At 68.7% G+C, this 56573-nt stretch carries 50 protein-coding genes and 1 tRNA gene (1 of these 51 only partly in view); 14 read left to right on the top strand and 37 right to left on the bottom strand.

What is annotated here, in order from left to right:
• From bcsA to B7P44_RS06980, 11 genes are all read right to left on the bottom strand, one after another.
• On the bottom strand, positions 1–1672 hold the 5' portion of the coding sequence (bcsA, locus tag B7P44_RS07030) for a UDP-forming cellulose synthase catalytic subunit (protein ID WP_084906495.1). Its footprint begins 884 nt before the window's first position; the window shows 1672 of its 2556 coding nt (coding positions 1–1672); the start codon lies at positions 1670–1672; its stop codon lies beyond the left edge, outside the window.
• Positions 1669–2448 carry a cellulose biosynthesis protein BcsQ gene (gene bcsQ, locus B7P44_RS07025; protein ID WP_084902173.1) on the bottom strand — a complete coding sequence of 260 codons (780 nt, stop codon included), beginning with the start codon at positions 2446–2448 and terminating at the stop codon, positions 1669–1671. The genes bcsA and bcsQ overlap by 4 nt, the downstream gene beginning before the upstream one ends.
• On the bottom strand, positions 2445–2669 hold the full coding sequence (locus B7P44_RS07020; RefSeq protein ID WP_084902170.1) for a hypothetical protein: 225 nt from the start codon (positions 2667–2669) through the stop codon (positions 2445–2447). Before B7P44_RS07020 ends, bcsQ begins: the two co-directional genes overlap by 4 nt.
• Complete coding sequence (gene bcsE, locus B7P44_RS07015; RefSeq protein WP_084902168.1) at positions 2666–4567, bottom strand: cellulose biosynthesis protein BcsE; 1902 nt, start codon at positions 4565–4567, stop codon at positions 2666–2668. The genes B7P44_RS07020 and bcsE overlap by 4 nt, the downstream gene beginning before the upstream one ends.
• 20 nt (positions 4568–4587) lie before the next feature.
• Positions 4588–8478: a cellulose synthase subunit BcsC-related outer membrane protein gene (locus tag B7P44_RS07010; protein WP_084902166.1), complete on the bottom strand. Its 3891-nt coding sequence runs from the start codon at positions 8476–8478 to the stop codon at positions 4588–4590.
• The gene (bcsZ, locus tag B7P44_RS07005; RefSeq protein ID WP_084902164.1) at positions 8463–9665 is read right to left on the bottom strand and encodes a cellulose synthase complex periplasmic endoglucanase BcsZ; all 1203 of its coding nucleotides are present in this window, start codon (positions 9663–9665) and stop codon (positions 8463–8465) included. The genes B7P44_RS07010 and bcsZ overlap by 16 nt, the downstream gene beginning before the upstream one ends.
• A gap of 3 nt (positions 9666–9668) precedes the next feature.
• Positions 9669–11975 carry a cellulose biosynthesis cyclic di-GMP-binding regulatory protein BcsB gene (gene bcsB, locus B7P44_RS07000; protein WP_084902161.1) on the bottom strand — a complete coding sequence of 769 codons (2307 nt, stop codon included), beginning with the start codon at positions 11973–11975 and terminating at the stop codon, positions 9669–9671.
• A gap of 622 nt (positions 11976–12597) precedes the next feature.
• Positions 12598–13065 carry a hypothetical protein gene (locus B7P44_RS06995; RefSeq protein WP_084906493.1) on the bottom strand — a complete coding sequence of 156 codons (468 nt, stop codon included), beginning with the start codon at positions 13063–13065 and terminating at the stop codon, positions 12598–12600.
• Positions 13065–14480 carry a phosphatase PAP2/dual specificity phosphatase family protein gene (locus B7P44_RS06990; RefSeq protein WP_084902158.1) on the bottom strand — a complete coding sequence of 472 codons (1416 nt, stop codon included), beginning with the start codon at positions 14478–14480 and terminating at the stop codon, positions 13065–13067. Before B7P44_RS06990 ends, B7P44_RS06995 begins: the two co-directional genes overlap by 1 nt.
• A complete protein-coding gene (locus B7P44_RS06985) occupies positions 14477–16246 on the bottom strand; it encodes a bifunctional alpha/beta hydrolase/class I SAM-dependent methyltransferase (RefSeq protein ID WP_084902156.1) in 1770 nt (589 codons plus the stop codon). The genes B7P44_RS06990 and B7P44_RS06985 overlap by 4 nt, the downstream gene beginning before the upstream one ends.
• Positions 16247–16319: 73 nt before the next feature.
• A complete protein-coding gene (locus B7P44_RS06980; RefSeq protein WP_084902153.1) occupies positions 16320–16925 on the bottom strand; it encodes a CDP-alcohol phosphatidyltransferase family protein in 606 nt (201 codons plus the stop codon).
• Positions 16926–17359: 434 nt separating this feature from the next.
• Here B7P44_RS06980 and B7P44_RS06970 point away from each other — a divergent pair, with 434 nt between their 5' ends.
• Both B7P44_RS06970 and B7P44_RS06965 read left to right on the top strand, forming a co-directional pair.
• Positions 17360–17989, top strand: coding sequence for a lysophospholipid acyltransferase family protein (locus B7P44_RS06970; RefSeq protein WP_084902151.1), 630 nt, complete (start codon positions 17360–17362; stop codon positions 17987–17989).
• A gap of 33 nt (positions 17990–18022) precedes the next feature.
• Entirely contained in the window at positions 18023–18952 is a 930-nt protein-coding gene (locus B7P44_RS06965; RefSeq protein WP_084902148.1) for a phosphatidate cytidylyltransferase, read from the top strand.
• Positions 18953–18999: 47 nt separating this feature from the next.
• Here B7P44_RS06965 and B7P44_RS06960 read toward each other — a convergent pair whose 3' ends face one another.
• The gene (locus B7P44_RS06960; RefSeq protein ID WP_084902146.1) at positions 19000–19803 is read right to left on the bottom strand and encodes a topoisomerase IV; all 804 of its coding nucleotides are present in this window, start codon (positions 19801–19803) and stop codon (positions 19000–19002) included.
• Between the two features lie 265 nt (positions 19804–20068).
• Positions 20069–20578, bottom strand: coding sequence for a DUF1269 domain-containing protein (locus B7P44_RS06955; protein WP_084902143.1), 510 nt, complete (start codon positions 20576–20578; stop codon positions 20069–20071).
• A 280-nt stretch (positions 20579–20858) separates the two neighbouring features.
• On the opposite strand from B7P44_RS06955, the gene B7P44_RS06950 reads away from it, so the two are divergent.
• Entirely contained in the window at positions 20859–21680 is an 822-nt protein-coding gene (locus B7P44_RS06950) for a carbon-nitrogen hydrolase family protein (protein ID WP_084902141.1), read from the top strand.
• A 33-nt stretch (positions 21681–21713) separates the two neighbouring features.
• Here B7P44_RS06950 and B7P44_RS06945 read toward each other — a convergent pair whose 3' ends face one another.
• From B7P44_RS06945 to B7P44_RS06935, 3 genes are read right to left on the bottom strand one after another with little or no spacing between them, the layout of a single operon-like run.
• Positions 21714–22025: an AtuA-related protein gene (locus B7P44_RS06945; protein ID WP_084906491.1), complete on the bottom strand. Its 312-nt coding sequence runs from the start codon at positions 22023–22025 to the stop codon at positions 21714–21716.
• On the bottom strand, positions 22025–23383 hold the full coding sequence (locus B7P44_RS06940) for an acyclic terpene utilization AtuA family protein (RefSeq protein WP_084906489.1): 1359 nt from the start codon (positions 23381–23383) through the stop codon (positions 22025–22027). The genes B7P44_RS06945 and B7P44_RS06940 overlap by 1 nt, the downstream gene beginning before the upstream one ends.
• Before the next feature lie 38 nt (positions 23384–23421).
• Complete coding sequence (locus B7P44_RS06935) at positions 23422–24720, bottom strand: CitMHS family transporter (RefSeq protein WP_084902138.1); 1299 nt, start codon at positions 24718–24720, stop codon at positions 23422–23424.
• 97 nt (positions 24721–24817) lie between these two features.
• On the opposite strand from B7P44_RS06935, the gene B7P44_RS06930 reads away from it, so the two are divergent.
• A complete protein-coding gene (locus tag B7P44_RS06930; protein ID WP_084902135.1) occupies positions 24818–25714 on the top strand; it encodes a LysR family transcriptional regulator in 897 nt (298 codons plus the stop codon).
• A gap of 33 nt (positions 25715–25747) precedes the next feature.
• Here the strand turns inward: B7P44_RS06930 and B7P44_RS06925 are convergent, their stop codons facing one another.
• From B7P44_RS06925 to B7P44_RS06905, 5 genes are all read right to left on the bottom strand, one after another.
• Positions 25748–26338 (bottom strand): flavin reductase family protein, encoded by a 591-nt coding sequence (locus B7P44_RS06925; protein WP_084902133.1) that lies wholly within the window; start codon positions 26336–26338, stop codon positions 25748–25750.
• A gap of 181 nt (positions 26339–26519) precedes the next feature.
• Positions 26520–27272, bottom strand: a complete 753-nt coding sequence (locus B7P44_RS06920; RefSeq protein WP_084902130.1) for a hypothetical protein — start codon at positions 27270–27272, stop codon at positions 26520–26522.
• Positions 27273–27353: 81 nt separating this feature from the next.
• Positions 27354–29942 (bottom strand): TonB-dependent siderophore receptor, encoded by a 2589-nt coding sequence (locus B7P44_RS06915; RefSeq protein WP_084902128.1) that lies wholly within the window; start codon positions 29940–29942, stop codon positions 27354–27356.
• A gap of 66 nt (positions 29943–30008) precedes the next feature.
• On the bottom strand, positions 30009–31004 hold the full coding sequence (locus B7P44_RS06910) for a FecR domain-containing protein (protein WP_084902125.1): 996 nt from the start codon (positions 31002–31004) through the stop codon (positions 30009–30011).
• Between the two features lie 3 nt (positions 31005–31007).
• Positions 31008–31517, bottom strand: a complete 510-nt coding sequence (locus B7P44_RS06905) for a sigma-70 family RNA polymerase sigma factor (RefSeq protein WP_084902122.1) — start codon at positions 31515–31517, stop codon at positions 31008–31010.
• Positions 31518–31751: 234 nt separating this feature from the next.
• Here B7P44_RS06905 and B7P44_RS06900 point away from each other — a divergent pair, with 234 nt between their 5' ends.
• Positions 31752–32894 (top strand): lytic transglycosylase domain-containing protein, encoded by a 1143-nt coding sequence (locus B7P44_RS06900; RefSeq protein ID WP_084902119.1) that lies wholly within the window; start codon positions 31752–31754, stop codon positions 32892–32894.
• Positions 32895–32911: 17 nt separating this feature from the next.
• Here B7P44_RS06900 and B7P44_RS06895 read toward each other — a convergent pair whose 3' ends face one another.
• Positions 32912–33235, bottom strand: a complete 324-nt coding sequence (locus B7P44_RS06895) for a hypothetical protein (protein ID WP_084902117.1) — start codon at positions 33233–33235, stop codon at positions 32912–32914.
• 113 nt (positions 33236–33348) lie between these two features.
• The gene (locus B7P44_RS06890) at positions 33349–34095 is read right to left on the bottom strand and encodes a MipA/OmpV family protein (RefSeq protein ID WP_084902115.1); all 747 of its coding nucleotides are present in this window, start codon (positions 34093–34095) and stop codon (positions 33349–33351) included.
• 249 nt (positions 34096–34344) lie between these two features.
• On the opposite strand from B7P44_RS06890, the gene B7P44_RS06885 reads away from it, so the two are divergent.
• The 4 genes from B7P44_RS06885 to B7P44_RS06870 all read left to right on the top strand — a co-directional run bounded on the left by B7P44_RS06885 (position 34345) and on the right by B7P44_RS06870 (position 38876).
• Complete coding sequence (locus B7P44_RS06885) at positions 34345–35070, top strand: response regulator (protein WP_084902112.1); 726 nt, start codon at positions 34345–34347, stop codon at positions 35068–35070.
• Positions 35071–36396 carry an ATP-binding protein gene (locus tag B7P44_RS06880; protein WP_088511420.1) on the top strand — a complete coding sequence of 442 codons (1326 nt, stop codon included), beginning with the start codon at positions 35071–35073 and terminating at the stop codon, positions 36394–36396.
• Between the two features lie 362 nt (positions 36397–36758).
• The gene (locus B7P44_RS06875) at positions 36759–37808 is read left to right on the top strand and encodes a GNAT family N-acetyltransferase (RefSeq protein ID WP_231716661.1); all 1050 of its coding nucleotides are present in this window, start codon (positions 36759–36761) and stop codon (positions 37806–37808) included.
• A 66-nt stretch (positions 37809–37874) separates the two neighbouring features.
• Positions 37875–38876, top strand: coding sequence for a fatty acid desaturase family protein (locus tag B7P44_RS06870; protein ID WP_084902109.1), 1002 nt, complete (start codon positions 37875–37877; stop codon positions 38874–38876).
• A 76-nt stretch (positions 38877–38952) separates the two neighbouring features.
• Here the strand turns inward: B7P44_RS06870 and B7P44_RS06865 are convergent, their stop codons facing one another.
• Together B7P44_RS06865 and B7P44_RS06860 are read right to left on the bottom strand one after the other, a co-directional pair.
• A complete protein-coding gene (locus tag B7P44_RS06865; protein ID WP_084902107.1) occupies positions 38953–39393 on the bottom strand; it encodes a nuclear transport factor 2 family protein in 441 nt (146 codons plus the stop codon).
• A 50-nt stretch (positions 39394–39443) separates the two neighbouring features.
• Positions 39444–41465 carry an oxidoreductase gene (locus B7P44_RS06860; protein ID WP_084902104.1) on the bottom strand — a complete coding sequence of 674 codons (2022 nt, stop codon included), beginning with the start codon at positions 41463–41465 and terminating at the stop codon, positions 39444–39446.
• 152 nt (positions 41466–41617) lie between these two features.
• On the opposite strand from B7P44_RS06860, the gene B7P44_RS06855 reads away from it, so the two are divergent.
• Together B7P44_RS06855 and B7P44_RS06850 are read left to right on the top strand one after the other, a co-directional pair.
• Entirely contained in the window at positions 41618–42154 is a 537-nt protein-coding gene (locus B7P44_RS06855) for a PadR family transcriptional regulator (RefSeq protein ID WP_084902101.1), read from the top strand.
• 59 nt (positions 42155–42213) lie between these two features.
• Complete coding sequence (locus tag B7P44_RS06850) at positions 42214–42858, top strand: SGNH/GDSL hydrolase family protein (protein WP_084902098.1); 645 nt, start codon at positions 42214–42216, stop codon at positions 42856–42858.
• Between the two features lie 20 nt (positions 42859–42878).
• On the opposite strand, the gene B7P44_RS06845 is transcribed toward B7P44_RS06850, so the two are convergent.
• Positions 42879–43502: a TetR/AcrR family transcriptional regulator gene (locus tag B7P44_RS06845; protein ID WP_084902095.1), complete on the bottom strand. Its 624-nt coding sequence runs from the start codon at positions 43500–43502 to the stop codon at positions 42879–42881.
• Between the two features lie 136 nt (positions 43503–43638).
• On the opposite strand from B7P44_RS06845, the gene B7P44_RS06840 reads away from it, so the two are divergent.
• Positions 43639–45078: a coniferyl aldehyde dehydrogenase gene (locus tag B7P44_RS06840; protein ID WP_084902092.1), complete on the top strand. Its 1440-nt coding sequence runs from the start codon at positions 43639–43641 to the stop codon at positions 45076–45078.
• A gap of 25 nt (positions 45079–45103) precedes the next feature.
• On the opposite strand, the gene B7P44_RS06835 is transcribed toward B7P44_RS06840, so the two are convergent.
• The 4 genes from B7P44_RS06835 to B7P44_RS06820 form a co-directional block, all read right to left on the bottom strand.
• A complete protein-coding gene (locus tag B7P44_RS06835) occupies positions 45104–45709 on the bottom strand; it encodes a hypothetical protein (protein WP_084902089.1) in 606 nt (201 codons plus the stop codon).
• A 109-nt stretch (positions 45710–45818) separates the two neighbouring features.
• Entirely contained in the window at positions 45819–46151 is a 333-nt protein-coding gene (locus tag B7P44_RS06830; protein WP_084902087.1) for an H-NS histone family protein, read from the bottom strand.
• A 131-nt stretch (positions 46152–46282) separates the two neighbouring features.
• A complete protein-coding gene (locus B7P44_RS06825) occupies positions 46283–47761 on the bottom strand; it encodes a M81 family metallopeptidase (protein ID WP_084902084.1) in 1479 nt (492 codons plus the stop codon).
• Positions 47758–49059 carry an MFS transporter gene (locus B7P44_RS06820; RefSeq protein WP_084902081.1) on the bottom strand — a complete coding sequence of 434 codons (1302 nt, stop codon included), beginning with the start codon at positions 49057–49059 and terminating at the stop codon, positions 47758–47760. Before B7P44_RS06820 ends, B7P44_RS06825 begins: the two co-directional genes overlap by 4 nt.
• 164 nt (positions 49060–49223) lie before the next feature.
• On the opposite strand from B7P44_RS06820, the gene B7P44_RS06815 reads away from it, so the two are divergent.
• Entirely contained in the window at positions 49224–50144 is a 921-nt protein-coding gene (locus tag B7P44_RS06815) for a LysR family transcriptional regulator (RefSeq protein WP_231716660.1), read from the top strand.
• A gap of 54 nt (positions 50145–50198) precedes the next feature.
• Here B7P44_RS06815 and B7P44_RS06810 read toward each other — a convergent pair whose 3' ends face one another.
• From B7P44_RS06810 to B7P44_RS06795, 4 genes are all read right to left on the bottom strand, one after another.
• On the bottom strand, positions 50199–50564 hold the full coding sequence (locus B7P44_RS06810; RefSeq protein WP_084906483.1) for a nuclear transport factor 2 family protein: 366 nt from the start codon (positions 50562–50564) through the stop codon (positions 50199–50201).
• A 49-nt stretch (positions 50565–50613) separates the two neighbouring features.
• A complete protein-coding gene (locus B7P44_RS06805) occupies positions 50614–51243 on the bottom strand; it encodes a glutathione S-transferase family protein (RefSeq protein WP_084902079.1) in 630 nt (209 codons plus the stop codon).
• Between the two features lie 21 nt (positions 51244–51264).
• Entirely contained in the window at positions 51265–51702 is a 438-nt protein-coding gene (locus tag B7P44_RS06800; RefSeq protein WP_084902076.1) for a DoxX family protein, read from the bottom strand.
• Between the two features lie 95 nt (positions 51703–51797).
• The gene (locus B7P44_RS06795; protein ID WP_084902074.1) at positions 51798–52553 is read right to left on the bottom strand and encodes an SDR family NAD(P)-dependent oxidoreductase; all 756 of its coding nucleotides are present in this window, start codon (positions 52551–52553) and stop codon (positions 51798–51800) included.
• A 90-nt stretch (positions 52554–52643) separates the two neighbouring features.
• On the opposite strand from B7P44_RS06795, the gene B7P44_RS06790 reads away from it, so the two are divergent.
• Positions 52644–53573 (top strand): LysR family transcriptional regulator, encoded by a 930-nt coding sequence (locus B7P44_RS06790; RefSeq protein ID WP_084906481.1) that lies wholly within the window; start codon positions 52644–52646, stop codon positions 53571–53573.
• Positions 53574–53653: 80 nt separating this feature from the next.
• On the opposite strand, the gene B7P44_RS06785 is transcribed toward B7P44_RS06790, so the two are convergent.
• From B7P44_RS06785 to B7P44_RS06775, 3 genes are all read right to left on the bottom strand, one after another.
• Positions 53654–54895 carry an MFS transporter gene (locus B7P44_RS06785; protein ID WP_084902071.1) on the bottom strand — a complete coding sequence of 414 codons (1242 nt, stop codon included), beginning with the start codon at positions 54893–54895 and terminating at the stop codon, positions 53654–53656.
• A 200-nt stretch (positions 54896–55095) separates the two neighbouring features.
• Positions 55096–55172, bottom strand: a tRNA-Arg gene (locus B7P44_RS06780).
• Positions 55173–55317: 145 nt separating this feature from the next.
• Positions 55318–56148, bottom strand: coding sequence for an undecaprenyl-diphosphate phosphatase (locus tag B7P44_RS06775; protein WP_084902069.1), 831 nt, complete (start codon positions 56146–56148; stop codon positions 55318–55320).
• Between the last annotated feature and the right edge of the window lie 425 nt (positions 56149–56573).

Here is a 56573-nt window from a genome sequence, read left to right as displayed (position 1 = left end):
GGTGGAAGAACAGGTACGCGAGCGGCATCGTCAGGAAGATCAGCCGCGGAATGCCGTAGAAGAAGTGCAGCATCGCGTTGCCGTAGCAGATCCGCTGCACGAAGCCGAGCCCGCGCCCGAGGAACGGGTTGTCGATGCGGAAGATCTGCGCCATCCCGCGCGCCCAGCGCGTGCGCTGCTTCACGTGGCCGGCGAGGCTTTCGGTCGCGAGGCCCGCCGCCTGCACGGTCGGCAGGTAGGCCGACGTATAGCCGCGGCGGTGCAGCTTGAGCGCGGTGTGCGCGTCCTCGGTCACGGTCTCGACCGCGACGCCGCCGATCTCCTCGAGCGCGCTGCGCTTGAGGATCGCGCACGAGCCGCAGAAGAACGTCGCGTTCCACAGGTCGTTGCCGGACTGCACGAGCCCGTAGAACAGCGTGCCCTCGTTCGGCACCTGGCGGAACGTGCCGAGGTTGCGCTCGAACGGATCGGGCGAGAAGAAATGATGCGGCGTCTGCACGAGCGCGCACTTCGGGTCGCGCAGGAACACGCCCATCGTCGTCTGCAGGAACGAGCGGGTCGGCACGTGATCGCAGTCGAAGATCGCGACGTACTCGCCGTGCGTCTTCGGCAGCGCGCGGTTGATGTTGCCGGCCTTCGCGTGGCGGTTGTCGTCGCGCGTCAGGTAGCCGACCCCGGCCTCGCGCGCGAACGCCTCGAACTCGGGGCGCTTGCCGTCGTCGAGCAGGTAGACGCGCAGCTTCGCGCTCGGCCAGTCGATGCTCTGCGCGGCGAACACCGTCGGCTTCACGACCGACAGCGGCTCGTTGTAGGTCGGGATGTACACGTCGACCGTCGGCCACGCGCCGGTGTCGTCGGGCAGCGGCACGACCGGGCGGTCGAGCGGCCACGCGGTCTGGATGAAGCCGAGCAGCAGGATCAGCCACGTATAGGCTTCCGCCGCGAACAGCAGGTAGCCCGCCCACGCCTCCAGCGGGCTGCGGAAATCGAGCGTCTGAGTCGCGCGCCACCACACGTAGCGCACCATCGCGAGCAGCGCCAGCGACGCGAGCGCGAGCGTCGGCATGTGGCCCGGCAGGCGGCGCAGGCCGAGCGCGAGCACGGCGACGATCAGGAAGAACGCGAACTGCGCGCCGGGCATCAGCGGCGACATGCCGGCCGCCGCCCACAGCAGCGCGCCGGCCGCGAGCAGCAGCGGCGCGAGCCCGCGGCGCCGGCCGACCCGCTGCGCGCGCGCGTCGATCCAGCCGCCCCAGCGGTCCCACGGCAGGCGCGCGACGAGCGCGCCGACGCCCCGCCCGATCGCGCGGACGAACACGTACACGGGGACGACGGTCTTGTCGAACCACGCGAGCGGATCGCGCACCGGGCGGTTGCCCGCGCTGCGCGGCGCGCGCACGAACGCGCGCCACAGCCACTCGCGCGGGCTGAGCGGCTGCAGCACGCCCCAGTCGGCGGCCAGCCGCAGGAACGCCGCGCGCGCGCGGCGGCCCACGGGATCGGGCCGCCCGGGCCGCGGCGCGTGGAAGAACAGCCGCACGACCCAGTCGAGCAGCGTGCGCTCGGCGGGCAGCCCGATGCCGTGCGCGAGCCAGTCGAGCACGCGGCGGCCGAGCGCACGCGCCGCGGCGAATGCGGCGGCGTAAGCGGTGGCCAATGCGGCGAGCTTCATCGCCGGCCCCCGGTCCGCCCCGCCACGGCGGCGCCGAGCCATGCGTCGACCCAGTTCGCGACGCCGTGCAGGTCGTGCGACACCTGCGAATACGGCGCATCGTCGAAGATCCAGCTGCCGCGCGCGAACGATTCGGGCACCGCGGCGTCGAGATGGATGCGCTGGTCGAGGATCACCGCCGGGCCCGCCACCTCGCGCAGCATCGCGAGCGCGTCGCGCTGCATGTCGCGGGCCGGATTCAGCCGGTTCACGACGATCTGCAGCGCGCCGCCGCCCGCCCTCAGCGCGTCGAGGCGCGCGGCGACGGTCGCGCACGCCGCCGGCTCCGGCGGCACGACGACGAGCGTCAGGTCCGCGCCGCGGATCGCGTGCTCGGCGTGCAGCGACGGGCAGCGCGCCGCGTCGATGAACGCGACGCCGTCGGCCGGCAGCGCGATCTCGCCGAGCGCGCGCGAAAGCCACCGAGGATCGGCGGCGAGCCGCGCGTCGCACGCGGCCGCCTGCGCCGCGTCGACGTACCCGTACGGGACGAACAGCACGTCGTCGGCGTTGCGCCAGGTGTGCGCATGCCACGGCTCGGGGTCCCCGAGCAGGCTCTGCGCGAGACCGGCGCCGGACAGCGTGTCGAGGCCGAGGTGCGCGCCGAGCAGGTTCTGCGGATCGAATTCGACGGCGACCACCGGCCGGCCGCGGCGCGCGAGCAGCACGGCCAGCGCGGCGGCCAGCGTCGTGCGGCCCGCGCCGCCGGACGTCGACGTCATGGCGATCGTCTTCATCGCGGCGCCCCGCGGCCCGCGGCGGCGGCGACGTCGGCGGCCCCGGGCAGGAGCCGGCCGCGCAGCGCGACCGGCGCGATCTCGCACGGCACCACGTCGTGCGGGGCGATCCGGCGCGGCGCGCGGAAGCCGCGGCCGAGGCCCAGGTGCTGCGCGATGATCCAAACCGGCACCGCGATCGCGATGCCGACGACGAAACCGATGACGATGTCGGCAATCATGGGGCCTCCGGCTTGCGCAGCGGCATCGCGCTGCGGGTGGCGCCGCGCGCGCGCGCGGCGACGACAGGGTTCGGGCCGGGCGCGGCGGACGCGTCGTCCGGCAGCGGCGCGGCGGCGGCGGACGGTGGCGGCGCGTCGCCGGCGGCATCGACCGTCCGCGGCGACGCCGGCGTCGCCGCGTCCGCCCGCGCGCCGCCCGCCGGATGCGCGGCCGCGAACAGGTCGCTGTAGTCGGCGATCGGCGCGCGCCGGTTTTCCGCCTTCAGCTTGTTCAGCTCCGCGTCGATGCTGCCGTGCGCGAGGCGCACGACCCGGTCGGACAGCGTGTCGACCGGCACGTCGAAGATCCGCTTGAGCGCCTCGTCCGCATCGGCCGGCTCGCACGCGAACAGGAATACGTACAGGTGCTCCGCGTCGGCCGTCACCACGTCGCCCGCGCGGCGCGGCATGCAGTGACGCAGCGCGTCGACGTGCGCGACGCCGGGCAGCAGCGTCATCTTCACGAGGGTGTGCGACAGCGCGAGCACCGCGCCGCGATCGAGCACCGCGCGGGTCCGCAGGCAGAACGCGCCGACCGGCAGGTAGCCGAGCACCGTGTCGCCGAGCGCCGCGGCGAGCGCCGCGCGGTAATCGGCGGCGACCGGCCGCGCCTGCAGCTGGCCGTGCAGCGAGCGCACCGCGGCCTGCAGCCGCGAGAACGGCAGGTCGCGCCCGATCACGCTGTTCGCGCCGAGGCTCAGCACCAGCATCTCGAACTGATGGCGCAGCACCTCGCCGCGCTCGACGATCGTGATCTTCAGCGCGCCGCCGCACTGCCGCCGCAGCGTGTGGACGTCCGCGCACAGCGCCTCGAGCTGCGTGCGGGTGCGGAACGCGAGCACGGCGGTCGCCGCCTGCGCCTTCGCGCACGCGGCCACCACCGCGGCGTTGTCGTCGACGATCTCCCAGTCCTTCGGCACCCAGTTCTCGCCGTCGACCACCACGCGGCTCACGACCACCCGGTCCTCGTCGCTCGCGAGCTTCATCTCGCGCGGCTGCACGAGCGCATCGGCATCGAAGATCGCGGACAGCCGGCCGCTCGGCGCGAAGCGCAGCGGCCGCACCTCGCCCGCGGCGAGCGTGTCGCCCGCGCGCCAGAAATCGACGACCCACAGCAGCTCGCCGTGGGTGCGCTGCAGCTGCGCGACGCCGGCGCAGACGCTGTGGAAGGCGCTGCGCCGGGTGCGGCGCGTATCGCGCACGAGCGGCAGGTCGTCGGTGCCGGCATCGTCCGCGTGCCCGGCGTCGGGGTTCATCAGCAGCACGACCGCGATCCGGTGCATCCGGCACCAGTCCGCGAACGCGCGCCCCTCTTCCGCCAGCGCGGCGGGATCGTTCCAGCTGAACCAGCGCTCCGCGCCCTCGATGAAATACAGCGAACGCGCGTGAAAGCCGAAGCGCCTCATCGCGCGGAACCCGCCCATCAGGCGGGCGAACGGGCCCGGGTCGGCGTGCGCGGCGCCCGGCTGCGCGTCGCCAACCGCCGGCGGCATCGCGAGCACGTTCAGGTTGCGCGGCCAGCCGGGCGCGAGCGCGGCGCCCGCGAAGCCCCGCTCGCCCAGCTGCGCGGCGACGCTCGCGTGGTCGCGCGCGAGCACGACCGTCACGTCGCGGGTGCGCGCCTGGCGCGCGCTTTCCCACACCAGCGCGTCGCACGCAGGCGTGCGCGCGGCCGCATAGACCGCATACAGGCCGCCCGCCTCGAGCTGCGTCCATTCGTCCGGCAGGCCGTCGATCGCGAGACGGCTCAGCGTGGACACGCGGCCGTCGGCCGGCCCCATGCGCAGCAGCGCGCGCAGGCGATCGAACACGCCGGCGGCGCCGAACGCGGGACGAGTGGCTTCGAAGTCGGTGTTCACGCTAACGCATCCTTTTCACGCTAGAAATCCGAATAGAGCCGCACCGGCGTCGGCGTGACGAGGCCGGTGCGCGGCGCGCGCGCGTCGAACGCGTAGCGCAGGTACACCATCGCCGAACTCGGCGCGTAGTCGTGCGAACGGTCGATCTTCAGTTGCGCGCCGACGCTCAGGTGCGGGTTCATCCGGTACTCGACCATGCCGTTCACGCCATACGAGAACGACACGCCGCGCGTCGAGCTGCCCGAATAGACGAAGCCCTCGCGCTCCTGTGCGGCCCGCTGGTCCGCGAACGTCGGGTAATACAGCGAATCCTTTTCGTAGCTGTGCGAGATCCCGCCCGTGACGGTCAGGTCCCACGACAGCGCGTCGCGCCGCCCCGCCCATTCGAGCGGCACGCCGAGCGACAGGTAGCGCTGCGGACTGTAGTAGCCGCCCTGCCCGAACGTGTAGTAGCGCAGGTTCTCCACGTAGTGCCACGCATTGCCGACGAGCCCGGTGCTGACGCGCATCGTCGCGCGCTCGTAGACCGGCGCCGTGAAGCCCGTGCGCAGCGTCACCGCCGCGTTGCGTTCGACGTTGCGGCCCGTCAGCACGCCCGCGCCGAGCTCCGCGAACAGGTTCGCGCGGCCGAAGTCGACCGACGCGCGCAGGTCCACGCCGTCGCGGCGCACGCCGCCCCAGACCGCGCCGGTCCACGGATCGCGCAGCCCCGCGTACGACAGCTCGCTGCTCGTCACCGGGCGGCGCGACGCGTTGACCGAGAAGCTCGCCGGCCCCGCGTCGAACCGGTAGCGCGCGCCGCCGACGACGTAATGCACTGGGAAGCCGAGCGGCGACGTGCCGACGTCGAAGCGCCACGCGTCGGAGCGATAGCCGACGCCGAGCGCAACACCTGTGGCCGACTGGTGCAGCGAGTTCGGCGGATTCGCAAGCAGCGAATCGAGCGCCGGATTCGTCCCGGGCGGGCTCTGCTGCCTGAGCGCCGAGTAGGTGCCGAAAGTCTTGAGCGCATACGCATCCGGGTTGCGCGTGTCGAGCGTGCCGGCGTCGAGATGCACGGTGTCGACCTGCAGGAACGCATGCCCGTCGTAGCGGACCGGCATCTGCAGGTAGATCGGCACCTGCTGCGCGCGGTACGCGGACACCCCGTCGTCGCCCGACTTGTATGCGGGCAGCCAGCCGATCTCGAGTTCGGGGTCGCGGCGCTGCTCCAGGTCGGCGAACGCGGCCTGCGCGGGGGTGCGGCCGTCGCGGCGCGGGCTCACGCCGCTCGCGCGCTCCTGCGACTGCGACAGCCGGTACAGCGACGCCGCGTCGTCGTAGCGGCCCTGCGCCTCGGCCACCCGCCCCGCCGCGACCGTCACGTCCGCACGCGCCGGATAGGCCGCCTGCAACCGGCCGGTGATGTCCGCCGCATCGTCCGCGCGGCGCAGCGCGGTGAGGCGGCGCACCGCCGACAGCTGCGTGTCGACGTCGTCGGCCGGCGCGCGCGCGAGCACCGCCTGCACGCGCGCCAGTGCGCCGGCGCGGTCGCCGCTGTCCTCGTCGATCCGTGCGAGCGCGAGCTGCGCATCGACGTTGTCCGGCGTGCGCGCGACGACCGGCGCGAGCGCGGCGCGCGCCGCGTCGTAGCGGCCCTGGGCGCGCTCGAGGTCGGCCACTTCGAGCGCGTAGCGCGGGTCCGCCTTGGCCGCAGGGCTTGCGCGGTCGAGCAGCCGGCGCGCCGTTTCGTAGTCCTGCTGCGCGATCGCGTCGTCGGTGCGGCGCAGGATCAGCCGCAGCGACTGGTCTTCGAGCCGCGCGGTCTGCGTGGCCGTCAGCGACGGCTCGCGGCGGATCGCGTCGAGCCACGCGGCGAGCTCGCCGTCGCGGCCCGCGCTGCCGAGCAGGTCTCCGTAGCGAAGGCGCACGTCGGCATCGGCGTCGCGCGGGTGCGCGGCGATCCAGTCGCGCAACGGTGCGAGACCGCGTTCGGGCTCGCCCGCGTCGATCCATTGCGCGCCGACCGCGGCCAGCATGTCGGGATCGTCCGGCGCGAACGCCTGCGCGTGCGCGAGCGCCGCCGCGCACGCCGCCCGATCGCCGCGACCCAGCGCGCCGCGCGCGTCGGCGAGCGCGCTTTCCGCATCCAGCTTGCGGGCGAGCGCACGCATGCCGTCCGAGCGCCGCGCATCGCCGACGGGCGCGAGCGCGGCCTGCGCGCCCACGACGTCGTCGATCGAATTGCGGTACAGCGCTGTCGCGTAATGCATTTCGGGCTCATCGGATTGCGCGAGCCCTTCGTCCATCACGGTGCGGCCGAGCTGCGGCAGCCCCATGTCGCGATACAGGCGCGCGAGCGCGAACCGGGTCCACGGCGCGTCGGGCGCCGCGCGCACCGCCGCTTCGTAGCGCTGCGCGGCCGGCCCGCGCTCGCCCTTGTCCGCGAGCGCGCGCGCCTGTTGCGCGAGCAGGTCGGCGCGCAGGCCGTCGAGCGCGCGCTGGTCGTCGCGGCCAGCGACGCGGCCTTGCAGCGCGTCGAGCAGCGGGCCGATCTGATCAGCGCGGCCGGTGTTTTCATACAGGGTGGCCGTGCTGCGCACCGCCGACGCGCTCGGCGCGCGCGCCGCCAGCAGGCCGCGCAGCAGCGGCTCCGCGCGCGCCCAGTCGTGCTGCGCGAGCAGCGCGTCGGCGAGCTGCAGCTTCGCGTCCGGGCTGTCCGGCTGCATCGCGAGCGCGGCGCGCGCCGCCCGTTCCGCGTCCTGCGGCCGCCCCGCCGCCGCAGCCGCGCGGCCCTGCGCGAGCGTGCCCCAGAACCGCGCGGTCCGCGCGAGGCTGTCCCATTTGCCGCGCTGGTCGGGCGCGAGCGACGCGGCGCGCGCGAACAGCGCGCGCGCGTCGTCGTGCCGGCCCTGCCGCAAACGCAGCAGCCCGAGCCCGCCGACCGCGTCCGCGTCGCCGGCCCGCACGCGCGCGGCCTGCGTCAGCAACGGCTCGGCCGCGGCGAGATCGCCGCGCACAAGCGCCTGCAGGCCGCGCTGCTGCGCAATGTAGTTCGGGTCGCGTTCGAGGCGAAGCTGCGCGTCACGCTGCCGCTCCAGCCCCGCGACCTTGTCGCGGAATTCGGTGTCGTCCGGCACGAGCGCGAGGTACGCGCGCAGCGCGTCGAGGTAGGCCGGGTCCGCATCGGCCGACTGCAGCACGCGCCGCCACACCGCCATCGCTTCCGTATGGTCGGCGTCGGTGCGCCGCACGAGCGCCCACGCGAGCCGGTTCGCTTCCGCGCGGGTCTCGCTGCGCTGGTTCAGCAGCTTCGCGAGCCCGAGCGCCGAATCGACGTCGTCCGGATCGGCCGCGACCGCGCGGCGCAGCGCGGCGACTGCCGCGTCGCGGCCGCCCGGCCCGTTCGCGACGATCTGGTAGTACTCGGCGCCGAGCGCGCCCGACGGCGCGCCGTTCGGGAACAGCGCGACGATCCGCCTGGCGGCCTCGTCCGCGCGGCCGCTGCGCGCGAGCAGGCGGATCTGCGCCATCTCCTCGCGCCCGCTCGTCGCGACCCGGTATTCGTCGTCGGCCCGCCGCGTATCGGGCGCGCCGGGGGCCTGCGCCTTCAGGCGCGCCAGCGCCGCCTGCGCCCCCTGCGCATCGCCCAGGCGCAGCAGCACGCGCACCTGCTCGGCGAGCAGCGCCGGATCGCCGGGCGCGATCAGCAGCCCCTTGCGGATCGCGTCGCGCGCGAGATCGTCGCGGTGCTTGACGCCCCACATGCGCGCGGTCGCCAGCAGCCGCCGCGCGTCGGCGGAGTCCGATGCGGCCGACGCAGGGACGGCCGGCGTCGGCCTGGCCGGCGCGGCCACCGCCGCGCAGACCGACGACGCGAGCCACGCGAGCCCGGCCACGTGCGGGACGGCGCGCTTCAGCGGGCGGCGCATCGGCGGTCCCCCCAGCGCACGTCCAGCGTGCCGTCCGCGGCGAAACGGTAGCGCGCGTCGCGCCAGCCGAGGCCGAACAGCGTCAGCACGCTCGTGTAGTAGCCGGGCGACGACTGCCGCGCGAGCGTGTCAACGCGCGCCGCCTGCGCATTGGCGAGCGCGTGCTGGCCGCGCGCGTCCAGGAACGGGACGGCCGCCGCGGAGAAGCCGCCGTTGCCGTCGTTCGGCCCGGCGACGCCGGTCGTCGTGTCGACCTTTTCCGGCGGCGCGCCGTGCACGGCGATGTGCTCGGCGAACGGCGCGAAGCGCGCGAGCAGCGGCGCGGCGAGCGGATCGGCCGGATCGAGCATGCCGGCCCACAGATACACGCGGATCGCGTTGTACGCGCTCTCCGCATGCGTGGCCGGATCGGGCGCGAAGCCCGCGCCCGCGCGGAACAGCGCCCAATCCGGCGCGAAGCCTTTCGGCGCGGTATCGAGCAGCACCCGCCCGGTGCCGGCTGCGAGCGCGGCCCAGCGGCGGTCGTCCGGCAGCCGCGCGCCGAGGCCGCGGATCACCTGCGGCGGCGAATAGCTCGGGTTGACCCGCCACAGGTCGTTCGCGAGCCGGAACCCGGTCGGCCCCGGCAGCAGCGTGAGCCCGAGCCCCGGCACGGTGGCCGTCTCGTCGTCGAGCACGCGCTTCGCGAGCAGCGCGCCGCGCGCGGTGTAGCTGCGCTCGCGCCACAGGCGGCCCGCCTCGACGAGCGCATAGGCGATCCACAGATCGGCGTCCGACGCGGCGTTCGCGTCGAGCACACGCCACGCGCCGTCGGCCGCGCGCCCCCACAGCCACGCGGGCAGGCGCGCGCTCAGGTCGCCCTGCGCGAGGTTGTTCTCGGTCCACGCGAGCATCCTGTCGAACGCGGGCCGGTCGTTCGCGACCAGCGCGAAGAACAGGCCGTATCCCTGCCCTTCCGACACCGTGCGCGCATCGTCCGAGCCGACGTCGATCACGCGGCCGTCGGCCGACACGAAATCGCGCTTGAACGCGTCCCAGCGCGGCCACGCGGCCGTGCAGGCCGCGTCCGCGGCATCCTTGCCCGCGACCGGCGCGCTCGCGGCCATGCCGGCCGTCGACGCCGCCAGCGCGAAAGCCAGCGCCGCGCCGGCGCGCCACGCCTGCCGCCCTGCCGTTGCCTGCGCCATCCGTCACATCCCCCGTCGCCGCGCGGCAATCCTTTGCAGCACGCTGAACGCGCCGAGCGCGAGCAGCAGGCCAGCTACGACGCCGACCGCGCCGAGCACGACCGGATGCCGCGCCGCATGCGTCCAGAGCCGCGCATACCACGGCACGAAGCCGACCACATAAGGCTCGCCGACGCGCATGCTGTCGACCGTGCCCGGCCGCACCACCGCGAGATCGCCCTGCAGCTGCGACACGAGCCCGGCGTTCTCGAACACGTCGAGCAGCGTGCCGAGCTGCGGCTGGTCGGTCGCCGTCAGCGCGACGACGCTGCGGCCGCGGCTGCCCGGCAGCTCGAAGCCGAGCAGCGCCGCGAGCGAGCCGGTCTGCTCGATGTGCGCGCCGCCCTCGGCCATGCCGACGCCGTTGCGCCAGCGCTCCTTGACCGTGAACGCGACCCGCGCGCCGCCCGCGCCGCCCTGCTCGCCGAACGACAGCGGCAGCGCCGCGCGCCAGCGCTCGAGCAGCGGGAACGACGGCGCGCCGTCGATCACCAGCAGGTCCTTGTCGCGCAGCGCAGTCATGTCGCCGGGGCGTGCGACCTGCACGCGCAGCGCCGGGTAGCCGGTCCACTCGCCCATGTGGCCGAGCATCGTCAGGTACGCCTCGAGCTCCTGCGGCGACGGCCGGTCGGAGAGCACGACCGCGGTCTGCGACAGGTCCGCGAAGCGCGTGAACGGAAAGCCGCTGTTCGCGAAGTACGCGAGGTTCGGCAGTTGCGCGTAATGGACGAAGTGCGAGAAATCGATCGTCGAATCCGGGTCGATCGCCGCGCGCTGCGGCTCGGTCGCGGTGCTCGAGCACAGGCCCGTCTTCTGCGAGTCGAGCGTGAAGCGGAACTGCAGCTGGTTGCCGCTGCCGACGCGGAACGCCGGAATGTCGACGTCGCTCGTCACGCGCCCTTCGGGCACCGCCAGGAGCGGCAGTTGCATGCGGCCGCGCGCGTCCTCGGCGTGGGCCGGCCCGAGCCGGTACGACTTCACGAGCTGGTCGTTGATCTCGACCGCGAGCGTCGAATTGTCCTGCACGGTCGGCGCCGTGTAGCGGTAGCGCAGCGTGATCGGCACGCCCGCGCCGTTCCACGAATGCAGGTCGGCCGGCACCCGCAGGTTCAGCCGGATCGCGTCCGGCGACGTGCCGCGCACTTCCAGCTCGCGCGGGTCCGCCACCAGTTCGCGGAACGCGATCGGCCGGTCGACCGGCAGCCAGCGCGGCGCGTCATACGGCTGGCGCGGCGCGCCGACGTCGACGTGCGCGACCGTCGCCGACGGCCCCGACAGCGCCGCGCGGCCGAGCACCAGCGTCGCGACCGCGTCGTCGACTTCGGCGGCCGTGCGGCCGGTGACGACGAGCACCTTGCGCTCCGGCGCGGCGGGATTGTCGACGACCGCGAGCGTCGGGCCGTTGACGGACGGCAGCGCGAGGCCCGGCGGCAGCGTCGCGACCGGGCCGATCAGCACCGCGTGGTCGTTCGCCGGCAGCGTGGACGACACCGGGAAGCGCGCGCGGCGGTAGTCCGCGAGCGCGCCGAACCACGACGCGAGCACGCCCGCGCTGCGCAGCGTCGCGGTGTCGGGCGACGCGGGCAGCACGAACGGCAGGCGCACTCGCCCGTTGTCGCGGCGGTCGAAGAACGGCGCGGGCAGCAGCGCGAGATCGTTCGGCAGGCGCACCGGCGTCTCGTCGAGGATCAGCTCGCTCGTCGGGCTCACGTCGGCCCACAGCGCCGAGTTCGCGGGATCCTCGCAGTGATCGAGCGTGTAGTGCGCGATCAGGCGCAGCCCGATCTGGTTGAAGTCGGAGAAGTAGCGCGGATCGATCGGGATGTCCTGCGTGACCGTGCGGCCCGCGCGCGGCGGGTCGAACGGCACGGTGGCGACCACCTCGCCGTTGATCGACACCTTCAGGTGCGACAGCGGGAACACCAGCGACGGCGAATACGCGTAGGTCAGGCGCAGCCGCGCGGCGGTCACCACGCGGTCGAGCCGCACGCCGGCGCTGATCGTGCGCGCGTCGTCGGCGCCGCGCAGGCGCAGCGGATCGTACGCGCCGAGCGTCGTGAACGGCAGGTGCACGGTGGTCGCGCCCCGGGTGGCGGACGGTGCGCTCGTCGGGGCTGCCGGCGCAGCGGCGAGCGGTGCCGATGCCGGAGCCGGAGTTGCGGCGGCCCCGGCCGCACCCGGCGCGCTCGCCGTGGCAGCCGGCAGGCAGGCCGCGTAGAACGTGCCGGCCGCGGCCGCGATCGAGACGAACAGCGATGCGGCCGGCTTCATGCGCGGCCCCGTTTCATGTGGTGGTCGACAGTGTCGAAAGCGGCGCACGCGGCGCAGCCGGGCAGGCGAATGCACATCCCCAATGCTTCCCCTTGAATCCAGGTCCTGATCGTGGTGATCGAAACGACGTGGCTGGCCACGACGGCGCCCCCGCGCCGTTGCGCGCATGCCTGGCACTGGCACGCGTGCAGATCCGATTCGTCACACTATCTCAAAAATAGATTAAAAATTACCCCAGTTCGAACATGCACTGCATGAAAGCCCCGATTCCGGTCAGAAATGCTGCACGCCGTGCATGAGAGGTATGAATTGCGTCGTTGCTGCTGAAGTCGCCGAGCGGCACAATGCCGGACGCTGCCGGCGCGGAAAATCGTGCGCGGGCCCTGCTCCGACGGGCGAGACGTCGGCGGCGGACCCGTTGCAGGCCGCGCGCCTCCGCGTAAGCGGCGCGTATGCTACCGCATTCCGCCGCCGCCCGCCGCGTTTTCTTCGTGGAAAAACAGACTTGTATCAATCCTCAGACATCGCCGCGCAGACCGAAGGCAAAGCGCGGGGTGAAGCGGTCGCGGCCGCATCGCGCGCAGCGGAGTGACGTGACGCTGTGACGTCGCGGCGGCGCCCGTCAGGCCAGCACGCGCCAGAACCCCGACGCCGCGATCGCGGCCCCGACGACGAGCCACTGGACGACCGCGATCCACACGCCGGTCCGGCACAGGCCGATCGCGCCGCGCACGCGCGCATCGAGCGTGCGGCCCGCCTTCGTTTCGTCGATCCAGCCGAGGTCGGCGAGCGCGCGGTCGAGCGCGGCCAGCGCATCGCCGCCGGCGGGCTCCGGGGCCGTCGCTGCATCGGCCAGCGCCGCGAACAGCCTGCGGTCGATCGCGATCCGCACCGCGAACCACAGCGCCGCGACGCCCGACGCGGTGCTGACGGTCGCGAGCAGCGCCTGCGCGAACGGCGCGGCGCGCCAGCCCGACGCGACCCACCATCCCGCGCCCGCCGCGACGAGCGCGACGGCGACCGCCCACGCGCCGGCGTCGAGCGCGCCGCGGGCCGCCGCGATCCGGTACGGCGCGGAGCGGTCGCGCATCATGCGCCCGCCTCTGCCGTGCGGCGGTCGATCCAGTCCTGCAGCACGGCCACCGCTTCATCCGACCACACCGCGCGCGGCCGGACCGCCCGCACCGCGGCCAGCGCGTCGCGCGCATCGTGCAGCCCGCGCCGCATCGCGACCCAGGCCGCCGCGCACAGCACGCTGCGTCCGTAGCCGAGCGCGCAGCAGACCAGCACGTCGCGGCCCTCGCCGTGCAGGCGCTCGAGCGCCGCGACGGCCTGCTGCAATTGCCGCGCCGTCGGCGCGACGAGATCGAGCTGCGGCGCCGTCGCATACGCGCACGCCGCATCGGCCGCGGCCCAGCGCGGCATCTCGGCGGTCAGGTCGACGACGCCCGTAAAGCCGTGCCGCCGCAGCTCGCGCGTGGTCGGCGTGCGGCCGATCGACACGCGCTCGCCGAGCCGCGCGGGCGCGGGCCGCCGGAACGTCCACGCGCGCGAGTTGACGAATGCGCCGGCGATCGTCGGCGCGAGCAGCCATAGCATGAACGGCGGGAACCGGCCGTCGGCATCCTTCTGGAATGCGCCCGGCACGCCGCGCCAATAGATCCATCCGACGCACGCGAGCGCCAGCGCGCCCCACCCCGCCGCCAGCGCCCAGCCGGCCGCGTGCGCAATGCAGGCGAGCGCGACCAGCGCGACTGCGCCCGCGCCGAGCGCATAGCGGCGCGCCAGCGCACGGCTCGCCGCCGAGGGTGCCATGGAGCGCGCCGCGTCCGCGCCCGGCAGCCGGCCCGCCGCGTCGCGCAGCGGAAACAGGAACAGCGCGAGACAGCCGACCGCCGCACCGGTCGGCACGTCGATCACGTGATGCTGGTAGGTCGTCAGCACCGACACGCCGATCGCCGCGAACCACAGATGCAGCGCGGCGCGCGCCAGCGTGCCGCGCAGGTGCTTCGCATAGACGGCCCACAGCACGACGAGCAGGCCGATATGCAGCGACGGCGCCTGGTTGAACGGCTTGTCGAAGCCCATCAGCAGCGTGAACAACGCGCCAGCCACGCCGCCCGCGTCGGGCCGCTCGAAGCCGAAGCGCAGCGGCCACGCGATGAAGCACGCGACCGAGATCAGCTGCACGGTCAAGAGCCGCTTCACCTGATCGAGCAGGTCGTCGCGGCGCGTCCAGAAGAAGAACGACAGCGCGTACAGCAGGTCGATCGACCAGTACGGCACGATCGTCCACGGCACGAACGGGATCGCATGCTCCCAGCCGAACGCGAAGGTCGGCACCACGGCGCGGCGCGCGGCGAGCCAGTTCGCGAAGCCGTAGCTCGAGAAGAACACCGCGCCCATCACCGCGAGCCACCCGAAGCGCAGCGCGAACGACGCGTCGCGCGCGCCGGCCGCCGCCGGTGCGGCAAGACCACGCGCGCCGCCGCCGAGCTCGCTCATTGCGCGTCGACCCGCTGCGCGAGACTGACCGTGAAGATCCCCATCTCGTCGATCCGCTGGTCGAGCTTGCGGAAGCCCGCGCGTGCGACGAGCTCGTCCATCTCGGCCTGCGAGCGGCGTCGCATCACCCAGGTCGCGTCGCCGCGGTGATTGTTCAGCGCGCGCGCGATGAACTCGAGCTGCGGATGCCACGGCTGCCCCGTGTAGACGAGATAGCCGCCCGGCGGCACCGCCTGCGCGAGCCCGCGCAGCGAGCGCTCGATCAGCGCGTTCTCGCCGAACAGCTCGTAGAGGCCCGACACGATCGCGAGCGTCGGGCGCGGCTCGAGCGTCGCGAGCGACGCCTCGTCGAACGCGTCGCCGCGCTCGAAGCGCGCGATCGGCTCGAGGCCGCGCTGCGCGATCAGCACGCGCCCTGCCTCGACGTTCGGCGGGCTGTAGTCGCGCAGCGTGATGTCGTCGGGCGCGGCGCCGTCGCGCTCGGCCGCCGTTGCGATCGCGTCGAGCACGTAGCGGCCGTGCCCGGCCGCGATGTCGACGATCCGCACCGGCGCGCCGGCGCCGCGCAGCCGCGCGATCGCCGCGCCGATCAGTTCCTGCAGGTGCACCTTGCGCTGGCGGATGCCGGCCCAGCCCGGCGAATCGAGATAGGTGCGGTCGATCAGCCGGCCGACGCCGAGGCGCCCCTGCGCGTGGTTGCGATACACGTAGTCGAGCGTCGAGCCCGAATCGAAGCCGAGCTTCAGCCCGAGCGCGATGCCGTCGGACAGCGCGCCGCCCGCCTTCAGCCCTGCCCGCGTGATCGCCCAGTACGCGCGCGCGAGCGGATTCGCGGACGGCCGCTGGAGCGCCGCGTATTCGTCGTGGAACGCGCCGCGCCGGTCGGCGTCGGCGAGCGACACGCGCGGGCTCGGCGTATCGAATTCGCGCAGCACGAACGCGCGCAGCGGCGCGAGCGCCTGTGCGCGGTCGCGCTCGCCGAGCGTGTCGTGATAGAAGCCCGGCAGCACGATGCGCTCCTTGCGCGCCGCGCCGAGGCGCTCGTAGAAGCGATCCTGCGGGCCGCGATGGACGACCCAGTCCGCACCGGAAATCAGCAGTTGCGTCGGCACGGTGATCGCCGCCGCGTCCGCGACGATCCGCTGCGCGGTGTCGTGCAGGTCGAGCAGCATGTTGACCGCGATCGGCCGCGTGATCAGCGGATCGGCCGCGTAGCTCGCGATGCGCTCGGGGTCGTGCGTGAGGAATTTCGGCTTCACGTAGCTGTTCACGTAGAACAGCCCGCGCAGCTTGTGCATCAGCCGCAGGCCGGGCCGCGCGAACGGCACGTAGAGCTTGATGTGGAACGCCGGCGACGCGACGACGAGACAGCGGATCGACGGCGCATAGTCGTGCGCCCAGGTCGCCGCGAGCACCGCGCCGACGCTCTGGCCGACCACCGCCATGTCCTCGATCGCGATGCCGTGCGCGTCGCGGATGTGCTCGACGAAGGTCTGCAGGTCGCGCACCGACGCGGCCGCGCTCGGGCTGTAGCCGCGCGCGCCCGGCGAGCGGCCGTGGCCGCGCGCGTCCCATGCGAAGAACGCGAATTCGGGCAGGTCGAGCTCGTCGACGAGGTGCGCGACGCGCGCCGAGTGCTCATGGCCGCGGTGCAGCAGCACGATCGCGCCGCGGCAGCGTGCGCCCGTCGCGGGCCAGTGACGGTAGAACAGCGTTTCGCCGTCGTGGGTGATGAAGTCCGCCTCGCGGGCGATGCGTGCGCTCATGCGTTTCTCTCGTTTCGTTATTCGAATCATTTCGGCGCCGCCCTCCGGCGCCGTTCCCCCGACACGGCCCGCGTCAGCCGCCCGCTTCGGCGATGCCGGCCTGCACGCGCCGCACCACGGTCACGGCCGACAGCACGATCAGGAGCCGCCACAGCCACGCGGCGAGCCCGCCGACCGGCAGGCCGATGCCGATCCACAGCGCGAACGCGCCGAGCGCGAGCGCCCGGTCGCTCTTGCCGAACGGGCCGTCGTAGCGGCGGCTCGCGCCGGCGAGCGGCCCGATCAGCCCCGCGCCTTCGACGATGACCGCCAGCAGTGCGAACAGCCAGACATCCGCTTGAGCGAACGCCGGCACCGCGAGGAACGGCAGCACGAGCGCGACGTCCGACACGATGTCGCCGAGCTCGTTCAGGTACGCGCCGAGCGTGCTCTTCTGCCCGTGCTCGCGCGCGAGCATGCCGTCGATCGCATTGAGCGCCATGCGCAAGAACAGCCACAGCGGGATCAGCAGGAACAGCGCCTTCGCGAACCCGCCGAGCCCGGCGAGCGCGCCGACGACAATCGAGCCGCCGGCGGCGAACAGCGTGACCTGGTTCGCGGTGACGCCGCGTTCGGCAAGGGAATTCGCGAGCGGACGCAGGCAATTCTGGAATTTGGGTTTGAGTGCGTAGAGGCTCATCGTTTTATTCGCGCGGCTTGCGGGACGTCGTTGCCGGTCATGCCCCGGAGGCGCGGACGTCGTATCAATGGACGGCCGTAATCGTCGCCGAGCGGCCATCGTGCGTCAAGCATCCCGAAAGGTGTCGCGCGACGCCCGACGCGGCGAGCTGCGGCGCGCATTCTGGTGTTTTTCGCGGAAACTCGCGATAATCCGCTGGCCCGAATGCCGCGCGGCACCGTGTTCGCCGCATTCGCGCACCTGTCCAATAGCGGTCATTCACGCCGTTCATCGCGGCCTCCGCCGATTATCGCGGACCCGCGACAGGCATGCACAAATTTGAAAATAGTTAAACATGGGCCGTCCGGCGCGCCACGCAGCGCGCCGGCATTCCGGGAGCCTGCCCGCCGCAGCGATGCGGCGCGGCGGGCATGCGAACAGGAGGCGCGTCGCCGATGAACATCCTGCATGAATGGCAACGCGATTTCCTGCTGTCGATCGTGCGGCTTGTCGCCGGCGCGTATCCGGTCTGGCATCAGGCGCCGCCCTCGCCGACGCAGAAAATCTACTTCTCGAACCATACGAGCCACATCGATACGCTCGCGATCCTCGCCGCGCTGCCGCGCGACGTGCGCGCGGTCGTGCGGCCGGTCGCCGCGCGCGACTACTGGGACAGCAGCGACATGAAACGCCACATCGCGCAGAAGCTGCTGAACGTCGTGCTGATCGACCGCCACCGCGAAACCGGCGGCGACCCGCTGGACCCCGTGCGCGACGCGCTCGCGCAGGGCCATTCGATCATCATCTTCCCCGAAGGCACGCGCAGCGCGGAAGCGCTGCCGCAGCCGTTCAAGAGCGGGCTGTTCCATCTCGCGAGCGAATTCCCGAACGTCGCGCTCGCGCCGGTCTACCTGGAGAACCTGCAGCGGATCATGCCGAAAGGCGCGATCTGGCCGGTGCCGCTGATTTGCAAGGTGCACTTCGGCGCGAACGAGGCGCGCGGCGACCAGGAGGACAAGCCGTCGTTCCTCGCCCGCATGCGCGACGCGATCGTCGCGCTCGCGCCGCACCGGCCCGCGGGCTGAACGCGGCGCCTCCCTCCTCATCCGGACATCGACATGCGAACTCTTTTCTGGGAACTGGTCTCGGGCGTCACGGCCCTGCTGGCCGTCGCGACCGTGATCGGCGCGATCCTCGGCGCACGCAGCGGCGGCGCGAGCGCGACCATCGTCAACCTGAACCAGCGCATTCGCGCGTGGTGGGCAATGATCGCGGTGATGGTGATCGCGATCGGCCTCGGCAACAACATCACCTACCTCGTGTTCGCGCTGCTGTCGTACCTGACGCTGCGCGAATTCATCACGCTCACGCCGACCACCGCGAGCGACCACACGACGCTGTTCATCGCGTTCTTCGTCGCGATTCCGGTGCAGTACCTGCTGCTCGCGATCGACTGGTACGGGATGTACTCGATCTTCGTGCCGGTGCACCTGTTCTTCGCGATGTCGCTCGTGTCCGCGCTCACGCAGGACACGCGCGAGTTCCTGAGCCGCAACGCGAAGATCAACTGGGCGCTGATGGTCTGCGTGTACGGGCTGAGCCATGCGCCCGCGGTGCTGATCCTCGACATTCCGCACTACACCGGCCAGAACGCGCTGCTGCTGTTCTTCTTCCTCGTCGTCGTGCAGATCAGCGACGTGCTGCAGTACGTGGTCGGCAAGCTGTTCGGACGCCACAAGATTGCGCCGCGCCTGTCGCCGTCGAAGACGATCGAGGGCTTCGTCGGCGGCGGCCTGCTTGCGACGCTGTGCGGCGCGTCGCTGTATCGCGTGACGCCGTTCAGCTTCGGCGCGGCGTTCGGCATCTCGCTCTCGATCGTGATCGCGGGCTTCGTCGGCGGGCTCGTGCTGTCGGCCGTCAAGCGCTCGCTCGGCACGAAGGACTGGGGCTCGATGATCGCCGGCCACGGCGGGATGCTCGACCGCGTCGACTCGATCTGCTTCGCGGCGCCGGTGTTCTTCCACCTCGTCCGGTATCTGTACGTGTGACGCGCGGGCGGCACGACGTGCCGCCTCGCGTCATGCGCGCGCCCGGCTCAATACCCTTCCCGCAGCGCCTTCGGCACGACGTAGCGGCCGCGCGCGCCGTCGAACTTCACCGTGTAGCGGGCATGGATCTCCCGGTTCCCGCGCCAGCCGGTTTCGGTGACCGTCAGCGGATAGACTTCGTCGCTGCCGCTCGTATCGGGCGCGATCGCGAAGCGCCGCTCCTCGCAATGCGCTTTCGCGGTTGCGCAATCGTTCGACGCCGAATTGTCGAGCGCCTCGTTGATGCGCGGCGCGGCCAGCACGAACGCGTTGTCGCGCGGCAGCCAGATGCTGCGCATGCTCACCGAATAGCCCTGCAGCGTCACGCCGTCGTTCAGGACGAAGCCGAACAGATGCGGCCCGAGGCGCTGGATGCTCACCGTGCCCGGTTCGCCGTAGTTGCCGGAATCGATGCCGGTCTTCTTCATCACCGGCGCCAGCGACTTGCCGCCCCGGACGGGCTTGAGCACGTACAGGTCGACCGAGCCCGAATCGCCCTGGGAACCCATGCGCGGCGTGCCGTTCTGCACGCTGGCGGCGGTTGCGCCGCACATCGCGAGCAGATAGCGCGGGCCGTCGGACGTCGTCACGCGCAGCGACGCGCACGGCTCGTAGATGTTGTCGCCGTCGACGGGCTGCCAGCCGTTGCGATCGGCGCGCCACTTGACGTAGGTATCGCGGATGAAGCCTTGCAGCAGGCGGTCGGCGGGCGGGGCGTCGGCCGCCTGGGCGGCTTGGGCCGGCAGCGCGGCGCACAGGCCGCAGCCGGCAAGCGTCAGCAGTCGGCTGACGCGGCGGAAAGTCGAGTTCATCGGAAAAGCGGGCCCGTCGGAGTGTCGTTGTTCTTTCTGCTGGCGCAGCCGTCGGCAGCGCCATCCCGGAATCGCGATAGCTTATCAGGATGCAGCGCCGGATCGACGGGCGCGATCCGTAGTCGCCCAGGCCGGCGCGCGCGCAGACGGCCGGCCGCGCGCCGGTCAGGCGCCGGCGCGCGCAACGGCGGCACGGTCGGCACGCGCGCCGCCACGCCGCGTCATCGCGCGATCGATTGGGCCACCGAGCGCGCCGCCCGGCGGCTCAAGGAAACGCCGGGATCGTCGGGTCGTGCCCTTCGACGTCCGCTTCCGGATGGTGCTTCTTGATCAGCGCCTCGATTTCGTCGACGCGATCGGTCTTGACGTCCACCATCATCAGCAGTTCGCCCTTCTCGACCGCCCCTTCGAAGCGCTTCAGGCGCGTATTCGGCACGTCGACGCCGATCATCGTCGCGGTCCACGCGCCGAACCCGGCGCTGATCAGCGTGATCAGCACGACGGCACCCGCGCCGAACTTGAGCCCTTCCGGATGGAAGACCAGCGCGGCGAGCCCGATCACCATCCCCGACAGCCAGCCGACCGCCGTGCCGCGCCCGAGCGCCGGCAGCAGATCGCTGCGCTGCGCGAGCGTCGCCTTCGGCAGGTCGCCGGTGCGCACGCCCGGCGCGGCCAGCACGTGGACATGCCGCCATTCGACTCGTCGGAGCAATAACTCGTCGATGATCCGCGTCGCACTCTTCGCGTTGGGCAACAACACGTAGATTCTTCGCATTTCCCGCCCCTCCTTCCCCTGCCCGCACACGGCCGCGACACGTGCGTCGCGGCGCACCGCGCAGGAGCATGCGCAACCGCGGGCCGCAGGTTCTTCCATATTAGTCGCTATCCCTGCCCGTGGCGGTCCTCGTCATTCCGGCCGGCCAGCGGTACGATCCCCGTTTCGCTCGATGCGGGGTCGAAGCGCATCGCGCGCGTCGACGCATCCCGTCACGACGCCAACCGCCCAATCCGACAGGAAGACCCGCATGAACCCGACTCGCGCCGATCGACCGCCGATGAAACTGAAGCTCGACATCAACCAGCTCGCCGGCCGCGACGGCGACACGCGCTACAACCTGCAACGCACGCTCGACGCGATCGCGACGTGCGCACCCGACACCGACATCGTGATGTTTCCGGAATTGCAGCTCACCGGCTTCCCCGCTCCCGACAACGTCGCCGCGCTCGCCGAACCGCTCGACGGCCCGAGCGTGCGGGCGGTCATGGACGCCGCGCGCGCACGCGACGTCGCGGTGGTCGTGGGGCTCACCGAAAACGATCGCGGCCGCTTCTACAACACCACGGTGTTCGTCACGCCGGACGGCGTCGCGCTCCACTACCGGAAGACCCATCTGTGGGTGAGCGAACGCGGCGTCGTGCTGCCCGGCGACCGCTACGCGACCGTCGAATGGCGCGGCGTGCGCATCGGCCTGCTGATCTGCTACGACAGCGAATTCCCGGAAAGCGGGCGCGCACTCGCGGAACTGGGCGCCGAGCTGATCCTCGTGACCGACGGCAACATGGAGCCGTATCGCCACGTGCATCGCACGTCGGTCACCGCGCGCGCGATGGAGAACCAGGTCTACGCGGTGGTCGCCAATCGCGTCGGCGGCAGCACGCACGACTTCGTGTTCGCCGGCGGCAGTCTCGCCGCCGATCCGTTCGGCAATGTGATTTTCGAAGCCGGCAACGGTGAATCGCGTCACGCGATCGAACTCGATTTCGGCCGGCTCGCCGCGTCGCGCGCAGTCTACGACTATCGAATGGATCAGCGCCTGCACATCGCCGGCGAACGCATCGAGCACGCGGACGGGCGTCGCGAACTGCTGATTCCGTAAGTGCGTACCCGCGCCCGGCGGCGACTTCGCCCGTCACGCCGGGTCGGGCATGTCGATGGCCAGCAGCGCCGAACTGACCGACTTGCCGTGCGCGTCGAGCGCGAGCGAGCGTGTCACGCCACCACCGAGCGCATCGCGCAGCACGAAATTGAATGCGGCAAGCGCAGGCAGTTCGTAGCGGACGACGTCGCCGCGCACGATTCCCGCCAGCCGTTTCTTCACCGCGTCGGCATCCAGATGCGTGCGCAGGTGTTCGTAATGGCGCGGATCGCGGCAGATGACCGACACGTTCAGCGTATTGCCCTTGTCGCCGGTGCGCGCATGCGCGAGTTCACGCAGTTGCATCATGCCTCCACGAATGAAAACGACGGCGCCACGGCCGCGCGCGGCAGCAGCACCGACTGCACGGCGATCACCTCGCGCGTCGACTTGAATGCGCCGCCGCCGCCGGCCGGCCCGTTCGTATAGAGCGTCTCGACTTCATTGCCGATCCGCGCCGCTTCGTCGGCGCTCGCCGCTCGGCCGGCCACCCGCACGCGCACCTCGGCCGGCTCGCCGTGCATGGCCGGCGTCGCGTCGCCGTACAGCGAATCGACGCCGATCAGGTCGAAGCGCAGTTCGGTCGCGGCGACGCCGGTCAGCGCCAACCGCTCGCGGACGATGTCGAGCGCGAGGCGCGCGCGTTCCAGCGCCCCCGGGCCGCCGTACGAAATCTGGCCTTCGCCGATGAAACCGTCGACGTACGCGACCGACACCTTCAGCGTGTCGGGCCGCGCGGCACCGCGCCCGCCCGTCACGCGCACACGATCCGTCGCCTCCTCCGCGACGGCGACACGCGTGAAATCCGCGACGACGTCGGGCTGCAGATACCGCGCCGGATCGTGGATCTCGTAGAGCAGTTGTTCCTTGCAGGTCGCCGCGCTCACGCGGCCGCCCGCGTGCGGCACCTTCGTGATCACGACCGAACCGTCGAGCGCGACTTCGCCGATCGGGAACCCGAGCCGCGCGAGATTCGGCACGTCCTTGTAGCCGGGATCGGCAAAATAGCCGCCCGTCACCTGCCCCGCGCATTCGAGCAGATGGCCGACAACTGTCGCCTGCCCGAGCGTGTCCCAGTCGTCCATCCGCCAGCCGAACGCGTGGATCAGCGGTGCGGCGAACAGCGACGGATCGGCGACGCGCCCGGTCAGCACGACGTCCGCGCCGGCCGCGAGCGCATCGACGATCGGCGCGGCGCCGAGATACGCGTTCGCGGACACGATGCGATCGCGATACGCGGCGACCGCGTCGCCCGACTCCTCGAAACGGAACGCGCCGCGCAGCACGACGTCGAGCACGTCGTCGCCTTCGACCGCCGCGACCTTCAGCCCCGCGATGCCGAGCGACTGCGCGATCTGCGCGGTACGCCGCGCGGCCGCACGCGGGTTCGCCGCGCCCATGTTCGACACGATGCGCACGCCGCTGGCCACGGCCACCGGCAGCACGGCGTGCATGCGCGCGTCGAGCAGCGGATCGTAGCCGAGCGACGGATCCTTGCGCCGCGCCTGCTGCGCGATCGCGATCGTGCGCTCGGCCAGGCATTCGAAGACGAGATAGTCGAGCTGCCCGTGTTCGGCCAGCTCGACCGCGGGCTCGATGCGGTCGCCCGAGTAGCCGGCGCCCGCGCCGATGCGCACGCGCCGTTCAGGTTGCTTTGCTGTCATGTCCGTACCGTCGTCCGGCGGCGCGCCGCCGGGAAAGATCAAAAGATGCCCAGCACGACGCACGCGATCGTCATCACGATCGAGGCGCCGAACAGCAGCGGGAACGTGAATTTCTGGTGCTCGGCCAGCTCGATCCCGCACAGGCCGACGACGAGGAACGTCGCGGGCGTCAGCGGGCTGACGGGAAACCCCGTCGTCATCTGGCCGAGCAAGGCGGCCTGCCCGACCTGCACGGCCGGCACGCCGAGCTGGCCGGCCACCTCCGCGATCACGGGCAGCACGCCGAAATAGAACGAGTCGGGATCGAACAGCATGCTGAGCGGCATCGACGCGATGCCGAGCGCCACCGGAATGTGGCCGGCCATCGACGGCGGCACGAAACCGACCGCCGCCTGCGCCATCGCCTTCAGCATCCCGCTGCCCTGCATGATCCCCGTGAACACGCCGGCCGCGAGCAGGATGCCGGCCATCATCAGCGCCGCGCGCGCATGCGCATCGATCCGCTTGCGCTGCATGTCGACATCCGGATAGTTCACCATCAGCGCGATGCACAGCCCGACCATGAACATGATCGCGGGCGGGATCTTCTCGCCCATCACGACCATCGTGCCGAGCACGGCGAGCGTCAGCACGAGGTTGAACCAGAACAGGCGCGGCCGGCGCAGCGCCCGCTCGTCGGGCGTCAGTTCGCGCGTCGGCAACGGGATGGCCGCATCGTCACGCGACAGGCCGAGCCGCTTCTCCTCGCGCCGCCCGAGCCAGTACGCGACGCCGAACACGAACACGAGGCCGATCGCCTGGACCGGAATCAGCGGATTGAACAGCGTCGACACCGGCAGGTGCAGCGACGCCGACGCGCGGATCATCGGCCCCGTCCACGGCAGGAAGTTGATGCCCGCGGCCATCGACACGGCCGCGGCCAGCACGCGGCGGTCCATCTTCAGCCGGTCATACAGCGGCAGCACCGCGGGAATCGTCACGAGAAAGCAGACGGCGCCCGAGCCGTCGAGATGGATCAGCAGCGCGAGCAGCGTCGTACCCGTCACGATGCGCGTCGGCCGCGTGCCGACCGCGCGCAGGATGCGGTCGATGATCGGGTCGAGCGTGCCGGCGTCGGTGATCGTCCCGAAATACAGGATCGCGAACACGAACATCCCGACGACGGGCGCGAGGCCCTTCAGCCCGTCGACGACGAACTTGCTGGTCTGCAGCCCGAAGCCGCCGATCAGCGATGCCGCGATCGGCACGATGATCAGCGCGACGAGCGGCGACATGCGCCTGGACAGAATCGCGGCCAGCAGCACGACGATCGTGCCAAGCCCGAGTAACGGCAGCATCCGTGTCTCCTACCTTGTCTTTTGCTGGAGACGAGCGTAAGGTCGGCGCAGCGATAGCACAATTGAAATGATTTGATCGCAGCAATCACGAACCGTTATGGATCTGAATCTTCGCGACATCCGCGCATTCGTCACCGTCGCGCACGCCGGCAACTTCACGCGCGCGGCCGCGCGCCTGCACTTGTCACAGCCGGCGCTGACCGTGCAGATCCGCCGGCTCGAGGAAATCGTCGGCGCGCGCCTGTTCGACCGCAACAGCCGCAGCGTCGCGCTCACCCAGACCGGGCGCGAGCTGCTGCCGCTGCTGCAGCGCTCGCTCGACGACATGGAGCGCGTGCTGCGCGATGCGCGCGCGCTCGGCGAAGGCGCGAGCGGCACGGTGCGGCTCGCGTGCCTGCCGACGTTCGCGTCCAGCGTGCTGCCGGAGCTGATCCAGTCGTTCCGGCGCGACGTGCCGCGCGCGGGCTTCGAGATCCGCGACGGCGTCGCGAGCCTCGTCACCGCGCTCGTGCGCAACGAGGAAGCCGATCTCGGACTGACGGGCGGCCACACGTTCGATGCGTCGCTGGAGGTGCTGTACACGGGCGCCGACCGGCTCGTCGCCGTGTGCCCGAACGATCATCCGCTCGCGCGCAAGCGCCGCGTGACCACCGCCGACGTCGCGCGCGTGCCGCTCGTGCTCACCGCGCAGGGCACGAGCGTGCGCAGCGTCGTCGACGCCGCGCTGGAAGCAGCCGGCTGCACGCCCGACATCGCGTGCGAGCCGACCTACATGATGACGGCCGTCGCGATGGTGCGCGGCGGCCTCGGCGTGACGATCCTGCCCGCAACCGCGCGCGAGGTGCGCGCCGAACCGGAGCTGGTCGCGAAGCCGATCGACGATCCCGCGTTCGTGCGGCCGATCGCGCTCGTCAGCAAGCGCGGGCGCACGCTGCCGCGTGTCGCGCAGGCGTTCGCCGAAGCGATGCTGGCGGAATTGAAAAAGCGCGCGTGAACCGCGCGCCCGGATCGGGAAAGAACACCCGCTTTATGATTGCTGCGCGTCCGGATCGACGTGCAGCGATTCGCCGATCGCATAGAAATTGCCGCCCGCGATGTAATGCAGGCTGCGCAGCGCGGGATCGGCCGATTCGAAATGCCAGTGACCGTCGCGGAACACGCGCGTGTCGGACCACGCACCGACCACCTCGCCGATGAACAGGTCGTAGGTCTGCTGGTTGTGCGGCTCGGGAATCAACCGGCACGCGAGCCAGCCCGAGCATCCCGCGACGAACGGCAGGTCGTGCCCGTCGACGTCGAACAGCGTGACGCCCGCTTCGCGCAGCTTGTCGGGCCGCTCGGCGAGACTGTGGCTGCCGACCGCGTGCGTGAGCTGCATCTGCGCGGCCGTCGGCACCTGGATCACGAACCGGCCGCTGCGCTCGACGAGCTCGCGGGTCTTCGCGGACTTGTCGAGCACGACCGTCAGTTTCGGCGGCTGGAAGTCCAGCGCGCAGGCCCACGCCGCGGCCATCACGTTGTCCACGCCGTCGTGACGGGCCGAGACGAGCACGGTCGGACCGTGATTGAGGAGGCGGTAGGCTTTCTCGAGCTCCACCGGAGCAATATGACTGTCCATTCAGGCTCTCTCGGAGCGATGCGGAAAACGTCCGCATTCTCGCATCCAACACGCGCGACGGAGCGAATCCACCTGTCGGCTTCGCGTGTATTCGCGCCACCTTTCACATCGAGTCCCGCCGTTCGCGCGGCGGCCGGCCGACGCACGCCGCGCACGCGCCGCGCACGCGCCGGCACCGCCGTCAGCGCCGGCCCGCCGCCCAGTCGACCGCCGCGTCGAACAGCGCGAGCCCGGCCGGCGACAGGTTGACGAACGTGTCGTTGTCGAGGAAGAACATCACGCGCCGCGCCGGCGCGAGCGCTTCGTAGTCCATCGTCGCGCCCTTCTCGTACGCGAAGATCGCGGCCTTGTCCGGCTGCCCGTAGACGGTCGCGATGATGCTCGCGCCGAGCCCCGGCTTGCCCCAGCTCATCGGCGCCTGCTTGCCGTACACGTTGGTCGCGCCCGCCGGCAACCCCGCCGCGATCGGATGCGGCGCGTTGACGAGCCACACGTAGCGCTCCTTGCCGGTTTCGCCGAAGTCGACGTCGTGGCGCTTGCCCGTCATCGCGAGATCGTCGAGCAGGTCGTTTTCCCAGGTCACGAGCGGCTTGTCGAGCGTGCGCCAGCCGGCCGCGACGTGCTTCGACGACACGGTCGACGAGATGATCACCAGGTCGGCGTCGCGCGCCGCGTCGGGCGTCGCGGCCTGGTCGACGAAACGCACCGCGTAGCCGCGCGTTTCCAGATGCGCGCTGGCGCGTTCGTCGACCTTCAGGTTCGGCCCGCCGAGCTGCACGAGCATCGCAACGCGCGTGACGGCGGCATGCGTGTCGGCCGCGGCGGCCGGCATCATCCCCGCGACGCTCATCCCCAGCGCGAGCGCGCCGCTCGCGATCGCGCGCAGTGCGCCGCGCCGTGCGCGCATCGGTCCGTTCTTCAGGTTCGTGTTCATTGCGATGTTCTCCAGGGGCGCGCCGCAGTTCTGATCACAAACCGCGCACCAAGTGTGAAGTGTGTAATGCGTGGTCCGAAATCAGAACTGCAGCGTCGTCAGCAGCGACACCTGCCGCGCGTCGCCGATCGCGACGAAGTAGCGGTTCGCGCTCGACGGATAGTACGTGCGATTGAAGAGGTTCTTCACGTTGAGCTGGAACGACAGCTTCTGCTTGCCGACGCGCGTGTCGTACGTCGCGAACGCGTCGGCGAGCACGTACGACGGCAGCGTGAAGCTGTTCGCCGAATCGCCGGGCCGCGCGCCGACGTAGCGCGCGGCGGCGCCGATGCGCAGGTCGTCGCCGCCCATCAGCGTGCCGACGTCGTACACGGCCGCGAGCGATGCGGTATGGCGCGCGACGTTCCAGAGCCGGTTGCCCGCGTAGAGCGGATCCTCGATCGTCTTCGCGTCGATGTACGCGTAGCTCGCGATCACGTTCCAGCGTTCGCCGAGCTTGCCCGACACGTCGAGCTCGACGCCGCGCGAGCGCGCCTTGCCGGACGTGCGCCAGTCGGTGAGCTTCGTCGCGTCGTTGAACTGCGACACCAGCACGTTCTTCTTGTCGATGTTGAAGAACGCGAGCGTGCCGGTCAGGCCGCCCGCCAGGTCGAGCTTGCCGCCGACTTCCCACGCGGTCGACTCCTCCGGCGGCGTCGCGCCGTCGATCACGAAGCCGGACCCCATCGGCGCGATCGACGACGACGGCTTCAGCGACTGCGAGTAGCTCCCGTACAGCGAGAACGCGTCGTTCCACTTGTAGACGACGCCCGCGCGCGGCAGCCATTTCGAGCCGCTCAAGTCGGTGTTCGCCTTGAACGGCCGGCCGCGGCCCGCGACCTGGTTGTACGTGATGAAGCGCATCCCGCCCGACACGATCCACTTGTCGGTCACGTGGATGCTGTCCTGGAAGAACACGGACGCATCGTGCAGCGTGTCGGTCTGGTCGCTGTCGCTCGCGGACACCGTGCTCGACGGCGGCAGCAGGCCGTACACGGGGTTCAGGTAGCTGAACGGCGTCTTTACGGCCTGCCGCAGCATGTCCTTGCGGTAAATGCGGCGGTATTCGCTGTCGACGCCGAGCTGCACGTCGTGCCGCATCCCCGCGAGCGTCAGCTTGCCGTTGACGTAGCCGATCCCGTAGCTGTCGGTGCTGAGCGAGCCGTGCGTCGCGTCGTTGCTGCGCGTCAGCGTGCCCGTCGCCGGGTTCACGCCCGTGATGCGGATCTGGTTCGCGTCGTAGGTTTCGCGGTTGTAGCTGTAGCCGAAGTGCGCCTTCCAGTCCGCGTTGATCTCGTGATCGACCGAGATCTGCGCGAGATGCGATTCGCCGTCCATGTCGTTGAACGGCTCGTCGAGCCGGCGCCGCGCGGGAATGTCGAGCGGCGCGTTGGTGCGCGGGTCGAGCGCGGTGCCGCGATCGAACGGCGTATGGAACTTGCGGTACTCATACGACAGCACGACCTGCGTATCGCCGCCGTACCACGCGAGCGACGGCGCGACGAAGGTCTGCCGGTCTTCGCCAAAGTTGCGCCAGTACGGCTGGTTCGACTGGTCGACGACCAGCCGGTACGCAAGCCGCGTGTCGCCGACGGGCCCGGTCGTATCGAGCGTCACGTTGCCGCCGTTCTTGCCGTGACCGTAGGTCGCGCCGCCGACCGAGATCGCGTGGTAGCGCGTGAGCAGCGGCTGCTTGGCAACGACGTTGACGACCCCGCCCGGATCCATCAGCCCGTACAGCAGCGACGTCGGGCCCTTCAGCACCTCGACGCTGTCGACCGCCGGGTTGAACGAGCGCCCCTGCACGATCGGCATCCCGTTGTGCATGATCGAGCCGTCGCGGTTGCCGCCGAAGCCGCGCTTCATGATCGTGTCCTGCGTGCCCGCGAGCGTGTTGCCCTGCGTGATCCCGCTCACGTTGGCGAGCGCATCGTCGAGATTGCGCGGACGCTGGTCGCGCAGCACCTGCGCCGGCACGATCGCGACGGCCTGCGCGGTGTCGAGCAGCGGAATCTCCGAGCGCAGCACGCCGGCCTCGTGCGGTGGACGGTAGCTTTCCGCACGAATCGCGCTGCTGCGCACCGCGATCGTCGGCAGTTCCGCGCCGGCGGCGGCCGACGGCTGGGCGGCCGCCTTGCCAGCGCGCTGCAGCGTATAGCCGCCGCCCGGCTGGCGCAGCGCGACGAGCCCGGTGCCCGCGAGCAGGCGGTCGAGCGCGCCTTCGACGTCGAACCGGCCATGCACGCCGCCGCTCGTCAGGCCGGCCGTCAGATCCGCGGGAAACGCGAGCAGGATGCCCGCGTCGCGCCCGAAGCGATTGAGCACCGCCTCGAGCGGGCCGGACGGCACGTCGAATGGCCGGCGCGCCGCCGCATCCTGCGCGGTCGCGGGCGCGGCCTCGGCGTCGGCCAGCGCGGGCGCCGGCAGCAGCGCCGACAGCAGCACGGCGCCGGCCAGCCGGCGAACGAGACTGCGCGGCGCGGCAGATGCTGCGGGCGCGACGATGGCGGCCACGCGCGGGCGCTGCGGCTGGGGGCGGATGGCGGCCGCTCTGCGGCGGCGGGCAAGACGAGTGGAAGGCATGATCGAGGTGTGGATAGGCGATGGGTCGGTGCGGCTTTCATCACCCATGTCACGCGAACATCGAAAACAGCTCAGGCCGGCGGAAATTTTTTCAGCGCGTTTTTTCGGGGCGGCTCACGAACCGGCCCGCACGACCGTCACCCAGTAGCGGGTTACATGCGCGACGTCGATCGGCAGCGTCGCCTTCAGCGTGTCGAGCACGCGATCGGCGTCGTCCACAGGAAACGTGCCGGACACCCGCAGGTCCGCGACGGACGCGTCGCAACGCAGGCTGCCGCGCCGATAGCGGCCGAGTTCGGCGACGAGGTCGGCAAGCCGCATGTGCGACGCGACGATCATCCCGTCGGTCCACGCGGCCGCATGCGCGTCGAGCGGCGCGCTCGCGCCGATCGCGTCGCGCGTGAAGTCGGCGCCCTCGCCCGCGGCGATCACCCGTGCTCCGGCCGACGCGCCGTACGGCTGCACGCGCACCGCGCCGGCGAACACCTCGATGCGGCTCGCGCCGTCGCGCTGTCGCACCGAGAAGCGCGTGCCGAGCGGCCGGAGTTCGCCGTCGTCGGTCGCGACGACGAGCGGCCGCGCGACCGGGCGATCGTCGTGACCGCTCGTCACCATGATCGTGCCGCGCAGCAGGCGCAGCCGCCGCTCGGTCGCGTCGAAGCGCACGTCGAGCGCGGTGTCGGTATCGAGCACGACGACGGTGCGGTCGGCCAGCGTCACCGTGCGCCGTTCGCCGACCGCGGTGCGCAGGTCGGCGTGCCGGAGCGCCCAGTGCCCCCAGTGTCGATACGGATCGGCCATCCATGTCGCGCCGCCCGCGAACAGCAGCACCGCGAGCGCCTTGACGGCCGCGCGGCGGCGGCCCGAACGCGGCGGCAGCAGCGCCGCGCGCGCGGCCGGCGCGTCGAGACCGGCGGCCAGCCGGTTCAGCCTGCCGTGCACGGCTTCGATGTGGCGCCACGCAGCGTCGTGGCTCGCGTGCGCCGCGCGCCAGCGCGCGAGGTCGGCCGCGAACGCGTCGTCCGTGTTGCCGGCCTGCAGATCGATCCACCATTCGACCGCGCGCTGCGCGACCTGCGGCTCGATCGCCGGCGTTCCCGGGGCGGCCATCGGTCAGGCCGCCATCGCGAAGAAGCACTGCGCGCCGGCCTTCACGAGATAGCGCTTGACCGTCGACAGCGACACGTCGAGCTCGGCCGCGATCTCGGCCTGCGTGAGCCCGTCGAGCTGCGACAGCAGGAACGCGCGCTTGGCCGCGAGCGGCAAGCCGTCGAGCAGCCGGTCGATTTCGAGCAGCGTCTCGAGCACGACGGCGCGCGCCTCCGGCGATGGCGCGTGCGCTTCGGGACGCTGCGCGAGCGCGTCGAGATACGCGCGCTCGAGCTGCTCGCGGCGCCAGTGGTTGTACAGCACGCGCTGCGCGACCGTCGTCAGGAACGCGCGCGGCTCGTCGGCGCCGATCGGCTCGTCGCGCGCGAGCAGGCGCATGAACGTGTCGTGCGCGAGATCGGCCGCGCGGTGCGCGCACCCGAGCTTGCGGCTCAGCCAGCCGCGCAGCCACGCGTGATGGCCGACGTACAGGGAGTCGATTTCGCGATAGAGGTGGAGCTTGTCAGCGGACATGGCCGGGTTCCGGGCGCGGGCGCGCGATCACATATGTAAATGAGAATTATTATTATATACAAATGTGCAGCACTGCCCGGCGCGCACCGATGGCGGGGTCGGGACGGCAGGCGTGAATCAGGCCGGCAAATGCAAAGGAAAGTTCGACGCGAGCCATTTGCATGCACGCTATGGCACACTTCGCGTTTGCGTGATTTCCTTGCACCGGGCGCCCGGAATGCACCCCAACCTGCCATGCCGCGTCAGACTTACCCATCGATCCGCAGCGCAACGCTGAAAATTGCACCGAGCATCGCGATTTCGCTCGTGATGCACGGCATTGCCCGCGCCGATTGCCTCGACGACGCCGCCGCCTTCCATCATGTCAACGTCAGCCTGATGCGCGGCATCGCACTGGTCGAGTCCGGCATGAAGGCGAATGCCGTGAACACCAACACCAACGGCACGACCGACATCGGGCTCATGCAGATCAACAGCTCGTGGCTGCCGACGCTCTCGCGCGAGGGCATCAGCCAGCAGAGCCTGTTCGACCCGTGCACCAACGCGTTCGTCGGCGCGTGGATCCTGTCGCAGAACATCCGTCAGCTCGGGCCGACCTGGAACGCCATCGGCGCGTACAACTCGGCGTCGCCCGACAAGCGCCTTGCGTACGCCCGCAAGGTCTATGATGCGATTCAAACCATTCCGGATACGCCGGACTCTCCCATGCCTATCCTTCCCCCATCCTATACACCGCCGCAGGTGTACAACCCGTTCGCGAGCCTGAGCATCTCGGCGCCGCAGGCCACGCGGCCGCGCGCCGCGGCGCCGGCCGCCGCGGCACCCGCCGGCCCCGCCGGCGCGTACAACTTCGGCTGGACGGTGACCGGCGCGGATCAGGCGAAGCCGATCCAGGTATTCGACGACGGCGCGAAGGTCTATGTGCAATTCAGCGACATGAAGCGCGTGCCGGCGATCTTTGCCGACACGCCGGGCGGACGCGTGCTGGTGCCGTGGGAGCCGCAGTTCCCGTATGCGGTGCTCGCGCGTCCCGCGCAGGCGCTGATCTTCCAGCTCGGGGCCTACGAGGCGCGCGCGCAGCGAGGGACGCCGGGCCCGTTGCTGCCGGCCGGCGCGCCCGCGCAGCGCCCGGCCGCGACGGCCGCGGCCAGCGCACCGCCGCCGGCGAAACGAACCGCGGAAACGGCCCGGAGCAACGCATCGGCCGACGCCCTCTGGTACGTGACCAAATCGTCGGCCGCGCCGACGTCGCTGCCCGCGGCCATGCCTGTTGTGGCGACGGCGCCGTCACCTGCCGCCGTTTCGGCGCCGTCGCCGTCACCTGCCGCGACGCCCGCGCGCGTCAGCACCGACGCGCTCTGGTACATCTCGAAGTAGCGCACGACCGCGCCGCGTCAGCCGCGGCGCACCCAGATCACCTTGCCGTTGCGCACGCCGAGATTGCGGCGGTCTTCGCGGTAATCCATCGTGCCCGGCAGCGACTGGCCGTCGCGTTCGCCGACGCGCCACGGGCAGCCGCCCAGCATCGCGATCGCGTCGGCTTCGGACTTGCCGATCAAGGCATCGTCCGGCGCGACATCGGGCTTGCAGATCGCGGCTGCGTCAGGACGCCCGGGGGCCGGCATCGCCTGTCCTGCGTTGCCGGGGGTCGAATTCGCGCATCCGGCAATCGATGCGCCCGCAACCAGTGCGACGAGAATCGGTATCGTGTTCTTCAATGAGGGCTCCGTGATCCATCCGGTCAACGGCCGAACGCAACGGGTCGGCCGTTCGCTTGGGCATAGCGGAGCCCATCTTACCCGACCCCGCCAACGGCCCGACGCGGCCGCCGTCAGAACCGGTAGCTCGCGCCCGCCATCCCGTAGTAGTTGGTGCGCGACTGCACGATCGGGCTGTTGCCGGCACGGCCGAGCAGCCGCGACGCGCCCGCCGTCGCGAGGATCGACCAGTGCTGCGACACCGCACGCGTCCATACGGCCGACATCGACGCGCTGTCGATCCCGCCGCCCGCCGAATACGGCCGGAAGCGGCTCGACGCCGCCTGCGCGTCCGTCACGCCGTAGAACGTCTGCATGTAGCGCCCCGACCCGCCGTGCACGCTGCCCGTCAGGACGATCTCGTCCTTGGCCGACTTGAACACCGGCACCGCGAGATCGACATGCCCGGACACGCCGCGCGACGTATGCGTGACGGGCGTATCGAGCGTCACGCTCAGCACCGCATCGCCATAGAGCTTCACGCCGGCGCGCACGCCGACGAGCACCGATCCGGGAATCCGCCCCATCCCCTTCAGGTAGTCGGAGCCCGGCCGGTCGAAGCGGTTCTCGTCCGTGCGGCCCGGATCGTAGTTCACCGCCGCCGACACGAACACGCCGTGCGGCAGGTTCAACCGGTAACCGATGCCGTCCTCGCCGCCGATGAAGAAACCATTGTCGAACGTCGCGGAAAACGACGGCGCGACGACGCCGCGGTACTGGCTGCTGCCCGTGTAGCGCGGCGCGAAGCCGCCGCCGAGCGAGATCGTGTATTCGTTCTCCGCATGAGCGGCGGCGGCAAGGGTCAGGCCGGCAAGCGGCATGCAATAGCGGTAGCGGCGAAGGGTTGAGCGCACGATATTCGGATCGAAGTCAGGGAGTCCGAAGTCTAGAAGCCGCCGCGCGCCGAAACTGTCCGGAAACTGACGCAAATCTGTGCGCAATTGTGTTCGATTGTTGTTGATTGTCGCGGTCGCGCCCCGCCCGCCGGCACGCCGGATAAAATCCGCTTCGCCTGCCTGCCCCGCCGCGTCCGCCCTGCCGCGCGGCGGCGCGCGCATTCCGAGGAAACCATGAACGAAGACCCGCTCAAATACCGCGTCCTGCTGATCGAGGACGACGACCGCCTGGCGCAGCTGGTTCGCGAATATCTCGACGGCTACGAGTTCGCGGTGACGGTCGTGCGGCGCGGCGATCTCGCCATTGCGGCGGTGCGCGAGCACCAGCCGTCGCTCGTGATACTCGACCTGATGCTGCCGAATCTCGACGGCATGGAAGTGTGCCGCCGGATTCGCGCGTTCTCGAACGTGCCGGTGCTGATCATGACCGCGCGCGCCGACGTGTACGACCAGGTCGCCGGCCTCGAGACGGGCGCCGACGACTACGTGACGAAGCCGATCGAGCCGCGCGTGCTCGTCGCCCGCGCCCGCGCGCTGCTGCGCCGCGCGCGGCCCGCTATTACGGCGGCCCCCGGCGTGGCGCCGGAATCGCTCGTGTTCGGCGAACTGACGATCTCGCCGCCGAACCGCACGGTCACGTGGCGCGGCGAGCCGGTCGACCTGAAGACCGCCGAGTTCAACCTGCTGCTGATCCTCGCGCGCGCCGCCGGCACCGTACTGAGCCGCGACGACATCCTGAAGCAATTGCGCGGCATCGAGTTCGACGGGCTCGACCGCTCGGTCGATTCCGGCATCTCGCGGCTGCGCCGCCGCTTCGAGGACGCGTCGTCGGAGCCGCACAAGATCAAGACGATCTGGGGCCGCGGCTACCTGTTCAGCCCTTCCGCGTGGGATGCGTGAATGCTGCGCTCCCTGATCCGGCTGTACCTCATCGTGATCGCGTGCGTCGCGGTCGCGATCCTGTTCATCCAGCTGTCGTTCGACCGGATCTTCTACGAGCGGGGCGCGCAGGCCACGCGCGATTCGCTGACCACCTACGCGTTCGTGCTGAACGATTACCTCGAACGCCATCCGGGCCCGCAGCGTGCATTCGCGCTGCGCGAACTGGCGCGGCACGGCACCGCCGGCTTCGGCTTCATGTCGATGGCCGACGCCCGCGCGCGGCTGAGCGGCATACCGCTGCGCGACCTCGATAGCGGCAGGATCGCGATCAGCTACGACGGCACCGATTACTACATGCCGCTCGCGGACGGCTCCGTGCTGCACGCCCGTCCGGTCGAGGCGCCGGACCTGGACATCCGCATCTACGCTTACCTGGTGCTCGCGCTCGCGACGCTGTTCGCGGTCGTCATGTGGGTGAATTACCACTGGCGCGACCTGCGCAAGCTGCAGGACGCCGCGCGCTCGTTCGGCGCGGGCCGGTTGTCGACGCGCGCCCAGCTGTCGAGCAAGTCGAACATCTATGAGCTGTCGCAGCAGTTCAACGACATGGCGCAGCGGATCGAAGCGTCGATCCAGCAGCAGCGCGAGATGATGCACGGCATCTCGCACGAATTGAAGACGCCGCTCGCGCGGCTCGAATTCGGGCTCGCGTTGCTCGCGGCGCCGGACGAGACGGACCGGACGCGCGAGCAACGCGATGCGCTGCTCGGCGACGTGCGGGAACTCGACGAGCTCGTCACCGAGCTGCTGACGATCGGCCGGCTCGAGCAGGGTCAAAGCGAACTCGCGCCGATGCGGGTCGCCGTGGCGGACCTGATCGACAGCATTGCCGGCAGCATCGCGAACGCCGTCGCCGACCGCGGGCTCGCGCTCGACGTGTCGACGCGCGGCGCGCCGGCGAGCCACGTGTGCGACCCGAAGCTCGTCGCGCGAGCGCTGTTGAACCTGATCCGCAACGGCCTGCGCTATGCGGCGAAGACGGTCTCGCTGGCCGCGACGGCCGGCGCCGACGGCGCGCTCGTGCTGACCGTCGACGACGACGGCCCCGGGATTCCGGCGGCCGACCGCGCGCGCGTGTTCGAGCCGTTTCAGCGGCTCGATTCGAGCCGCGACCGGCAGACGGGCGGGTTCGGTCTCGGGCTGGCGATCGCGCGGCGCGTCGCGCTCGTGCACGGCGGCGACGTGCGGCTCGAGGATTCGCCGCTCGGCGGCGCGCGGTTCGTGATCACGCTGCCGGCGCGGGCGATGGATCAGGCGTGCGATGTGGTGAACTCGTCAGCCTGACGCATCACGGCAACACTTCGCACCCGGCCGCAAGCGCCCGCCGGTTCGGCGGTGGCTCACCCATGACGCCGGTGATTTTCCCCTCCCTGCTTTCTCGACGCGAACGTGCCGTTCGCGGCCGCCGCAATCGCTTTGCGCCACCGCCGGATTTCAATCGATTCAGCTATTAAATATTTCACAATAATGACAGCAATCGATGTCGATACAGTCGGCGCAATTATTTAATAAAATTAATTATAAATGACGCGGCCGTTTTAAAAATAGTAATTGTAACAAATTGCTACATGTAAAGACTGCATTCCAATTGCAATCTATATTTCGCCAAGCTTACTCAGCGCCAATCAATTGACTTCATTTACAAAATGAACTCGTACTCCGAAAACATTATCGGCAACAATTATTCCGACCGAAGCGCAACGAGCGCTTTGCGACTGCGAATCCGCCGGGGAACGGTGGCGGACGCCGCGCACATCTGCGCGCTGTTCGAACGGGAATACGGCGATTCATCCCACCCTTGCCTTGACGAACGCTTCGTCCGCAATGCAATTGCAAACAAATCGGAAGTCTGGTTTGTTGCGGAAAATGAAATCGAAACGGTAATCGGCTGCCTGAGCGTCAGTTACAACGCCCAGAATCGCTCGTGGGAGTTCGGCCGCGGCATGATTTCCGAGCAACACCGGAACATGGGCATACTTTCGACGCTCATGCAATCGACCATCGAATCCATGCCAATTGCGGCACACGATCTGACGTTTGCGATTGCCCGCAATTTCCCCGCGCTTCAGGCGACTCGAAACTACGTCGATGTGGTTCTCGTCGGCCATGACGGTTCGCCCAATATGGTCCGCGGAATCCACGAATATCACGCCGTGACCATCGGAAAATTCCGGTCGGGGCCCCATCTCCATTACCTCCCCGCTGCGCCGGTGTTCAGCGAGTCCACGTTCCTGCGGGAACAGATCTTCGAGCCGCTCGGACTCGACGGCACGGTCGGCCGGTTTCCCAATGCGTTCTTCTGGGGGCACGGCGATCAGTTTTCCGACCGCTTCACGTATCAGTTCGACGAACGGGTCGGCGCGATCTATCTCTGTCAGCACGCGGGCGGCGACTACGCATCGACGGACGAAGTGATCGGCGACCTGCGCCGGTTCCTCGCGCACCACGGCGGGAACGCGTATGTGGGGGCGATCGTGCTCGCCGACAAACTGACGCTCATCAAGGCGATGCTCGAGCTCGGGTTCGGCATGACCGCCTATCTGCCGGCATGGCATTGGCATCGCGGCGCACGCTACGACTGCGTGCTGCTGGCGCGTCGCCAGCACGAATTCGCGAACAAGAACGGGCTCGACGCCTACATCGATTCATTCGATGCCGCCTATCAGGATATCGGCCGACACATCCTGGCCGCCTGATGCGTGCGTCCGGCGCCGTCCCTGCCCGGCGCCGAATCCAGACAGACTGATCGACCGAGGACAACAATGACAAAAGACGAATGGCTCGCCGTGAAGGAACAACTTCCGCAAGGGCCGACGGGCGGCGCGACGATCGCGCTGTGGTGCGCGGATCTCGCGCTGCTCGTCGCAGCGTGGCTGCTGTGGTGCCACGGCGGATTGGCGCGCATACCGGCGTTCCTGCTCGGCGTGCTCGCCCTGCTGCATCTTTACCTGATCATGCACGAGGCGCTCCACTTTGCCGTCTCGCGCGTGTCCTTCTGGAACGAAGGCGTCGGCCACGTCTGCGCGTGGGTCATCGGTTTGCCGTTCCTGCCGAGACGCCGAACCCACCTTGCGCACCACGCATGGACCGCCCATCCGACCGGGGACCCCGAAAACAAGAAGATGATCGACAAGTTTTCCGTGATGACGGAAAAGGAAGCGCGCAAGCTCGAGTTCATCTGGCGGTACTGGATCCCGATGATCGCCTTCAACCACATCATCACGCACTGGATCGCTTCGTTCCGGCCCGAGGACACGCGTTCGCGCCGGTCGAACCCGAATACCGAGCGCATGCACGCGATCATTTACCTGCTGGGCTACGCCGGCATTGCCGCGCTGGCCTTCGCGTGGGGCGTACTGGGCGAACTCGTCGCATTCGCGGCCGTGCTGTGGCTCACGCTGCTGCTGGCCATCGAGATGCTCAATCTCCCGCACCACGCGGAGATTCCGCTGCTCGCGCACGATGCGAAGCGCCCGCCGCTGTGGGAACAGGACGTGGTGTCGCACAGCTGCGCGAGCGTTCCCATCTGGTCGCGCTGGGTGATCCTGAACTTCAACCTGCACGTGGTCCATCACGCGTTCCCGTGGCTGCCGTGGCATCAGTTGCCGCACGCGCAACGACTCGTCGACGCGACGCACTCCGCCGAATCGTCATGCATGAACGACGAATGGACATTCGCGCTCGTGAAGCGCCGCAGGCCGCTGCTCGAGTTGATGGGCCACTTCTTCGACAAGCGGAGCGCCTTGCCGGAGCGGGGTGACTGAATCGGACGCGCGGCCATGACCGTCGCCGGCGCGGCCTGCTCCGGACCCGGCGACGTCATGGCCCGCGGCGGCGGATTCAGCCGTTGAACTTGAATGCAGGCAGCACCTGTCCGAGCCGGGCGCCCATTTCCGCGCCGAGCGCCTGCAGCCCGTTGAGCGGACGGATCATGACCTCGAATTCGACGATCCGCCCGTCGGCGTCGAAGCGGATCATGTCGATCCCCTTGAGCTGCTTGTCGCCGACCGTCGCGCTGAATTCCAGCACCACGCTCATGCCGTCGTCGCTGCCGAACTGGCGGTGATAGGTGAAGTCCTCGAGGATCGTGATCACCGTCCGCAGCGCCAGCAGCAGCGCGGGCGCCGGGCCGTAAGGCTTGAAGGCCATCGGCGAGCGGAACACCGCGTCCGGATGGACGATCGCTTCCAGCGCGCCAAGGTCCTTGCGTTCGATCAGCGCATGCCACGTATCGAGGGATTTCGCGACAGCGGGATGGAGATGCGTCGGTGCGTGCGTCATCGAGTGCTCCTGTATCGTCAGGCGTGAATGAATGAGGCGTGGATCGAATATCAAAGGGTCGCGGCAAGCGTCGTGCCCTGCTGGATCGCGCGCTTGGCGTCGAGCTCGGCGGCCTCGCAGGCGCCGCCGATCAGATGGACCGTGCGCCCCGCGGCCTGCAACTGTTCGGCCAGCTCGCGCAACGGCACCTGCCCGGCGCAGATCACCACGTTGTCCACCGGCAGCGTGCGCTCGACGCCGTCGATCGTCACGTGGAAGCCGTCGTCGTCGATGCGCCGGTACGTCACCGACGACGACATGCCCACGCCGCGCGCCTTCAGTGCCGCGCGGTGGATCCACCCGGTCGTCTTGCCCAGCTGGTCGCCGACCTTGGACGTCTTGCGCTGCAGCAGCTGCACCTGCCGCGGCGCCGGTTCGGGCTGCGGCTCGCGCAGGCCGCCGGCATCCCCGTACGCGGGATCGACGCCCCATTCGGCGAAAAACCGCTCGGGATTCAGGCTCGCGCTGTCGCCGTTGTGCGTCAGGTACTCGGCCACGTCGAAGCCGATCCCGCCGGCGCCGACGATGGCGACGCTGCGCCCCACGTCCTTGCCGTCGCGCAGCACGTCGAGGTAGCCGAGCGTCTTCGGATGGTCGATGCCGTCGATCGGCGGCACGCGCGGGACGATGCCCGTCGCCAGCACCACTTCGTCGAAGCCGCCCTGCAGCAGCAGCTCGGCGGTGGCGCGCGTGTCGAGCCGAAGGTCGACGCCGCGCAATTCGATTTGCCGGCGGAAATAGCGCAGCGTCTCGTTGAACTCCTCCTTGCCGGGCACCTTCCTGGCGATGTTGAACTGCCCGCCGATTTCGGGGCCGGCCTCGTACAGCGTCACCGCATGGCCGCGTTCGGCCGCCGTCACCGCGAAGCTGAGCCCCGCCGGGCCGGCGCCGACCACCGCGATCCGCTTGCGCTGTTGCGCGGGGCGAATCACGAGTTCGGTTTCGTGGCACGCGCGCGGGTTCACGAGGCAGGACGTGATCCTGCCGCTGAACGTATGGTCGAGACACGCCTGGTTGCAGCCGATGCAGGTGTTGATTTCGTCCGCGCGCCCGTCGCGCGCCTTGCGCACGAAATCGGCGTCGGCCAGGAACGGCCGCGCCATCGACACCATGTCGCAAGCGCCGTCGGCGAGCAGCCGCTCGGCGACTTCCGGCGTGTTGATCCGGTTGGTCGCCACGAGCGGAATGCCGATCTTGCCCATCAGTTGCCGCGTGACCCACGCGTAGGCGGCGCGCGGCACCTTGGTGGCGATGGTCGGAATGCGCGCCTCGTGCCAGCCGATGCCGGTATTGATGATCGTCGCGCCGGCCGCCTCGATCGCGCGGGCGAGCCGGATCACCTCGTCGAGCGTCGAGCCGCCTTCGACGAGATCGAGCATCGACAGCCGGTAGATGACGATGAAGTTCGCGCCGACCCGCTCGCGCACCCGCCGCACGATCTCGACCGGCAAGCGGATGCGGTTCTCGTACGCGCCGCCCCATGCGTCGTCGCGATGGTTGGTGCGCGCGGCGATGAACTCGTTGATCAGGTAGCCTTCGGAGCCCATGATCTCGACGCCGTCGTAGCCCGCGTACTGCGCGAGCGCCGCGCAGCGGACGAAATCGGCGATCGTCTCCTCGACCTCGGCGCCGCTCAGCGCGTGCGGCGTGAACGGGTTGATCGGCGCCTTCAGCGGGCTCGGCGCGACGAGCGCCGGGTGATACGCATAGCGGCCGAAATGCAGGATCTGCAGCGCGATCCTGCCGCCTTCCGCGTGCACCGCGCGCGTCACCGCGCGATGGCGCTCGGCCTCCGCTTCCGTCGTCAGCATCGCGCCGCCGGGCGCCGGACGGCCGCGCTCGTTCGGCGCAAAGCCGCCGGTGACGATCAGGCCGGCTTCACCTCGCGCCCGTTCCGCGTAGAACGCCGCCATCCGCTCGAAGCCGTTCGGCGCCTCCTCCAGGCCGACGTGCATCGAGCCCATCAGCACGCGGTTCCTGAGCGACGTGAAGCCGAGTTCGAGCGGGGTGGTCAAGTGGGGATAGCGGGCCATCGATCGTCTCCGTGTTTATGCAACAAGTTGCATTGATACTAGCCCGCGGTTTTCGTTTATGCAACATGTTGCACAAACATTGCCATGCCGATTGCCTTGTGTCCCCGATATGGCAAGATGCGATGCATCTCGTAGATTCCCCCCGATTCGACATGTCCCTGCCTCACGCACTTCTCACCGCTCTCGCCGAACGCCCCGGCTCCGGCTCGGAACTTGCCGGCCGCTTCGATCGTTCGATCGGCTATTTCTGGCAGGCGACCCATCAGCAGATCTATCGCGAGCTCGGCCGCATCGAGGAACTGGGGTGGATCGAATCGCTGCCGGCCGAAGCCGGGCGCGGCCGCAAGCGCGCGTACCGGATCCTGCCGGCCGGCAAGAAGGAGCTGCGGCGCTGGATTGCCGAGCAGGAAGACCCGACGCCGCTGCGCGAGGCGCTGCTGGTCCGGCTGCGCGCGGAGGCGGTGCTCGGCCCCGCCGGACTGGAGGAAGAGATCAGGCGACACATGGCGCTGCACCAGGAAAAGCTCGATCTGTACCGGCAGATCGAGGCGCGCGATTTCCCGCCGGAGACCGCCTCCCGCGCGAAGCGTCTGCAGCATCTGGTGCTGAAGGCGGGCATCGCGCAAGAGCAGTTCTGGGTCGAGTTCTCGCAGGAGGCGCTCGACGTCCTGCGTCTGCCGAAGGAATGACCGTCGCTCGAACCCGCTCAGGTGCGCGACGCGATCAACGAATAACCAGGGAGAAGCAAGTGACGCAGAAAACCGTGCTCTGCTACGGAGACTCGAACACCCACGGCACGCGTCCGATGACGCGCCCCGGCGTGCTGGAACGCTTCGATCGCGACGACCGCTGGACAGGCGTGCTCGCGCAAACGCTGGGCGCGGGCTGGCGGGTCGTCGAGGAAGGCTTGCCTGCCCGCACGACCGTCCATGACGACCCGATCGAAGGCCGGCACAAGAACGGCCTGTCGTATCTGCGCCCGTGTCTGGAAAGCCATTTGCCGGTCGACGTCGTCGTGCTCATGCTCGGCACGAACGACCTGAAAGCGCGCTTCTCGGTCACGCCCGCCGACATCGCGGTCTCGGTCGGCGTGTTGCTCGCCGAACTGGACGCGTGTCGCGCGGGCCCTGCGGGCGCGACCCCGCAGGTGGTGCTGATGGCGCCCGCCCCGATCGCCGAGGTCGGGTTCCTCGGCGAGATCTTCGCGGGCGGCGCGGCAAAATCTCGCCAGCTCGCGAGCCTGTACGCGCAAATCGCCCGGGATGCCGGCGCGCATTTTCTGGACGTCGGCGAGATCATCGAAGTCAGCCCGGTGGATGGCGTCCACTTTTCGGCCGATCACCATCGCACGCTCGGCCGCAAGCTCGCGGCATTCCTGCAGCAGTTCCAATAACGGGACGCGCACCACGTTTTTCAACGCGGGCCGTCGAGCCAATCGAGTATGAGCTGCCGGGCCGGCGCGAGATAAGTCATGATCGGCTGCGTCCGCCCGTCTGCGTACCACTGGCAATACGCGCCATGAAACATCGCGACCATGGTCCGGGCCAGGTCGGGAGGAAACGGCCGTTCGGGCGTGCCGAGGAACGACGCGATGGACACGGCGTGTTCGTGCCAGCCGGCCTGAATCCGCGCCCTTACCTGCTCGGGCACGCCGCCCGAGAACAGCAGCGACAGGATGATCCCCTTGGCCTCGGGATTGCGCGTGAAGGCCTCGGCAACCCGCTCGAACAGATGGCGGGTGCGCGCCGCGACCGGCAACCCGACGGCTGCCTCCGGCAGCAACTGCGCCTCGACTTCCTGGAACAGGCTCGTCACCGCCTCGGCGAGCAGCGCCTCCTTGCTGCCGAAGTGCCAGAGCAGGCTGCTCTTCGCCACCCCCGCCGCGCTCGAGATCTGGTCGAGCGTCACCTCGCCATAGCCGTGCTCGCCGATGAGCGCTTTCGTCACCACGAGCACACGTTGCCGCGTCTCGAGGCCACGCTTGTTCTTGACCGTCGACGGACGCGCGCCCGTTTCGTCTGAAGCAGTTTGAGTCATGGGATGGACCGGACAGGTGATCGGCGATTCTAACTCGGGAGTTTCCCTAGAACATTTCGCGACAGGTTGACAGGGCCCGCCGGGAACCGCCATATTCTAATTGTACTGAACGCTCAGTACAATTATTGGAGCGACCATGACGCCTCTTCCCGACCCGGTGCGTAACGATTCCCTGCCGCTGCTGCTGCTGCTGCGCCGCCAGCGCGTCGCGTTCGACGCGCATCCTTATCCCGCGTACGTCGAGCGTCGGCACGCGCTGCTCGGCCTGAAACAGGCGATCATCGCGCACACCCCGGCCCTCGTCGCCGCGGCCAACGAGGACTTCAGCAGGCGCGCGCACGCGGAAACCGCGACCGTGGACGTGCTTCCTTCGGTGTTGCACATCAATCACCTGCTGCGCCATCTGAAGCGCTGGATGAAGCCTTCGCGCCGGCATACGGAGCTGCTGTTCACCACCAATCGCGCGTACGTGACGTATCAGCCGAAAGGCGTCGTCGGCGTGCTGGTGCCGTGGAACTTCCCGATCTATCTCGCACTCGGCCCGCTCGCCACCGCGCTCGCGGCCGGCAATCGCTGCCTGATCAAGACGTCCGAATTCGCGCCGGCCACGTCGCGCGCGCTGCGCGCGCTGCTGGCGGACGCCTTTTCCGAGGATCAGGTCGCGATCGTCGAAGGCGATGCCGGCGTCGCCCAGCAGTTCAGCGCGTTGCCGTTCGATCATCTCGTGTTCACCGGGTCGCCGCAGGTGGGCCGCCACGTGATGCGCGCGGCCGCCGACAATCTCACGCCCGTCACGCTGGAGCTGGGCGGCAAATCGCCAGCGATCGTGTCGCGCAGCGCGAATCTCGAACGTGCCGCGCGCAAGATCGCCCACGGCAAGACCGTCAACGCCGGCCAGATCTGCGTTGCGCCGGACTACGCGCTGGTGCCGGAACACGCCGTCGATGCGTTCGTGTCGGCAGTCGTCAGCGCTGCCAATCAATTCTTCCCGAGCGACAGCGCCGACTACACGGCGATGATCCACGACCGTGCACACCAGCGCATGAACGACTTGCTCGACGACGCACGCTCGCGCGGCGCCCGGGTGATCGCGTGCGCGATGCCGAGCGGCGGCAGGCATCTTCCGCTGCACGTCGTCACGGGCGTGACGCCTGACATGCGACTCGCCCGCGAAGAGATTTTCGGGCCGATCCTGCCGGTGTTCACCTACCGGGAATTCGACGACGCCATCGCGCACGTCCAGCGCGACACGCGCCCGCTCGCGCTCTATTACTTCGGCCACGACAAGCACGAATACCAGACGCTGCTCGAGCGCACGCACTCCGGCGGCGTGACCGTCAACGACTGGGGCTGGCACGTGATCAATCACGATTTGCCGTTCGGCGGCATCGGCACGTCCGGCACCGGCAACTACCACGGTCAGGAGGGTTTCCGCGAGCTGTCGCACGCGAAAGCCGTGCTGGAGGAGCGCCGCTGGTTCCCGGTCGAGTTGTTCCACCCGCCCTACGGCAAGGCGATACAGCGTCTCGCGCTGCGCCTGTTCCTTGGCCGCGTCGCCAACAGGCTCGGCGGCTGACGCTGGCTCGACGACGTTCCCGGTCTCAGTCGAGCGCTTCCGGCTCCCGGGCGTCGCGCGACGCTGGCGGTGGCGCCGGCCGCAACCAACCCGGGCGGTGGCTCGCGCGCGGCCACCATGATCGTCCGCGCCTGGCAAATCGGGATTTCTCGCGCGTTTCCGACGCGAGCGAAATGTCGAGGAGATCGCTGGCAAGCAGGCGCGCTTGCCTCGCGAGATCGGCATGGTGCCTGAGCGTTTGCGAGGTGGCGTCGAGATCGCTATCGACTCCACTCCGAAAAATCAGCACGGCGGTGTCGGCATGAACCCGCGCGCGCCTGGCGTGCAACCGTGCCTTCCTCACGCGGAGCCCGAGCAGTTCAATGCGGGCGTGAGCGCTCGAAAGGCATGCGGTTGCCGACATCGCATACCGTCCTTCCAGTTTCTCGAGTTCCGCCACGCATGCTTCCGCCTCGGCGGCGTCTACGATCGCTGCCTGAACGGAATCGGCGGCGATCGAGTCCGCGACACGCGCACCCGAATCCCGACGGCCCACGTGCTTCCGATATCGAGCGGGGATGCAAGCACGGACGCCCGCGCACACGACGCCGATGGCGGCACTGATTCGTTCTTCCCAAGCGGTTTTGGACATGGGATTGCGTGAAGCAGAGTGTGCGTACGGGATGCTCACGCGACGCTAGGCCGCTTACGTCGCGGGATGTCGAGCAGCAGTACGGGCGAATCGCGTGGGATTCACGGATTCAGCACGCGTCGAGCGTTGCCGCCGTTAATGTCGGCGTCCGGATCAGGTACATGTCGCGATCACGACCGGCGATCCACCGAGGCTCCTTGCCGCGTCCACTCCAGAGCGCACCCGATGCGGGGTCGCGATACTTTGCCGTAGCGGGTGCGCGACGCCTGATTCGACGTGACTTTCGCTGGATATCGGCAAACAGGTCCTCGGGTTTCAGATCGAACTCGGCGATCATTTCTCGAATCTTCTGGACCGCAACCGAGATTTCCCGCTTGCGTGCGATCTCCGCCTGTGCCTGAAGCGTGCGAATCTGGGCTTTCAAGTCCCGATAGGTTGGCATATCGTGTCTTCCCGATGAAGAGGAATGTTGGGGGCGTGTCGCGTCATGTCCGCCGCCGTTCAATAAGATTGGGAGTGCGCATGATATTGAACGAAACGTGCATTTTCCGTCTGGCGTATGTTCCCTCCTGCTCAAATCCGGCCCTGCCCTTCATATCCCGGCGCAATCCGGACGGAAGGGTTCAGTTTGCGCCACGGCAGCCTGGCGGGATCGGTGACGATGCCGTCCACGGTTCGCGCGACCAGCACCGCCTCGGCGATCGGCTCGAACGCGGCACGGAAATGCACCGAGCTCTTGTTCACCAGGATCGCCATCGCTTCCGGCTGGATGCCGACCATCCGATAGAGGTTGCGATCCAGCAGCTGGGTTTTCACACTGCTCACGATCACGCGCACCCCGTCGACGCGCAAGCACGCGCACGGCCCGAGACGCAACGTGACGTTGCGCATCATCGGCCCTTCCAGCCGGCATTCGCCGTCGGACAGCGCATCGACGACGAAGGTCGCGCGGAACGCGCGCGGCGTGCCTTCCGCCAGGGCCAGCGCAATGGCGGATCCGACGCCTGCGGCATGCGCCGCCGCGGCCGCGAGCGGATCGCAGATGACCCCCAGCGCTGCGCGCGTCACGCCGTGGCGCACCAGGGCCGCGAGCATTTCGGTCGTGTTCGAGTCTGCGCCGGCGCCCGGATTGTCGTGCGTGTCGGCGATCACCACCGGACGCCTCGCGTTCGCCGCGAGCGAAACGGCGGTCTTCACCGCCTCGTCGGGCGACAGGCAGGCGGCTTGCCAGTCGTTCTCGCCGCACACGAATTGACGGTAAAGGCGGTCCAGCGCTTCGTTGAGCGCGGTTTGACTGACGCCGTATCCCCAGATTGTCGGGCCGCACTCGGCGATATCGGCGGCCGGGAAGCCGAGCGCAATCGACAAGTCGACGCCGAGCTCGGCTTCGAGCGTCGCCAGCGCCGCGTACAGATCCGCCGCCGGCGGACGCGACGTCGCCATCGCCTCGATCGGGACGAGGAACGGCCCGCGCCGGATGCCGCGATGATGGTTCTCGCGTTCCCGCGCGAGTTTCTTGACGAGACGGGCCGCGCGCGCGCCGGTGTCGGACATGTCGACATGAGGATAGGTGCGGTACGCGACGAGGCCGTCGGCGCTGCGGAACATTTGAGCCGTCACGTTCGCGTGCAGGTCCAGCGCGGCGACAACGGTCACGCCATGCCCCACGGCTTCGCGAACCCGCGTCAGGAGTTCTCCCTCGCCGTCGTCGACGTGCTCGGCAACCATCGCCCCGTGAAGGTCGAGAAATACCGCGTCCGCCTGCGCCGCTCGCGCCCCGTCGACGATCTCGCCGACGATGCGCTCGAACGCGTCTCGCATGACCGGGCCCGACGGCGTCGCGTGCGCCCAGACGCCGGGAATCAACACGTCCGTAGCGGGATCGAGCGCGCCGATAAAGCCGCCGATGGCGAGATTCGCGTCCCGCAGCGCGAGTATTGCGTCGCCCCTGACGATCGGACCGTTCGCACCGCTCGTGAAGTCGCTGTAGCGGGCCCGCGATGCCACAAAGGTATTGGTTTCGTGAAGAAACCCGGCAACGAAGCACTTCATGTGCGCGCGGCCTCCGAAGACGCGATGGGACGCGCCAGCAGCAGCACCGCGCCAAGCGCGAGCAACCCGACGATCACGAACAATCCGGCGGCGGTGCTGCCCGTCGCCGATTTCAACGTGCCGATGATCGTCGGGCTGAGAAACCCGCCGAACAGGCCGACGGTATTCACGAATGCGATGCCGCTCGCGGCGATCGAGGTCGGGAGATACTCCGACGGAATGGCCCAGAACACCGCGTAGCCCGCGAACGTCAGCGCAGTCGCGATCGTGATCGCGACGATCGCGATGCCGAAACGGTCGACGAAGACCGCGGCGACCGCCAGCGCGACCGCGCCCGCCGCGGTGGCAACGCCGGCATGCCGGCGCCGCTCGAGCAATCGATCGGAACACTTTGCCAGCAGGTACATCGCCGCCACGGCCGCCACGTATGGAATCGCGGAATACCAGCCGATCGCGGCGACGCTCTTCACGCCGCCCGCTTTCAGGATCGACGGCAGCCAAAAGCCGACGACGTAGACCCCGCAGATCAGGCAGAAGTAGATCGCCGACAGGCGATAGATGCCGCGGTCGCGCAGCACCACCCTCATGGATTGCCACCCTTCGCGATTCGACGACGCAGCGTCCAGTCGCTCGATGACCATCCGCTTCTCGTCGGCCGTCAGCCATTGCGCATCGCTGGGCGAATCGCTCAACCAGGTGAGCGCGATCATGCCGAGCAGCACGGCGGGAATGCCTTCGATCAGGAACATCCACTGCCAGCCGGCCAGGCCCGCAACATCCGTCAGGTGCTCGAGCAACCATCCCGAGATCGGGCCGGCGACGACGCCGCCGATCGGCGCGGCGCCGAGCAACAACGCCGTGGCCCGGCTGAGTCGCTCACGCGGATACCAGCGCGTCAGGTAGAAGAGAATGCCGGGCGCGAACCCGGCTTCGCACATGCCGAGAAGAAACCGGATCGCATAGAACGACGTGGCGTCGGTGACGACGAGCATCGACATCGATGCGATTCCCCACAGCAGCATGATGCGGCTCAGCGTTTTGCGCGCGCCGATTCGCGTCAACAGCTGGTTGCTCGGAATCTCGAACAGCATGTAGCCGAGAAAAAACAGGCCCGCGCCAAAGCCGTAGGCGGCGTCGCCCAGCCCGAGGTCCTGCTGCATTTGAATTTTCGCGAAGCCGATATTCACGCGATCGATATACGCGATCGAATAGCCGACGGCGAGGAACGCGAGTACCCGGCGGTCTATTTTCCGGTATATGGATTGCACGCCGTCAGCGGCGTCGAACGCGATTGACATTAATTCCCTCGGAATGTTGGAGCGCTGCTCTATGCCACCGACAACGTATTGTGTTCAGACTTTACCGGCAAATGAGATTGGATTGGATATCATCCTGCTTACCGGGGTGTTGCGCTTTACCTCAACACCTGTCGTTATTGACAGTTGTCTTTTCGAGCATCGGAATGGAAATCCCGACCCATCGCCAATTGCAGTATTTCGAAGCGGTAATGGCTGAACGTTCCTTTCGCAAAGCGGCGGACAAGCTGCAGGTCGCGCCGTCCGAAGTGAGCCGCCAGATTCAGCGCCTCGAAAGCGAAACCGGCTTGCACCTTTTCGACCGCCGCATCTCGGGCGTCGTCGCGACGGAACAGGCGGAATGCCTGCTGCGCTACCATCGCGGATGCGAAGCGACTTACGAAGTGCTGCAAAGCGAACTCGATGCGCTGCGTTCGCTCACGACGGGATACGTCGCGATTTCCGCAAGTGAAGGCGTGATACCCGCGCTGACGAATGAAATTCTGTGGGAATTCGGACAGCAATATCCGGCCGTGCGGCTTTCATTGAATATTCGCGCGACCGGGGAAATCGTGGACGATGTACGCAAGGACATTGCGCACATCGGCATCGCCTATAATCCGCCGACCTCCGAGGGCATCCTGGTCCATCGGAGCGTCATCCATCATGTCGTTGCCGCCGTGCGACCGGATCACCCGCTGGCTGCGCACCCCGGACCGATCACGTTCGGACGGGCGATCTCGTACCCGTTTGCCACCATGCCGCCGATGTACGGACTGGGCAGCACGATCGACATGCTGTCTCGCGGAGAGACCATGCGCTTTCAACCGCGACTGGTCGGCAACACGCTCGACGTGCTGCGCCGGTTCGCGCTCGCGGGAATGGGCGTCGCCTTCCTGACGGACTATTCGATCGCCGCGGAAGTGGCCGAAGGCCGGCTGGTCGGCAAGCGCATCGACCACCCGCTCCTCGGGCGCCAGAGTGTCCAGTTGCTGGTGAAAGCCGACCGGACGTTGTCCCATGCGGTGCAAGTGCTTCTGCAACGCATCGAGAGCCGGATGGCGATCTTCGAGATGGGCGATGCGTGACACGTGCGCGCTGCGCGTCGTCGGCCCTTCGTGTCGGGTTCGGTGTGCTACGGATTACGAGGGCGTGGAATCGAGGAAGACGTACAGCGCCGCAATCCTCCCGTCGCGAACGATGATCACATCCAGGCCCGTATAGTCGGGGGCTCCGCCCCGCGGACCGGAGCCCCAGGCAAGGCGACCGGCATCGTGGAGTGCCTGCGGCTCGCCATGCGGGGTATAGACGAAGTGAGGATGCGTAGCGCGAAGTTCTCCGGCGAACCTGTCGAGCGCGTCGTGCCCGACGAAAGTACCCGGCGGAGCGTAGAGCACGCAGTCTTCGGTATAAAGCGCTTCGATCGCTGCGCGACGACGCGCCGCGTCGCCTTCTCCGAAGACTTCCTGAAGATTGCGCTCGAGCAGTTCATGGATACGGCCTTCCATCATCGTTCTCCTAATCGAGTTACGTGAGTGTCCAAAGAGAGGGACCGCATCACCGGGCGAGTGCCAGGGTCTTTGCGACGGCGGTGACGACCGCCGGGCGCGCGGAAACTTCGTCGAACCAGCGCGCAATGAACGGAAAGCGGTCGAGGGTCGCACCGATCGCCTGATGGCGCCACAACCATCCGAAGTGCGCGATGTCAGCGATGCTGTACGCATCACCCGCAACGTAGCGACAACGCTCCAGAATGTGATCGAGCACGCCCAGCGTCCGATCGACCTCCGCCAGCGCACGCGCTTTTGCCTCGGGCTGCGGCGACGCCTGGATCGCAACCAGGAACGCCTGCAGGAACGCCGGGCCAAGGCCCGAGGCGTGAAAAAAGAGCTGCTCGAAGACCTTGCTGCGCTGCGAGCCGTCCTTCGGCAGAAAGTGCCCGGTCTTCTCCGCAAGGTAGACCAGGATTGCGGCGGACTCGCTCAGCACCATGTCGCCATCTGCGTGGGCGGAGCGGTCGACGAGCACCGGGACTTTTGCGTCGGGATTCATTGCCCTGAAGGTGTCGGTCTTCTGCTCTCCCCGGCGCAGGTCGACAGGTACGAGCCGATAGTCGAGACCCATCTCCTCCAGCGCAATGGGCACCTTCACGCTATTGGGCGTGGCGAATGCGAAAACTTCAAGCATGGTCGTGTCCTTTGTTTGAAGTCAGGCGCGACGGCCGTCAAGACTGATGCGCCCGCCGCCGAAAGCGACCACGTGCAGCAGGCCGCCCGCCATCGCGACGTTCTTGAAGAAATGAATGAACTGGTTCTGGTCGCCGAAGTCGTGGTGGAAGAACACCGCGGTTGCGAGCGAGAACACGAACAGAACGCTTGCGACGACACGCGTGCGATAGCCGAGGAGCAGCGCCGTCCCGCCGACGGTCTCCACCAACGCGGCCAGACCGAACGCAACGTACGGCAGCGGCAATCCGGCTGACTGGATATAGCCGATCGTCATCGCCGGCGCAGCAAGCTTCGAAAGCCCGGAAAGGATGAAAATGGCGCTAATCAGCACGCGGCCGATGGCCGGAACGATCGTGTTGACAGCATTGGAGGTGACCGACGGAATGGTCGCGGCCTCGATATGGGTTGGGTTGTTCATGACAATGTCCTTTGCGATGGGTTGCCGCTGACGGCAACGGGTGTCGGAAGTGAATGGCTGGGCCTGGAGCCGCCGGACGGCTCCGGGACCTGTCGTCAAATCTGGGCCTGTCCGCCGTCGACGAAGAGTTCGGCGCCGGCGATGAAGCTCGCATCGGGGGAAGCGAGGAACGCGGCGACACCCGCGACCTCGTCGGGATCGCCGACGCGCCCGAGCGGAACGGTCGAGGCCATGTAGTCGAGCAGCCCTTGCTGCTGCACGGCGTCCGGGCCGGCCAGATCGACGAGGCCGGGCGTCTTGATCGGGCCCGGGCTGATGACGTTCACGCGGATGCCCCGAGACTTCAGGTCGAGTGTCCAGCTCCGCGCAAGGTTGCGCACGGCCGCTTTCGACGCGCTGTAGACGCTGAACGCCGGCGTGCCCTTGATGCTGACGTTGGACGCGGTGAGGATCACCGACGCGCCGTCGACCAGCAGCGGCAACGCCGTCTGCACGGTGAAGATCACGCCCTTCACGTTGCGGCCGAACGTTTCGTCATACTGAGCCTCGGTGAACGCCCCCAGCGGCAGCATCGAGCCGCCGCCGGCATTGACGAACAGGACATCGATGCGGCCCGCCTCGGCCTTCACGCGCGCGTAGAGGCGATCGAGATCGCCGAGGCGGGTGGAATCCGCCTGGATGCCCGTCGCGCTCGGCCCGATTGCCGCAACGGCGGCGTCGAGCTCGGCCTGGCGCCGGCCGGTCACGAAGACCCGTGCGCCGTCGGCGACAAAGCGCTTGGCCGTGGCGAGCCCGATGCCGGTGCTGCCGCCGGTGACGACGGCAATCTTTCCTTCGAGTTTGCGTTCCATGATTCATCTCCATTGAGGTGAGACAAATCTATGGCGCCGTGCTATTTTTCGAAATAGAAATGATTGAAAACCATCGTTGCAAAATTGTCGATGTCAAGACTGCCGGATTTTGAAGGATTCGCGATGTTCGCGAAGGTCGCCGAAGAGGGCTCGTTCGCTGCCGCGGCGACGGCGATGGGCGTTTCGGTCGCGACGGTTTCGCGCGCTGTTACGCGCCTTGAGGAGCGGCTCGGGGGGCGCCTGTTCAACCGCACCTCCCGACGGCTTGCGCTCACGGATTATGGTCATACGCTCATCGAGCGAGCGGCGAAGCTCTATGCGGATGCCGAAGAAACCGAGGACCTCGCGCGCGAGACCTCGAGTCGGCCGCGCGGCCTCGTCAAGCTTGCCGCGCCGCTCTCGTTCGGCGCGCGCTGGGTTGCCCCGCTGCTGCCCGAGTTCTTCCGGACTTATCCGGAAATCTCCGTCGATCTGCATCTCACCGATGCCCATGCCGACCTGGTTGGCGAGGGCTTCGATGCCGCGCTGCGGATCGCCATCCTGGAGGACTCGTCACTCGTCGCGCGTCTCGTTGCTCCCGTTCGCCGGTTTGTCGTCGCGTCACCGGCCTATCTGTCCCGCCATGGCCGTCCGCAGCATCCGCAAGAGCTCGGCGCCCATCAATGCCTGACGTACGCCAACAGAAGCCAGCGCGACGTCTGGCGCTTTTCTCGCGAGAGCGGTGAAACGTGCGCGGTCACGCCGGCCGGGGCGTTGCGAGGAACGAGTGTGGAAGCGTTGCTGCCCACGGTGCTCGCGGGGCTTGCGATCACCGAGCTTCCCGAGTTCGTCGCGACGCAGTATTTCCCGGGCAAGCAGCTTGAACCGATTCTGACGGATTGGCGCTTGCCAGAAGGCGGCCTTTACTTCGTTACGCCGTCCGCGCGTGCACGACCAGCGAAGGTCAGCGCACTGGCCGATTTCTTCATCACCAGGCTGAGCACGGCGGAATGGCGTGTGGATATCCAGCGATCCGGCTAGCAGGCTGTTGAAATCGGCAAAGGCGTAAACGAGCCCGGGGGCGGTGTGTTAGAGATATCCTCGCACGACCGTCGAGCTCATCAGCGCGTTTCGTTCAATTGAAAGTGGCTCGAGGGACCTTGATTCAATCTGCGCTCACGCATCCCGAACCCTGCGATAGCCAGCCCAATCGCCTGTGCCAATAACAGCGCCACCACAGTGCCACGCCATGCACCATAAGTGTATGCAATGCCACATATCCAGGCCCCCATGAAGCCGCCGCCGTAATACGCCATGTAGTACAGCCCGGATGCAAGCGAACGTCCGCCCTGCACGTTCTGTGCGATAAAGCTGATCGTGGCCGACTGCGTGACGAAGACACCGCTGGACATGATAGCCAGCGCCAAGACGATACCCCATGCCGTTGGCAGCAACGTGATGAGCAGCCCGCACGACGAAATGCTCAACGCGACGAGGACGGTCTTGCGCGTTCCAAGGTGCGGCATGATCTTGCCCGTGATGGGAGTGACGAGCACACCGAGCAAATACACGGCAAACACATTCGCCAACTGGGCGGTGCTCAAACCGAAAGGCTCGGCAGCAAGATGGATGCTGACGTACGTAAAGCAGCCCACCAACGAAAACAATACACACATGCCTAAAGCGCAGGCCGACAGAAGGGCCTTGTTGCAGAGGTGGCCACGAACTGATTTCAACGCGGCAGCCAGCTGTCGATTAGCAACGAAGTTGCGCGAGGGTGGCAGCGAGCGCCAGACCAGCAATGCCCCTACCAGATTCAGGATTGCCATGACCAAAAACGCCGAGCGCCAAGGTATCCAGGCACTCAGTTGCCCAAACAAGAAACGGCCCAGGAACCCTCCAAGCACCGAGCCCGACACATAGGCCGACACCATCCGGGTCATATCGCGTCCGTAGAACTCTTCTCCGATATACGCGATTGTCACGACGGTTATGCCGGGCACTCCGAGCCCTTGCAGGAAGCGTAACGTGGTAAGGACCTGGATAGAACCCGCCAGGGCAATCAGCGCTGTCGGGATAGCCGTAACGAGTATCGCCCCGACGATCAGCGGCTTCCGACCGACAGCGTCCGACAGCATGCCGACGAATGGCGAAACCAGGGCTACCGCCAGGACGCCTGCCCCGACGGCGTTTCCAACCTGGACAACATTGGCATGCAAGTCCTGCATCAAAATCGGCAAGACAGCTTGAATCGAGTACAACTGGAAAAAGGCAAAAACACCAAGCAAGCCGCTTGTCCACAGCAGAGGGACTGTGGCCGAACGCATTGCAGTTGCTGAATCCGTAGAGTTATTTAACGCCATGATGAAGCCAATTCCGAGTCTCGTGGACCGAGGGACATAACCAGGAAAAGCAAGAATCCGAAGACAGCGCTCACTTCATTTCGGGTTTGCGGGCGGGTGCCCGAGGTCAAAGTTGACCTAATCGGGTTACATGGCGGTTACACGGGGGAACCCTAGAAAATGACGCACCAACAGAAACGACCGTAAGTCTTTGATTCTATTGGCCCGCCCTACACGATTCGAACGTGTGACCTACGGCTTAGAAGGCCGTTGCTCTATCCAACTGAGCTAAGGGCGGTCTGGGGAAGAAGACACGGGCTCGACGTGGGCCGCCCGCGCAAAAGAGGAAAAAACCAACCTCGACAACAAAACGGGCCCGGCGAGAACCGAGCCCGAAATTATACCCGATCCCCATGAAAGTCATGAAGGATCGGCGCGCCGCCTCACACCGGCTGCGGATGGAACATGAACCAGCCGAGGCAGAACACCCCCGCGATCGCGCAATACATGCCGAACGACGCCAGTCGCCCGCGCCCTTCGAAATAGCGCATCAGGAAGCGCACGCTGAGGTAAGCCGCAACCGCCGTCAACACGCCGCCGAGCAGCGCGTCGGCAAGCTGGTCCCGCGCATGAAACAGCTTCGGCAGTTCGAGCACGCCCGCCGCGAAAATGATCGGCGTGCCGAGCAGGAACGAGAATTCCGCCGCCTTCTCCGCGCTCAGCCCCGCCGCATTGCCGGCGATCATCGTCAGGCCGCTGCGCGAAAAACCCGGAATCAGCGCGCCCACCTGCGCGAGCCCCACGAAGAACGCCTGCTTGAACGTCAGCTTCTCGGGCGGCTGGTGCGCGCGGCTGCGCTGGATGCGATCGCCGATCCACAGCAGCGCGCCGTTGACGATCAGCGCGATCGCGACGATCCGCAGATCGTGGAACACGCGCTCGATGCGCTTCTCGAGCAGCAGGCCGACGAGCCCCGTCGGAATCGTGCCGATGATGAGCGCCCACATCAGGTGCCCCTCATCATTCTTGCGGCCGCCGAGCGACGCGAAGAAACCGCGGATCAGCTCGATCCAGCGCGTGCGGAAGTACCACAGCAGCGCCAGCGCGGTGCCGAGGTGCAGCGCGACGAGAAACGGCAGCAGTTGCGGCGCGTGCTTGTCGATATGCATGCCGAACAGCGCCGGCACGAGCAGCGTATGGCCGAGACTGCTGACGGGAAAAAGTTCGGTCACGCCCTGCAGGACGCTCAGAAATGCCAGAAACGAGAGACTCACGCGTCGGTCCTCTAAAAACAGATCAAAAGCGGAAAGGAATTCCGGACGACGCGATGGGCCGCCCGGAAGCGCGGCCCCGATTATGCCGAGCGCACATTACTGCGCCAAGGCATTTGGCAGGATATTGCGGCGATGCATACAAACGCTTGCAATTCGTAAGCGAAGAGAAAGCAAAAAGCCCGCCATTTGAATGGCGGGCTTTCAGGATTCGGCAGATTTTGCCGTCAGCGGCCGAGCTGGTAGAAAAACAGCACCGTGCTGCCGGTGAACATCCCAAACAGGGCGATACCCATTGCCATTGCCAGATCCATGGCCCCCTCCGCGAAGTGTCATGACCCGGCAACATGACCGGTTTAGGCCATTATCCGGACGCTTAACAACTTGCAAAGCTCGCAATTTCCCCAGAAGGGTTTTCCCCGACGCCG

This window comes from Burkholderia ubonensis subsp. mesacidophila (assembly GCF_002097715.1).
Taxonomy (GTDB): Bacteria; Pseudomonadota; Gammaproteobacteria; order Burkholderiales; family Burkholderiaceae; genus Burkholderia; species Burkholderia mesacidophila.
Note: the sequence above shows the minus strand (reverse complement) of the source record. Positions and strands in the feature narration are given on the sequence as shown.

Coding starts and splice junctions, on each gene's coding strand:
- B7P44_RS06910 (WP_084902125.1), bottom strand. CDS start 31,004: ATGGCCGCCCCGGGAACGCCGGCGATCGAGCCGCAGGTCGCGCAGCGC.
- bcsQ (WP_084902173.1), bottom strand. CDS start 2,448: ATGAAGACGATCGCCATGACGTCGACGTCCGGCGGCGCGGGCCGCACG.
- B7P44_RS06970 (WP_084902151.1), top strand. CDS start 17,360: ATGAACATCCTGCATGAATGGCAACGCGATTTCCTGCTGTCGATCGTG.
- B7P44_RS06795 (WP_084902074.1), bottom strand. CDS start 52,553: ATGGAACGCAAACTCGAAGGAAAGATTGCCGTCGTCACCGGCGGCAGC.
- B7P44_RS06870 (WP_084902109.1), top strand. CDS start 37,875: ATGACAAAAGACGAATGGCTCGCCGTGAAGGAACAACTTCCGCAAGGG.
- B7P44_RS06845 (WP_084902095.1), bottom strand. CDS start 43,502: ATGACTCAAACTGCTTCAGACGAAACGGGCGCGCGTCCGTCGACGGTC.
- B7P44_RS06900 (WP_084902119.1), top strand. CDS start 31,752: ATGCCGCGTCAGACTTACCCATCGATCCGCAGCGCAACGCTGAAAATT.
- B7P44_RS06815 (WP_231716660.1), top strand. CDS start 49,224: ATGGAAATCCCGACCCATCGCCAATTGCAGTATTTCGAAGCGGTAATG.
- bcsB (WP_084902161.1), bottom strand. CDS start 11,975: ATGAAGCCGGCCGCATCGCTGTTCGTCTCGATCGCGGCCGCGGCCGGC.
- B7P44_RS06955 (WP_084902143.1), bottom strand. CDS start 20,578: ATGCGAAGAATCTACGTGTTGTTGCCCAACGCGAAGAGTGCGACGCGG.
- B7P44_RS06980 (WP_084902153.1), bottom strand. CDS start 16,925: ATGAGCCTCTACGCACTCAAACCCAAATTCCAGAATTGCCTGCGTCCG.
- B7P44_RS06820 (WP_084902081.1), bottom strand. CDS start 49,059: ATGTCAATCGCGTTCGACGCCGCTGACGGCGTGCAATCCATATACCGG.
- B7P44_RS06905 (WP_084902122.1), bottom strand. CDS start 31,517: ATGTCCGCTGACAAGCTCCACCTCTATCGCGAAATCGACTCCCTGTAC.
- B7P44_RS06985 (WP_084902156.1), bottom strand. CDS start 16,246: ATGAGCGCACGCATCGCCCGCGAGGCGGACTTCATCACCCACGACGGC.
- B7P44_RS06790 (WP_084906481.1), top strand. CDS start 52,644: ATGTCAAGACTGCCGGATTTTGAAGGATTCGCGATGTTCGCGAAGGTC.
- B7P44_RS06890 (WP_084902115.1), bottom strand. CDS start 34,095: ATGCCGCTTGCCGGCCTGACCCTTGCCGCCGCCGCTCATGCGGAGAAC.
- B7P44_RS06810 (WP_084906483.1), bottom strand. CDS start 50,564: ATGGAAGGCCGTATCCATGAACTGCTCGAGCGCAATCTTCAGGAAGTC.
- B7P44_RS06945 (WP_084906491.1), bottom strand. CDS start 22,025: ATGCAACTGCGTGAACTCGCGCATGCGCGCACCGGCGACAAGGGCAAT.
- B7P44_RS06935 (WP_084902138.1), bottom strand. CDS start 24,720: ATGCTGCCGTTACTCGGGCTTGGCACGATCGTCGTGCTGCTGGCCGCG.
- B7P44_RS06950 (WP_084902141.1), top strand. CDS start 20,859: ATGAAACTGAAGCTCGACATCAACCAGCTCGCCGGCCGCGACGGCGAC.
- bcsZ (WP_084902164.1), bottom strand. CDS start 9,665: ATGGCGCAGGCAACGGCAGGGCGGCAGGCGTGGCGCGCCGGCGCGGCG.
- B7P44_RS07020 (WP_084902170.1), bottom strand. CDS start 2,669: ATGATTGCCGACATCGTCATCGGTTTCGTCGTCGGCATCGCGATCGCG.
- B7P44_RS06865 (WP_084902107.1), bottom strand. CDS start 39,393: ATGACGCACGCACCGACGCATCTCCATCCCGCTGTCGCGAAATCCCTC.
- B7P44_RS07010 (WP_084902166.1), bottom strand. CDS start 8,478: ATGCGCCGCCCGCTGAAGCGCGCCGTCCCGCACGTGGCCGGGCTCGCG.
- B7P44_RS06855 (WP_084902101.1), top strand. CDS start 41,618: ATGTCCCTGCCTCACGCACTTCTCACCGCTCTCGCCGAACGCCCCGGC.
- B7P44_RS06995 (WP_084906493.1), bottom strand. CDS start 13,065: ATGCGCGACCGCTCCGCGCCGTACCGGATCGCGGCGGCCCGCGGCGCG.
- B7P44_RS06840 (WP_084902092.1), top strand. CDS start 43,639: ATGACGCCTCTTCCCGACCCGGTGCGTAACGATTCCCTGCCGCTGCTG.
- B7P44_RS06920 (WP_084902130.1), bottom strand. CDS start 27,272: ATGAACACGAACCTGAAGAACGGACCGATGCGCGCACGGCGCGGCGCA.
- B7P44_RS06860 (WP_084902104.1), bottom strand. CDS start 41,465: ATGGCCCGCTATCCCCACTTGACCACCCCGCTCGAACTCGGCTTCACG.
- B7P44_RS06925 (WP_084902133.1), bottom strand. CDS start 26,338: ATGGACAGTCATATTGCTCCGGTGGAGCTCGAGAAAGCCTACCGCCTC.
- B7P44_RS06915 (WP_084902128.1), bottom strand. CDS start 29,942: ATGGGTGATGAAAGCCGCACCGACCCATCGCCTATCCACACCTCGATC.
- B7P44_RS06990 (WP_084902158.1), bottom strand. CDS start 14,480: ATGAGCGAGCTCGGCGGCGGCGCGCGTGGTCTTGCCGCACCGGCGGCG.
- B7P44_RS06835 (WP_084902089.1), bottom strand. CDS start 45,709: ATGTCCAAAACCGCTTGGGAAGAACGAATCAGTGCCGCCATCGGCGTC.
- B7P44_RS06785 (WP_084902071.1), bottom strand. CDS start 54,895: ATGGCGTTAAATAACTCTACGGATTCAGCAACTGCAATGCGTTCGGCC.
- B7P44_RS06960 (WP_084902146.1), bottom strand. CDS start 19,803: ATGAACTCGACTTTCCGCCGCGTCAGCCGACTGCTGACGCTTGCCGGC.
- B7P44_RS06930 (WP_084902135.1), top strand. CDS start 24,818: ATGGATCTGAATCTTCGCGACATCCGCGCATTCGTCACCGTCGCGCAC.
- B7P44_RS06805 (WP_084902079.1), bottom strand. CDS start 51,243: ATGCTTGAAGTTTTCGCATTCGCCACGCCCAATAGCGTGAAGGTGCCC.
- B7P44_RS06875 (WP_231716661.1), top strand. CDS start 36,759: ATGAACTCGTACTCCGAAAACATTATCGGCAACAATTATTCCGACCGA.
- B7P44_RS06800 (WP_084902076.1), bottom strand. CDS start 51,702: ATGAACAACCCAACCCATATCGAGGCCGCGACCATTCCGTCGGTCACC.
- B7P44_RS06940 (WP_084906489.1), bottom strand. CDS start 23,383: ATGACAGCAAAGCAACCTGAACGGCGCGTGCGCATCGGCGCGGGCGCC.
- B7P44_RS06830 (WP_084902087.1), bottom strand. CDS start 46,151: ATGCCAACCTATCGGGACTTGAAAGCCCAGATTCGCACGCTTCAGGCA.
- B7P44_RS06965 (WP_084902148.1), top strand. CDS start 18,023: ATGCGAACTCTTTTCTGGGAACTGGTCTCGGGCGTCACGGCCCTGCTG.
- B7P44_RS06885 (WP_084902112.1), top strand. CDS start 34,345: ATGAACGAAGACCCGCTCAAATACCGCGTCCTGCTGATCGAGGACGAC.
- B7P44_RS06880 (WP_088511420.1), top strand. CDS start 35,071: ATGCTGCGCTCCCTGATCCGGCTGTACCTCATCGTGATCGCGTGCGTC.
- B7P44_RS06825 (WP_084902084.1), bottom strand. CDS start 47,761: ATGAAGTGCTTCGTTGCCGGGTTTCTTCACGAAACCAATACCTTTGTG.